The sequence below is a fragment of the Chitinimonas sp. BJB300 genome, assembly GCF_002735695.1.
Lineage (GTDB): Bacteria > Pseudomonadota > Gammaproteobacteria > Burkholderiales > Chitinimonadaceae > Chitinimonas.
This window is the reverse complement of sequence record NZ_PDZH01000001.1, coordinates 1-57,265: the sequence shown is the minus strand read 5'-3', so window position 1 is coordinate 57,265 and position 57,265 is coordinate 1. Positions and strand designations below refer to the sequence as shown.

The 57,265-nt window shown below is 54.7% G+C and carries 54 protein-coding genes and 3 pseudogenes (1 of these 57 cut by a window edge); 16 read left to right on the top strand and 41 right to left on the bottom strand.

Translation table 11 applies throughout. The annotated features are described in order from the left end of the window. A protein-coding gene (trbB, locus tag CSQ89_RS00280) for a P-type conjugative transfer ATPase TrbB (protein ID WP_099404195.1) crosses the window boundary here: on the bottom strand, positions 1–143 show its beginning. The gene continues 898 nt to the left of window position 1, outside the view; 143 of the gene's 1,041 nt are visible here — the first part of the coding sequence; the start codon lies at positions 141–143; its stop codon lies off the left edge, out of view. 878 nt (positions 144–1,021) lie between these two features. Here trbB and xth point away from each other — a divergent pair. Next, positions 1,022–1,789, top strand: a complete 768-nt coding sequence (xth, locus tag CSQ89_RS00275; RefSeq protein WP_099404194.1) for an exodeoxyribonuclease III — start codon at positions 1,022–1,024, stop codon at positions 1,787–1,789. Between the two features lie 74 nt (positions 1,790–1,863). On the opposite strand, the gene CSQ89_RS00270 is transcribed toward xth, so the two are convergent. The 5 genes from CSQ89_RS00270 to CSQ89_RS00250 all read right to left on the bottom strand — a co-directional run bounded on the left by CSQ89_RS00270 (position 1,864) and on the right by CSQ89_RS00250 (position 7,462). Then, the gene (locus CSQ89_RS00270) at positions 1,864–2,490 is read right to left on the bottom strand and encodes a lytic transglycosylase domain-containing protein (protein ID WP_099404193.1); all 627 of its coding nucleotides are present in this window, start codon (positions 2,488–2,490) and stop codon (positions 1,864–1,866) included. A 16-nt stretch (positions 2,491–2,506) separates the two neighbouring features. Next, positions 2,507–4,222: a proline--tRNA ligase gene (locus CSQ89_RS00265; RefSeq protein ID WP_099404192.1), complete on the bottom strand. Its 1,716-nt coding sequence runs from the start codon at positions 4,220–4,222 to the stop codon at positions 2,507–2,509. Between the two features lie 117 nt (positions 4,223–4,339). After that, positions 4,340–5,359, bottom strand: a complete 1,020-nt coding sequence (locus CSQ89_RS00260) for a hypothetical protein (protein ID WP_099404191.1) — start codon at positions 5,357–5,359, stop codon at positions 4,340–4,342. Beyond that, positions 5,359–5,805 (bottom strand): DNA polymerase III subunit chi, encoded by a 447-nt coding sequence (locus tag CSQ89_RS00255; RefSeq protein WP_099404190.1) that lies wholly within the window; start codon positions 5,803–5,805, stop codon positions 5,359–5,361. The genes CSQ89_RS00260 and CSQ89_RS00255 overlap by 1 nt, the downstream gene beginning before the upstream one ends. A gap of 1 nt (position 5,806) precedes the next feature. Next, positions 5,807–7,462 carry a leucyl aminopeptidase gene (locus CSQ89_RS00250; RefSeq protein WP_099404189.1) on the bottom strand — a complete coding sequence of 552 codons (1,656 nt, stop codon included), beginning with the start codon at positions 7,460–7,462 and terminating at the stop codon, positions 5,807–5,809. Between the two features lie 153 nt (positions 7,463–7,615). Here CSQ89_RS00250 and lptF point away from each other — a divergent pair, with 153 nt between their 5' ends. Together lptF and lptG are read left to right on the top strand one after the other, a co-directional pair. After that, the gene (gene lptF, locus CSQ89_RS00245) at positions 7,616–8,728 is read left to right on the top strand and encodes an LPS export ABC transporter permease LptF (RefSeq protein WP_308418096.1); all 1,113 of its coding nucleotides are present in this window, start codon (positions 7,616–7,618) and stop codon (positions 8,726–8,728) included. Next, entirely contained in the window at positions 8,725–9,801 is a 1,077-nt protein-coding gene (lptG, locus tag CSQ89_RS00240) for an LPS export ABC transporter permease LptG (protein WP_099404187.1), read from the top strand. The genes lptF and lptG overlap by 4 nt, the downstream gene beginning before the upstream one ends. Positions 9,802–9,847: 46 nt before the next feature. On the opposite strand, the gene CSQ89_RS00235 is transcribed toward lptG, so the two are convergent. The 4 genes from CSQ89_RS00235 to rpoH form a co-directional block, all read right to left on the bottom strand. Further along, on the bottom strand, positions 9,848–10,351 hold the full coding sequence (locus tag CSQ89_RS00235) for a DUF456 domain-containing protein (protein ID WP_099404186.1): 504 nt from the start codon (positions 10,349–10,351) through the stop codon (positions 9,848–9,850). A 168-nt stretch (positions 10,352–10,519) separates the two neighbouring features. After that, on the bottom strand, positions 10,520–10,717 hold the full coding sequence (locus CSQ89_RS00230) for a hypothetical protein (protein WP_099404185.1): 198 nt from the start codon (positions 10,715–10,717) through the stop codon (positions 10,520–10,522). A 214-nt stretch (positions 10,718–10,931) separates the two neighbouring features. Further along, positions 10,932–11,246, bottom strand: a complete 315-nt coding sequence (locus CSQ89_RS00225; RefSeq protein WP_099404184.1) for an MGMT family protein — start codon at positions 11,244–11,246, stop codon at positions 10,932–10,934. 5 nt (positions 11,247–11,251) lie between these two features. Continuing rightward, positions 11,252–12,094 (bottom strand): RNA polymerase sigma factor RpoH, encoded by an 843-nt coding sequence (rpoH, locus tag CSQ89_RS00220; protein ID WP_099404183.1) that lies wholly within the window; start codon positions 12,092–12,094, stop codon positions 11,252–11,254. 420 nt (positions 12,095–12,514) lie between these two features. Here rpoH and CSQ89_RS00210 point away from each other — a divergent pair, with 420 nt between their 5' ends. After that, complete coding sequence (locus CSQ89_RS00210; RefSeq protein ID WP_099404181.1) at positions 12,515–13,261, top strand: hypothetical protein; 747 nt, start codon at positions 12,515–12,517, stop codon at positions 13,259–13,261. Further along, complete coding sequence (locus CSQ89_RS22810) at positions 13,258–13,626, top strand: hypothetical protein (RefSeq protein ID WP_186293355.1); 369 nt, start codon at positions 13,258–13,260, stop codon at positions 13,624–13,626. Before CSQ89_RS00210 ends, CSQ89_RS22810 begins: the two co-directional genes overlap by 4 nt. Here CSQ89_RS22810 and CSQ89_RS23740 read toward each other — a convergent pair. Next, on the bottom strand, positions 13,534–13,734 hold the full coding sequence (locus CSQ89_RS23740; protein WP_099404180.1) for a DUF1289 domain-containing protein: 201 nt from the start codon (positions 13,732–13,734) through the stop codon (positions 13,534–13,536). The genes CSQ89_RS22810 and CSQ89_RS23740 overlap by 93 nt on opposite strands. 558 nt (positions 13,735–14,292) lie before the next feature. Here CSQ89_RS23740 and CSQ89_RS00200 point away from each other — a divergent pair. The 5 genes from CSQ89_RS00200 to vioE are packed head-to-tail and all read left to right on the top strand — an operon-like array spanning position 14,293 to position 21,620. After that, positions 14,293–15,549, top strand: a complete 1,257-nt coding sequence (locus CSQ89_RS00200) for an FAD-dependent oxidoreductase (protein ID WP_099404179.1) — start codon at positions 14,293–14,295, stop codon at positions 15,547–15,549. Positions 15,550–15,597: 48 nt separating this feature from the next. Further along, the gene (vioB, locus tag CSQ89_RS00195; RefSeq protein WP_099404178.1) at positions 15,598–18,609 is read left to right on the top strand and encodes an iminophenyl-pyruvate dimer synthase VioB; all 3,012 of its coding nucleotides are present in this window, start codon (positions 15,598–15,600) and stop codon (positions 18,607–18,609) included. A gap of 2 nt (positions 18,610–18,611) precedes the next feature. Next, positions 18,612–19,901, top strand: coding sequence for an FAD-dependent oxidoreductase (locus tag CSQ89_RS00190; protein ID WP_099404177.1), 1,290 nt, complete (start codon positions 18,612–18,614; stop codon positions 19,899–19,901). After that, complete coding sequence (locus tag CSQ89_RS00185) at positions 19,902–21,029, top strand: tryptophan hydroxylase (protein ID WP_099404176.1); 1,128 nt, start codon at positions 19,902–19,904, stop codon at positions 21,027–21,029. A 3-nt stretch (positions 21,030–21,032) separates the two neighbouring features. Next, entirely contained in the window at positions 21,033–21,620 is a 588-nt protein-coding gene (gene vioE, locus CSQ89_RS00180) for a violacein biosynthesis enzyme VioE (protein ID WP_099404175.1), read from the top strand. A gap of 167 nt (positions 21,621–21,787) precedes the next feature. Here the strand turns inward: vioE and hutG are convergent, their stop codons facing one another. From hutG to hutU, 5 genes are read right to left on the bottom strand one after another with little or no spacing between them, the layout of a single operon-like run. After that, positions 21,788–22,579: an N-formylglutamate deformylase gene (gene hutG, locus CSQ89_RS00175; RefSeq protein WP_099404174.1), complete on the bottom strand. Its 792-nt coding sequence runs from the start codon at positions 22,577–22,579 to the stop codon at positions 21,788–21,790. Between the two features lie 33 nt (positions 22,580–22,612). Further along, a complete protein-coding gene (locus CSQ89_RS00170; protein WP_099404173.1) occupies positions 22,613–23,992 on the bottom strand; it encodes a formimidoylglutamate deiminase in 1,380 nt (459 codons plus the stop codon). Beyond that, entirely contained in the window at positions 23,989–25,215 is a 1,227-nt protein-coding gene (gene hutI, locus CSQ89_RS00165) for an imidazolonepropionase (protein ID WP_308418095.1), read from the bottom strand. Before hutI ends, CSQ89_RS00170 begins: the two co-directional genes overlap by 4 nt. Beyond that, positions 25,212–25,832: a HutD/Ves family protein gene (locus CSQ89_RS00160; RefSeq protein WP_099404171.1), complete on the bottom strand. Its 621-nt coding sequence runs from the start codon at positions 25,830–25,832 to the stop codon at positions 25,212–25,214. The genes hutI and CSQ89_RS00160 overlap by 4 nt, the downstream gene beginning before the upstream one ends. Positions 25,833–25,845: 13 nt before the next feature. Then, positions 25,846–27,525, bottom strand: a complete 1,680-nt coding sequence (gene hutU / locus CSQ89_RS00155) for a urocanate hydratase (protein ID WP_099404170.1) — start codon at positions 27,523–27,525, stop codon at positions 25,846–25,848. Positions 27,526–27,980: 455 nt separating this feature from the next. On the opposite strand from hutU, the gene infA reads away from it, so the two are divergent. Beyond that, entirely contained in the window at positions 27,981–28,253 is a 273-nt protein-coding gene (gene infA, locus CSQ89_RS00150; RefSeq protein WP_099404169.1) for a translation initiation factor IF-1, read from the top strand. 65 nt (positions 28,254–28,318) lie between these two features. Here the strand turns inward: infA and CSQ89_RS00145 are convergent, their stop codons facing one another. Beyond that, positions 28,319–29,158, bottom strand: coding sequence for a flagellin N-terminal helical domain-containing protein (locus CSQ89_RS00145; protein WP_099404168.1), 840 nt, complete (start codon positions 29,156–29,158; stop codon positions 28,319–28,321). Positions 29,159–29,173: 15 nt separating this feature from the next. Between CSQ89_RS00145 and CSQ89_RS23465 the strand changes: the two genes are divergently transcribed. Both CSQ89_RS23465 and CSQ89_RS00140 read left to right on the top strand, forming a co-directional pair. Next, the gene (locus CSQ89_RS23465) at positions 29,174–29,299 is read left to right on the top strand and encodes a hypothetical protein (protein ID WP_255408604.1); all 126 of its coding nucleotides are present in this window, start codon (positions 29,174–29,176) and stop codon (positions 29,297–29,299) included. 199 nt (positions 29,300–29,498) lie between these two features. Then, positions 29,499–30,200: a substrate-binding periplasmic protein gene (locus CSQ89_RS00140; RefSeq protein WP_158228838.1), complete on the top strand. Its 702-nt coding sequence runs from the start codon at positions 29,499–29,501 to the stop codon at positions 30,198–30,200. 120 nt (positions 30,201–30,320) lie between these two features. Here CSQ89_RS00140 and CSQ89_RS00135 read toward each other — a convergent pair whose 3' ends face one another. Continuing rightward, positions 30,321–31,169, bottom strand: a complete 849-nt coding sequence (locus CSQ89_RS00135) for a sulfurtransferase (protein ID WP_099404166.1) — start codon at positions 31,167–31,169, stop codon at positions 30,321–30,323. A gap of 147 nt (positions 31,170–31,316) precedes the next feature. On the opposite strand from CSQ89_RS00135, the pseudogene CSQ89_RS00130 reads away from it, so the two are divergent. Both CSQ89_RS00130 and CSQ89_RS23735 read left to right on the top strand, forming a co-directional pair. Then, positions 31,317–32,087 (top strand): annotated as a pseudogene (locus CSQ89_RS00130) (IS5 family transposase); the annotation flags it as partial. A 21-nt stretch (positions 32,088–32,108) separates the two neighbouring features. Next, a pseudogene (locus tag CSQ89_RS23735) lies at positions 32,109–32,243 on the top strand (hypothetical protein); the annotation flags it as partial. A 120-nt stretch (positions 32,244–32,363) separates the two neighbouring features. Here the strand turns inward: CSQ89_RS23735 and CSQ89_RS00120 are convergent. From CSQ89_RS00120 to CSQ89_RS00010, 23 genes and pseudogenes are all read right to left on the bottom strand, one after another. Continuing rightward, the gene (locus CSQ89_RS00120) at positions 32,364–33,335 is read right to left on the bottom strand and encodes an amino acid kinase family protein (protein WP_099404165.1); all 972 of its coding nucleotides are present in this window, start codon (positions 33,333–33,335) and stop codon (positions 32,364–32,366) included. Continuing rightward, complete coding sequence (locus CSQ89_RS00115) at positions 33,332–33,790, bottom strand: PTS sugar transporter subunit IIA (protein WP_099404164.1); 459 nt, start codon at positions 33,788–33,790, stop codon at positions 33,332–33,334. Before CSQ89_RS00115 ends, CSQ89_RS00120 begins: the two co-directional genes overlap by 4 nt. Before the next feature lie 345 nt (positions 33,791–34,135). Next, the gene (locus CSQ89_RS00110; protein WP_099404163.1) at positions 34,136–34,831 is read right to left on the bottom strand and encodes a response regulator; all 696 of its coding nucleotides are present in this window, start codon (positions 34,829–34,831) and stop codon (positions 34,136–34,138) included. Continuing rightward, positions 34,828–37,512, bottom strand: coding sequence for a DUF4118 domain-containing protein (locus tag CSQ89_RS00105; RefSeq protein ID WP_099404162.1), 2,685 nt, complete (start codon positions 37,510–37,512; stop codon positions 34,828–34,830). The genes CSQ89_RS00110 and CSQ89_RS00105 overlap by 4 nt, the downstream gene beginning before the upstream one ends. 45 nt (positions 37,513–37,557) lie before the next feature. Next, positions 37,558–38,136 (bottom strand): potassium-transporting ATPase subunit KdpC, encoded by a 579-nt coding sequence (gene kdpC / locus CSQ89_RS00100; protein WP_099404161.1) that lies wholly within the window; start codon positions 38,134–38,136, stop codon positions 37,558–37,560. 84 nt (positions 38,137–38,220) lie between these two features. Continuing rightward, complete coding sequence (kdpB, locus tag CSQ89_RS00095; protein ID WP_099404160.1) at positions 38,221–40,347, bottom strand: potassium-transporting ATPase subunit KdpB; 2,127 nt, start codon at positions 40,345–40,347, stop codon at positions 38,221–38,223. A gap of 9 nt (positions 40,348–40,356) precedes the next feature. Beyond that, positions 40,357–42,144, bottom strand: a complete 1,788-nt coding sequence (kdpA, locus tag CSQ89_RS00090) for a potassium-transporting ATPase subunit KdpA (RefSeq protein ID WP_099404159.1) — start codon at positions 42,142–42,144, stop codon at positions 40,357–40,359. After that, positions 42,141–42,239 carry a potassium-transporting ATPase subunit F gene (locus tag CSQ89_RS23730; RefSeq protein ID WP_233202917.1) on the bottom strand — a complete coding sequence of 33 codons (99 nt, stop codon included), beginning with the start codon at positions 42,237–42,239 and terminating at the stop codon, positions 42,141–42,143. Before CSQ89_RS23730 ends, kdpA begins: the two co-directional genes overlap by 4 nt. 427 nt (positions 42,240–42,666) lie before the next feature. Next, positions 42,667–42,858, bottom strand: coding sequence for an IS3 family transposase (locus tag CSQ89_RS00080; protein ID WP_374701290.1), 192 nt, complete (start codon positions 42,856–42,858; stop codon positions 42,667–42,669). Between the two features lie 57 nt (positions 42,859–42,915). Next, a complete protein-coding gene (ispF, locus tag CSQ89_RS00075; protein WP_099404157.1) occupies positions 42,916–43,401 on the bottom strand; it encodes a 2-C-methyl-D-erythritol 2,4-cyclodiphosphate synthase in 486 nt (161 codons plus the stop codon). Between the two features lie 38 nt (positions 43,402–43,439). Then, positions 43,440–44,153, bottom strand: a complete 714-nt coding sequence (gene ispD / locus CSQ89_RS00070) for a 2-C-methyl-D-erythritol 4-phosphate cytidylyltransferase (RefSeq protein ID WP_099404156.1) — start codon at positions 44,151–44,153, stop codon at positions 43,440–43,442. Beyond that, positions 44,150–44,887: a DNA polymerase III subunit epsilon gene (dnaQ, locus tag CSQ89_RS00065; RefSeq protein ID WP_099404155.1), complete on the bottom strand. Its 738-nt coding sequence runs from the start codon at positions 44,885–44,887 to the stop codon at positions 44,150–44,152. Before dnaQ ends, ispD begins: the two co-directional genes overlap by 4 nt. Before the next feature lie 85 nt (positions 44,888–44,972). Then, entirely contained in the window at positions 44,973–45,335 is a 363-nt protein-coding gene (locus CSQ89_RS00060; RefSeq protein ID WP_099404154.1) for a hypothetical protein, read from the bottom strand. A 33-nt stretch (positions 45,336–45,368) separates the two neighbouring features. After that, on the bottom strand, positions 45,369–46,619 hold the full coding sequence (locus CSQ89_RS00055) for a TCR/Tet family MFS transporter (RefSeq protein ID WP_099404153.1): 1,251 nt from the start codon (positions 46,617–46,619) through the stop codon (positions 45,369–45,371). A 48-nt stretch (positions 46,620–46,667) separates the two neighbouring features. After that, positions 46,668–47,174, bottom strand: a complete 507-nt coding sequence (locus tag CSQ89_RS00050; RefSeq protein WP_099404152.1) for a GNAT family N-acetyltransferase — start codon at positions 47,172–47,174, stop codon at positions 46,668–46,670. Beyond that, a complete protein-coding gene (rnhA, locus tag CSQ89_RS00045; RefSeq protein ID WP_099404151.1) occupies positions 47,174–47,614 on the bottom strand; it encodes a ribonuclease HI in 441 nt (146 codons plus the stop codon). Before rnhA ends, CSQ89_RS00050 begins: the two co-directional genes overlap by 1 nt. After that, positions 47,611–48,189: a GNAT family N-acetyltransferase gene (locus CSQ89_RS00040; RefSeq protein ID WP_099404150.1), complete on the bottom strand. Its 579-nt coding sequence runs from the start codon at positions 48,187–48,189 to the stop codon at positions 47,611–47,613. Before CSQ89_RS00040 ends, rnhA begins: the two co-directional genes overlap by 4 nt. A gap of 240 nt (positions 48,190–48,429) precedes the next feature. After that, a complete protein-coding gene (locus tag CSQ89_RS00035) occupies positions 48,430–49,050 on the bottom strand; it encodes a CoA pyrophosphatase (protein ID WP_099404149.1) in 621 nt (206 codons plus the stop codon). A gap of 216 nt (positions 49,051–49,266) precedes the next feature. Beyond that, on the bottom strand, positions 49,267–51,897 hold the full coding sequence (locus CSQ89_RS00030; RefSeq protein ID WP_099404148.1) for a TonB-dependent receptor: 2,631 nt from the start codon (positions 51,895–51,897) through the stop codon (positions 49,267–49,269). Positions 51,898–52,242: 345 nt separating this feature from the next. Next, complete coding sequence (locus CSQ89_RS00025) at positions 52,243–52,839, bottom strand: trimeric intracellular cation channel family protein (RefSeq protein WP_099404147.1); 597 nt, start codon at positions 52,837–52,839, stop codon at positions 52,243–52,245. A 283-nt stretch (positions 52,840–53,122) separates the two neighbouring features. Then, positions 53,123–55,234, bottom strand: coding sequence for a 3-hydroxyacyl-CoA dehydrogenase NAD-binding domain-containing protein (locus CSQ89_RS00020; protein ID WP_099404146.1), 2,112 nt, complete (start codon positions 55,232–55,234; stop codon positions 53,123–53,125). Between the two features lie 11 nt (positions 55,235–55,245). Continuing rightward, positions 55,246–56,451 carry an acetyl-CoA C-acetyltransferase gene (locus CSQ89_RS00015; RefSeq protein ID WP_099404145.1) on the bottom strand — a complete coding sequence of 402 codons (1,206 nt, stop codon included), beginning with the start codon at positions 56,449–56,451 and terminating at the stop codon, positions 55,246–55,248. Between the two features lie 76 nt (positions 56,452–56,527). Continuing rightward, positions 56,528–56,791, bottom strand: a pseudogene (locus CSQ89_RS00010) (FUSC family protein); the annotation flags it as partial. 44 nt (positions 56,792–56,835) lie between these two features. Here CSQ89_RS00010 and CSQ89_RS00005 point away from each other — a divergent pair. Continuing rightward, on the top strand, positions 56,836–57,265 hold a 430-nt coding region (locus tag CSQ89_RS00005), incomplete at its 3' end, for a transposase (RefSeq protein ID WP_143323999.1).

Below are 57,265 nucleotides of genomic sequence, written 5' to 3'. Positions count from 1 at the left end.
ATGTCCACCCAAAGCTTGCCATCGGGGTTGAGCATGATCTCGATGACGGCGGGGTCGCGTAGTGCATTCATCATCACCGACCCACACTCACGCTCCAGCTTTTCCTCTAACCGTTGCTTGACAAGTTCTTTCTGGCTGTTCATACAAAACCCCCTTAGTGGCAATAATGGTACATTGCCAAAGCAAGCGCTAGAGCGGGTTTGAAGTCATTCAGTTGTTTAAATGAAACACATTTAAGTGTTTTTTGGTGTGCTGGTCTAACGGTACGGAGTAGTCCTGAATCAATGAGAATCAAGCAGTTGTGGTGGCATAATTACCAAAATTTACTGTTTATTAAGTCAGATATTTTTTATTTTTTATTTATATTTAATTAAAAAATATTTGATATTTTTTGAATTCTATTTTCTTTAATTTATGGCTGATTTGTACGATGCAAATAAAAATTTTTGCGATATTTAAATGTTGTAGATAAGTATTTTTATTTGCGTTAGTTGGGAAAAACAACATTATTAAGCACATGATTTTATATATAAAATCCCGTTGGCATGTCCTCTCTTCGATCAGAAATGCCGTTCAAATTATGATGAAGCCCCTGAGCAAGAGACAAGAATGGGGTGGGGCCATGCCAGCCAATTTTTGTAGGAGCAGGCGGATTAAAGGGATAAGGTAAGTTCTTACCCCTTGTTCGTGCAGGGGGCCAAAAAACGTATTTGCTGGGGCTTGATAGCAGCTTTCAACGACTAATTCGGTTGCTTTGGTAAAGGGCGAACTGCCTAATTTGCGCCTGAATGAGCGGATGTATACCGCAGGTCGAGGCTTTCTCAGAGCCGGCATTTCGGTTTCTGCACGGCGCTTTACCCCGCTGACGACTGCTCGTAAACAGGTTCTAAGGTCGTGAATAGGTTCTCAAGGCTGATGTTAAATGCCGGAATCGGTAAAATACCTCGGTAAATGGTGTCCCACCATTCATGCAGCTGGTCCCGCGTCCCTTTAATACATAAACCCACTGATTGTTTGATACATGCAAATCGCCACCTGGAACGTTAATTCACTCAAGGTTCGTCTTCCGCAAGTGTTGGAGTGGTTGGCTGGCAGACCGGAGCTGACCGTGCTTGCATTGCAGGAAACCAAGCTGGAAGACCATGCCTTCCCCAAAGCGGAAATCGAGGCGGCGGGGTTTCATGTCGCTTTTACCGGGCAGAAGACGTACAACGGGGTGGCGCTGATTTCGCGTGCGCCATTGGAAGACGTGCATTTCAATCTGCCAAATTTTGAAGACCCGCAAAAGCGGGTGATTGCAGCCACCGTGAACGGTGTGCGGGTGATTGGCGCTTATGTGGTCAATGGTCAGGCGCTAGATTCAGAGAAATACCCTTACAAACTGGCATGGTTGGATGCTTTGATTGCCTATGTGCGCGAGGAGTTAGTCAAGCACTCGAACCTGGCGCTTGTGGGTGACTACAACATTGCGCCGGAAGACCGCGACGTGCACGACCCAGCGAAGTGGGTGGGCGAGGTATTGGTCAGTCCGCCCGAGCGTGAGCGGTTTCAGGCGTTGTTGGCGTTGGGGTTGGCGGATAGTTTCCGGTTGTTTGAGCAGGCAGAGAAAGCGTTCAGTTGGTGGGATTATCGGATGATGGGTTTTCGTCGTAATGCAGGTTTGCGTATCGACCACGTCTTGCTATCCACACCATTGGTAGAGCGATGCACTGCGTGTGAGATCGACAAAGCGCCGCGCCGGGTGGAGCGACCCAGCGACCATGCCCCGGTGATTGCTACATTGCGTTGAGCAATGAATAATCAAACTCTTAAAATTAGCTTGGGATTTTCCTAATAAAAAAGCCCTGTTTTGCAGGGCTTTTTTTATTTGCTGACGTAAGACACCGCTTGGATATGGGCAGGGTTGGTCTGCCAGTTCCACTGATTTTTCCAGGCACCCAAGACAAGATTGGGATACTCCGGCTTACCCAGGCTGCCGTTGTAACGGCCCAGCGCGCGATACAGGTCACCCCGCTCAATATCGAGGTAGTGGCGCAGGATGGTGCAACCGAAACGCAGATTGGTATACATGTCGAACAGGTTGTGTTCGTTATTGCCAATACTGCGCTGCCAGAAAGGCATGACCTGCATAAGGCCACGTGCGCCTACCGAGGAAATGGCGTATTTGCGAAAACCGCTCTCCACTTGGATCAGGCCCAGGACCAACTGTGGGTCGAGGCCGGCACGGGTGGCTTCGTAATGGATGGCGGTCAGCAGTTTTTCCCGCATGAAATCGTCGGGAATCTTCTTCTGCAAACGGGTTGACATCTCTGCCAGCCACGCCTTGCCGTCACCAGGGTTCGTGAAAACCAAGCGTGGTTCGGTGCGGTCACTGATCGAGCGTTGCATGGCTGTCGCGACCGACAAGGACAAAGCCTCTTCCTTCTGCGCGCCAGCCAAGGCTGGTAGCGCAGCGAGAAAAATAAAAGAAACAAGGGCTAAGCGAAGCATGTAGAGAACATAAACCCTATTGAGCCAGTTTGCCAAGCAAGGTGGCCACGATATTGGTCTGGCTGATCAATTCGGTATTGCCATCACGGCGCGAGACATACTCGACTTTCTCTTCAGCTAAGGACTTGTCGCCAATCGTGACCCGATGCGGGATGCCGATCAATTCCATATCGGCGAACATCACGCCGGGGCGCTCGTTGCGGTCGTCCAGCAGCACATCGATGCCTTGGGTTTGCAGTTCGGCATAGAGTGCATCAGCAGCGGTTTTGACAGCCTCGGAGCGCTGATAGCCCACCGGGACGATGACCACGCTGAAGGGCGCCATGGCATTGGAGAACTTGATGCCCTTGTCGTCGAAGTTTTGCTCAATCGCGGCACCCACAATCCGCGACACGCCAATGCCATAGCAACCCATTTCCATGGGCTGCAACTGGCCTTCGCCGTCGAGATAATTGCAGTTCAGGGCTTCAGAGTACTTGGTGCGTAATTGGAAGATGTGACCGACTTCAATACCGCGGCAGATTTCCAATACGCCTTTACCATCGGGAGAGACGTCGCCCGGGATGACATTGCGGATATCGGCGACGACATCCGCCTCAGGCAAATCACGGCCCCAGTTTACGCCGGCAATGTGGAACTTCGGTTTGTTGGCGCCTACGACAAAGTCGTTCATCGCTGCGACGCTGCGGTCGGCAATCAAGCGCACACGGGTGCGGTCGATGCCGACGGGGCCAAGGAAGCCAGGAGGGCAGTTGAAGAAGGCGCGGAGTTCCTCTTCCGTGGCGAAGCGGAAATCAGCCATGCCATCAATCTTGGCGAGTTTGATCTCGTTGAGGTTATGGTCGCCTCGCAAGAGACAGATGACAAACTGCTCACCCGCCATCAGTGCAATCAGCTTGATAGTGCGTTGTAGCGGGATGCCCATCAGCTCGGCGACTGCGGCGCAGGTGGTTTGTTTCGGGGTGTCGATATCGCGCATAGCTTCGGTGGGCTCGCCACGTGGCGCAGCGGGCGCTACGGCTTCGGCCAGTTCTACGTTGGCGGCGAAGTCAGAAGTCGGGCAGTAGGCAAGGGCGTCTTCACCGGCGTCGGCCAGTACATGGAACTCATGCGAACCATCGCCCCCGATAGCGCCGGTATCCGCGGCCACTGCGCGAAATTGCAGACCCAGGCGGGTGAAGACATTCGAATAGGCTTGGTACATGCGCGCATAGGTTTTCGCCAGGGCAGCCGCGTCCACGTCAAAGGAATAAGCATCCTTCATGACAAATTCACGTGCTCGCATCACGCCAAAGCGTGGGCGGATTTCATCGCGGAACTTGGTTTGTATTTGGTAGAAATTCAGCGGCAGTTGCTTGTAGCTCTTGATCTCGGTACGGGCGATATCGGTGATCACTTCCTCGTGGGTGGGGCCAAAGCAGAAGTCCCGTTCATGGCGATCCTTGATCTTCAACATCTGGGGGCCGAATACCGCCCAACGACCGCTTTCCTGCCACAGTTCAGCTGGCTGAACTGCTGGCATCAACAATTCCAACGCTCCTGCTTTATTCATTTCTTCACGGACGATGGCTTCCACGCGGCGTAAAACACGCAATCCCAGTGGCATCCAGGTATAGAGGCCCGAGCCGAGTTTCTTGATCAGACCGGCGCGCAGCATCAGCTTATGGCTGGGCAGCTCGGCCTCGTTGGGGGCTTCTTTCAGGGTAGAGAGGAAGAATTGCGAGGTGCGCATGGTGCGGGATGCCCGGTAATCGGTTTAAAGAAAGCGATTTTACCGTAGGCGGGCGATTGCGCGTAATCGGCAGTTGCGGTTGGCCTGGGAAGTAACCGTTGCTACTTCCCAGACAGATTACTCATGTTGCTTGAGTGCTTCTTCGATACGGGTGCGGACGAGTTTATCCAGTTGGGGCTGCAGCGCACCCATGGTGCGTTTTAGTGCTTCCGCATGCAGTACTGCAACTTGGCGAGCCATCTCGGTACGCAGCAGTTTCTCTACTTCAGGGCGCAGGCCGGCAAGCACTTCCGCGGCGATGGCGGCAGGGTCGATAGGTGGACGTGCAACGGGGAAGGCATCGTCTGTCAGTTCGATGCTCAAGCCGACCATTTCGTCTGCGGCATAGAACTGTTGTGGTTGTGGCGCCGGCGGGGGGCTGGCGACCACTGCCGGTGGCGGCACGGGGGCGGCAACGGGTGTCGGGGCAGGGGCGGCAACCCGTACAACCGCTGGCGCAGCGACCGGTGCTGCGACTGGCGCAGGCACGGGTGCAGCAATGGGTACAGGCGCTGGGATAGGTATAGGTACCGCAACAGGTGCAGCAGCAGGTGGTCTGGCCGGTGCTGGGTGGCTGCTTTCATCGGGGGGCGGGGTGAAGTCGAAATCGAGCGCCAGTTCAGGCATCAATGGCCCATCGGACAAAGGCGATGGCGCTGCGACGGCAGGTGGTGGGCTCGGTGGCCGTGCTGGCGGTGTGAAGCTGGGCAGGCTCAGCTCAGGAAAGTCGAACTCCGCCTTGGCGGGCGCAGCCGCAGTTCTGGCAGGCTCTTGTGGCTTGGGGGCAGGTGCAGCTGCCGGTGTGGGTGCTACGGGTTTGGCGGGGGCGGCGCTTGCCGGTGCGGGGGTGCCAGAAAGGCGGGCGTCGGCGCGGATCTCTTCAGGCGAGAACATCAGCTCATCACCCACCATGGGGGCAACGTTGGTCAGTATGGGAATACCGCCAGGGGTCGAGTCTGCAGCCAGGTCAGTCAGTATGGGGACATTGGCATCGTGCCCCTGGCCTCGATGCCGCGCGATCAGTGCATCTGTCTTACCCACGACATTGGGTGCATCGTCATCCGAATCGGGTAGCGAGAAGTCGAAGTCTTGTGCCATTACGCGCCGCCTTGGGCCAGCTTGGCCATATCTGTGTACTCCACTTCATAGCCGGCTTGCTTGTATTGTGCAACGCGTTGACGGGCAGCCTGCCGGCCGGGCTCGTCGTCATGGGCGATGATTTCGATCACACGGGCCAGGTTTTGGCTTATGGGGACCATCCGTGGCGTCCAATTAAAGAGTACGTCCCGGTTGCCAAGTTTTTCCATCCGGTGGTCAATCAAGGCGGGGGTAAGCGCCGCACAGCCGCCTTCCGCCAAGCAATGCGGCACAAAGCCGGTGGGGGGGATTTCCCACAACAGCCGGTCAATGACGCGACTGGCTGTTTCCGACTCGGTTATCACGCCTATGGCGAGCCTGCGTTTCACCGCTTTGTCAACCAGCTGGCAAAGCGCCTGCTCGCGGTTGGCAACGTTGAAATAGAAACTCGCCATAGGTTGCGACATATTATTTCTTCTTTGCTACGGGTTTTGCAGTGGTCTTAGCAGCAGGCTTGCTGGTAGCGGCCTTAACAGTGGACTTTGCTGCGGTTTTAGTGGACTTTGCTGCGGGTTTTTCTGCTGTTTTTGCAACAGACTTGGCGGCTGGCTTGGTCGCAGGTTTAGCTTCCGCTTTTACTACAGATTTGGCGGGCACCGCCTTGGCGGTAGCCCGTAGTGCAGCGCGGTTGCGTAAGAACTCAGTCAAGAGCGGGACCGGGCGGCCGGTAGCGCCTTTGGCTGCGCCTTGCTTCCAGGCGGTGCCGGCGATATCCAGGTGAGCCCAGTCGTACTTTTCGGCAAACCGTGACAAGAAGCAGGCCGCGGTAACCGAACCGCCGCCAGGGCCGCCGATATTGGCCAGGTCGGCGAAATTGGATTTAAGTTGCTCGTGGTATTCCTCACCCATTGGCATTTGCCAAGCGCGGTCGCCTGCAACATCGCCAGCGGCTTGCAGTTCACGGGCCAGTGCATCCTTGTTGGCGTACAGGCCACTGGTGTGATTTCCCAACGCGACTACACAGGCACCGGTCAGGGTGGCGACATCGATGACGACGGCCGGATCGAAGCGCTCGGTATAGGTGAGCGCGTCACAAAGCACCAACCGTCCTTCAGCATCGGTATTCAGGATTTCAACCGTCAGGCCCTTCATGGTGGTGACGACATCTCCAGGCTTGCTGGCGTTGCCTGCAGGCATGTTTTCACATGTGGCGACCACGGCGTAGACATTCAGCGGCAGTTTGGCGGCACCAATGCCATGCATGGTGGCCAGTACCGAACCGGCACCCATCATGTCGTACTTCATTTCATCCATATTGGCACCGGGCTTGAGACTGATGCCGCCCGAGTCGAAGGTGATGCCCTTACCCACCAAAACGACCGGCTTGTCGCCCTTGGCGCCGCCTTCATGTTTGAGGACGATCAGCTTCATTGGTTCGACAGAGCCCTTGGCGACCGACACAAATGACAACATGCCAAGCTTTTCGATCTCGGGCCGATCCAATACTTCCACTTTCATACCGAATTGTTTGGCGATAGTCTTAGCGGTATTGGCCAAATGGGTAGGCGTGCAGAAGTTGGGCGGTAAATTACCGAGGTCCTTGGCGAGACTAATGGCTTCACCCAAGGCTGCGCCAGCCGCAACAGCCGACATGGCTGTCGCTTCGTCAGCCTTGCTGGTTAATACCGTGACCTTTTTCAGCCCTGGTTTTTCGCTTTTCTTCGACTTGGTGGTATCGAATTTGTAGCTGGCGTCGAAGGCCGCTATGGCGATCTCTTCAGCTGTCCAGGCCATGTCGCTACCGTCCAAGGCAATCGCCAGTTCCCCACCGATGCTGACGGCGGTTTTCACAGCAGCACGGGCTGCATCACGGAAATCTTTGTTGCCTTCGCCTACGCTGACTAGCAAAACACGCTCTGCCGTTACACCGGGTACTTTATGCAATAGCACGCTGCTGCCAGCTTTGGCGTCCAGATCGCCTAGCTTCAGGATGGCAGCCAGATGCCCACCGGCGGCTTTGTCCACAGCTGCTGCTGTTGCGCCTAATTTGCCGTTTTGTACGGATAGGGCTAGTACGGCGGCCTTTTGTTTTTCGGCGCTCACGGCCTTGGCAATGATTTCCACGGAGGACTCCTGTAAGATCGCGGCTCGGTGGCTTTCGGGATTGAAAGCACACCGCCTGCGTTGTGAACTCGCGTCGCTGTTTTGGCAGCAGCGCGGAAAACTGGAAAACGTCTGCGATTTTCCGAACTCAACCGGTAAAAGTCAAAGCGCGCCTTGTCGTCTTCTACTAAATACTCATTTCTTTCTCGTTGTCTGCCGTCCGAGCGTTTGTTCGAGCGTGCCATGTTGCGTGAGTTTACCGGCATGGCGGCAGGCGTATTTTTCGTGTTGCTGGCCATCGTGGTGGTGACCCGGGGCGCCAAACTGCTGGGCTTGGCTGCCGGTGGTGCGGTGGCTTCTGAGGCGGTGGCGGCTTTGCTCGGCTTCATCTTGTTGGGCATCGTACCCTGGTTGCTCTCACTGACAGCGTTTATCACCGTGTTGATGACGCTGACGCGTGCATGGCGCGATCGCGAAATGGATATCTGGTTTTCGGCGGGACAGCCGCTGACTGCCTGGATACGCCCAGTGCTGACTTTTGCCATTCCTCTGGCGCTGCTGTCGGCATCGCTCAGCCTGGGTATGACACCTTGGGCCAAGCAGAAGAGCCGCGAATACAGCGAGCAACTGGCGACGCGCGATGATATGTCGGCGCTCGCCCCCGGTATGTTCAAAGAGTCTTCCCGGTCTGACCGGGTCTACTTCATTGAGAATTACGCAGGCGAAAGTGGGGCAGCGCGAAATATTTTCGTCCAGGCAACCGAGGGCGACAAGCAGACCATTACGATTGCCGCTGAGGGTTATTTGTTGAGCCATCCTGATGGCGAACGGATTTTGGTGTTGCAGAATGGTCGCCGTTACGAAGGCAGCCTTGGGATGCCGAATTATCAAATTGTGGAGTTTGGCGAAGCGCGGATCCGGGTGGAAGAAGGAGATCATCGAGCGGTCAGCACCAGCACTGCGGCCAAAACAACACTGGCGTTGATGGGTAGTAATAATCCCGAGGAAGAAGCTGAACTGGCTTGGCGGATTGCCATCCCCATTTCGTTGATATTGCTGGCACTGGTGGCGGTTCCATTGGCGTATGTCAATCCGCGTGTTGGCCGTACTTTCAACCTGTTGATAGCGGTTTTGTTGTTCTCCATTTACGTGAACCTGATCAATCTGGCACAGAGTTGGATTGCTGCCGGCCGGTTGTCGGCATGGATTGGCATCTGGCCTGTTCACTTGGTGGTTATCGCGATTGCGTACGGTTTGTTCCGCTGGCGCTCGAAAGCCCGCACATGAAAATCCTGAGCCGGTATCTGATCGCCGAAGTCGTACGTACCAGCCTGTTTGTGCTTGCCGCCTTGCTGGGGTTATTCCTGTTCTTCGATTTGATCGGGGAGCTGGGGTCACTGGGCAAGGGCGGCTACAGCTTCGGAAAATTGTTGGCTTATGTGATGCTTCTGGCACCGGGGCATGCCTATGAATTGATGCCGATTGCGGTGCTTATCGGTAGCTTGTTTGCGCTCTCGATGCTGAACCAGAATTCAGAGCTCACCGTGATGCGTGTCGGCGGTATGTCGGTGCAGCGCATGCTGGGTATCCTGAGTATTGCGGGCGTCGGTTTTGCCGCATTTACCCTTTTGGCGGGCGAATACATCGCACCACGTGCAGAACGTATGGCCACCCAGCTGCGCTTGGCCGCGAAAGGGCAGTTGGTGACGCAGGATTTTCGTTCGGGTTTCTGGATGAAGGACGACGGAAGTTTCGTCAATGTGCGCGAAGTACTGCCTGATCAGACACTGCACAATATCAATTTCTACCAATTCGACGTCAAACGCCGGCTTAGCTTGCAGGGTAGGGCGGAGCGGGGTGTCTGGCAGCCCAAGGACGGGGCTTGGTTGCTGAGTAATATCACGGCCACCCATTTTGAGAATGGTGCGGTAAAGGTGGAGAAACTCGACCAGTTTGTCTGGCATTCGGTGCTGACACCCGACACGCTGGCAGTATTGTTGATTGCGCCGGAGCAAATGTCGGTGGTGACATTGATGGAATATATCGATCACTTAAAGCGCAACCAGCAACAAACCCGGCGTTATGAGATTGCCCTCTGGACCAAGCTTGTCTACCCGCTGGCATGCCTTGCGATGCTGGTCATCGCCTTGCCATTTTCTCAAACGCAGCGCCGCGCTGGTGGTATTGGTATCAAGCTATTTGTCGGCATCATGCTGGGGCTGGGTTTTTACTTCGTGAACAAGCTGGTGGGCCATATGGGGTTGTTATATGACTGGCCGCCGTTACTGGCAGCCAGCTTACCCTCCACCTTGTTCCTGGCGCTAGCGACGTATCTGCTATGGCGGCAAGGGCGACGGTAGTTGAGTTGATGCACAATATGGGGCCAGCGAAGTCTATTGATTGAGCCTAGATAAAATAGGCAAAGGCAAACAGCCCGATCATGACGAAGCTCAGGCTCAGCTTGGCTACGGTGCCTACCAGTAGCCCCAACCAGGTAGCGAACCCAACCTGTCCTGCGCGCAAAGCGTCGCCCTTTGCGAGCCACTCCCCCACTGCTGCGCCAATAAATGGGCCGAATATCAATCCCACGATATTGAAGAAGATGCCCAGAATGGCACCGAGTGTTGCACCAATCACCGCTTGGCGGCTTGCTCCCATTTTCTTGGCGCCCCAGGCACCAGCAATAAAGTCGATCACAATCATCACAATGCTAAGCACGAGTAGGACACCCAGCCAGCCCCATCCCACTCGCTGGAAGTCATCCAGCCACGCGTAGAGGATAAAGCCGGCCATCAATAACGGCGCAGTGGGTATCAACGGCAATAAATTGCCGGCTAAGCCTGCCAGTATCAGTACGATTGCCAGCAGATAGCCGGCAATGGATAAGGGCGTCCATAGTCTTCCTTGCATTGGGTGGGGGCAGCTAAATTGGCTGCATGAAGCAAGGATATGCGGGGATGGGGAAAGTTTCGCAAGCACCGCGCTGTTGGAATAAATGCAAAGGCGACCTCAGATGTGGTCGCCTTTGTGGTCGGTTCTACCGACGACGGCACCTTAGTGTGCCGTAAGCATTACGGGCTAATGGAAAGTGCCCGACAGTACAAAGTAATCGTTGGCACGCCGGCCAAGAGAACCGCGCGTATCACTTCCGACTAGTGCCAAATTCTGTATGCGCCAATCGCGGTCTTCCAGGTGGATGGGAGTACGACGTTCTTGCCTACGCCGTTCCGGGCCATTGTAGCCAAGGGTGTATTTCAGCAGGGAGTCTTCTTGCATCCAGTCTCCTTTTCCGTAGGGATCTAATTAGTGGTTGATATAGAGGCCTTTACTCTAGTCCCATTGCGCTAAGTTTGCTCGCCCGTTTGTCCGAGATGATGACAACCAATGTCAGTCAGGATGCGCTGTGGTGGCGCTTTCTAGTGGTATTGGCATCACGTCTGTCGAATGCTGAAAACGTGCGGTAGACTGGTACCTAAAACAATACAGAAACCTATGGGTACCAGCCAAAGTGTTTCATGTTGATTCGTCCGTTTTCGTCAAACCGAACGCCCTCGGCTTCCAATAACACGCGCTGTAAATCATCATGGCCGTCCAGCCCACGAGGGCTGATCTGGCCTGCGCTGTTAACCACTCGCCACCAGGGCACATCGACACCCTCAGCTAGATTTCTAAGGGCGACACCTACGTGCCGGGAATGGCGGAGCATACCCGCCATTCTGGCAACTGCGCCATAACTCATCACTTGCCCGGTGGGGATACACTGAATAACCGCCATGAAGCAGGCATGCAACGGCGATGTCGGCATGGCGCTTAGCTAAGCGAGACCTTCATCTTCTGTAGCGCTTTGACTTCAATTTGGCGGATCCGTTCTGCCGATACGCCGAATTCGTCAGCCAACTCATGCAAAGTAGCGCCACTATCATCACCCAACCAACGTGCTTCCACAATACGCCGGCTGCGTGGATCCAGCGCTTCTAGCGCTGAGTTGATCCCTTCACCATGCAGGCGATCTGTTGCTCTGCGTTCCAGTACGGCGGCAGGCTCACTCTCGTGGTCGGCCAGCCAGTCGATGGGCGCATAGCTGTCTTCGTCGCTGTCTTCCGCTACCAGCGCCACATCGTGGCCAGTCATGCGGGTTTCCATTTCCAGTACTTCTTCCGGCTTTACACCCAGATCATCGGCGATCTGCTGTGCTTCCTTGTGGGTCAAGGCATTCAGACCCGACTTCATGCTGCGTAGGTTGAAGAACAACTTACGTTGGGCTTTGGTGGTGGCAATGCGAACCAGTCGCCAGTTACGCAGGATGTATTCGTGGATTTCGGCACGAATCCAGTGCACAGCGAAAGAAAACAGGCGTACACCACGTGTTGGCTCGAAGCGTTTCACCGCCTTCATCAGGCCGATATTGCCTTCTTGGATCAGGTCAGCCTGTGGCAGGCCATAGCCGGAGTAACCACGGGCAATGGATGCCACCACACGCAGGTGAGACATGACCAATCTACCGGCTGCTTCCAGATCATTCTGGGATTGCAGGCGTGTAGCGAGCTCAGTCTCCTCTTCCTGGCTGAGCAGGGGAATGGCAGCAATCTGCTGCAGGTAGCGATCCAGGCTGTCGCCGGAAGCCAAAACCGGCAGGGTAAACGTAGCTGACATAATAGTATTTCTCCTGTGCGCCCAATTTATCTGAAAAGGGCACGACGATATTAGCACTCGTCCTGTGAGAGTGCTAGCGGTGGAAAAGGTTCAGATTCACAACTTGGGTACGTTGTGACGGCAGCGGTTCAAAACCAATGTAATTCAATGCAATAGCGCCGCGTGTCGGCGTTGGAAAAGCCGCACTGGCGTACATTTGCGGTTTTTTGGTGCTTCCGCCAAGGCTGTGCCGCAATTGCCTTTGCGGATATGGGTTGCCTGTCTAGAGTGCTTGCAGATGTGCCGGAAAATGGCCAGAAGGTGGAAGCGCTACTCCTTGCAGCCGATAGTTGCCAAGCATTGGACCGTTCAACAAGCCAGGATCATGGATGATGAGATGGAAAACCATAGGTAATTGCTGCGTTAGCGGCATTTCCAGGTTTGGCTTGGGCCGATGGGAATGACCTGACCTTGTCCGGCCTTGGTACGTTGGGCGCTTTCCGGATCAATACCGATGCAGCGCAATTTGTCCGTGACCTACGCCAGAATAATGGTGCGAAGAAGGATTTTGATTTCAGTGTGGACTCACGCTTGGCGCTGCAACTGGACTACCCCCTTGACGATGCATTCAGCCTGACAATGCAGGCCCTGGCGCAAAAGAATCGCGATGGCAATTTCAAGCCCGAGTTCAAGTGGGCCAATGTCAAATATCGTTTTAATCAAGCCTGGTCATTTCGCGGTGGGCGGATAGGAATACCGATGTTTCTGATTTCCGACTCTCGCAATGTAGGCTATGCCTCGCCCTGGGTCCGGCCACCGGTGGATGTTTATTCCCAAGGTGTTTCATCCATTTTTGATGGTATCGACGCCAGTTGGAGCCATCGGTTCAGCGGCCATACCCTGCGGCTGCAGCCCTATGTCGGTACTTCCTCTTCTAAGTTGCGGCCGAATCTGGATGTGGATATCACCAGGATGTACGGTCTCAATTCAACCTATGAGCAGGGTGCTTGGTTGTTCCGGGCGGGTTACCTGCACATGAAGCTGGATGCCGAAAGTCCAGCGCTGAATATCCTATTTAAGGCGATGCATAACATCGGCCAAACAGCTGGGCTGGATAGTTGGGCACGTGCAGCAGACGCGCTTGAAACCCGCGCCAAGCGAGCCACATTCTCCGGGGTGGGTATGTGACCTATGACGAAGATGAATGGCTGGTCAAGACCGAATACACCCAGCGCAGAGTAGACAGTTTTATCGGCGATACCAATGCGTGGTATGCCACGTTTGGTTACCGTTTCGGTACGGTTATGCTTTATTTCACTTATGCCACGGTATGGGACCCTCGAAACACAGAGGCTGACGCGTTACCTACTCCTTCGCCGGAGTTGGCGGTACTCAAAGACGTGGTCAGTAACCTGACTGGTATCAATACATGGGAACGGTTTGAGACATTTAAACACGCTCTAACTGATGGCTTGCCATGGCGCGGGCAGGCCTTGGTCTGCCCAGTGGGATTCAAGCCGCTTCCATACTGTTTCTTTTTCGGTGTCGCTTAGGCAAACCCAGTTGGCGACTTCGAAGAATGTGCGGCCGCAACCCATGCAGATTTCGTCGCCAAGGGCGGTAGAACAAAGGGCAACGCAGGGGGAATCAGGGCGGCTCATGATCGAGTAGGGCTGGATAAAGCGGTATTGTAATCGGCTGACAGTCCATGGTGGCCGGCTGAGAAAAAATTACTCCCGGTGCCATTACAGCAACTTGTTGGCATTTGACTACACGCGCCCAACTGTTCGATACCAAGCAACAATCGTGGCTAAGTAGAAACGTTCTTTCCGTGAAATCAGTACACGTTAGTTGGCTAATAGATTGTTCGTAATCTTTTTGTTATCAACGAATAAAACAAAACCTAGCCCCTATTTAACACCATATCCCTAGATATATTTATTTTTAAATACTGTTTTATATAAAACTAATACTAGGCGCATTTTCCCATCATGCGCCAACAAAACTGTTGCTGAAATGACGTATAACTTATTAATAAATGGTTAAAAACAGACCTTCCCATACAAATGTGTTCTCAAATGAGGTAAAAATTGGGAAACACGTCGGTCTTGCCGAAAATGACGGCATCGTACGGTCGGCTGCGTCAAGAGCGTAGTAATCCGCTATGGCTGACTAATCAACATAGCCAAAGTTGAGCAGTTTTTAGAGGGGGATTCTAGATGGTGCATTATGTTGATATATGTATTGTTGGCGCCGGTATAAGTGGAATAAGTTGCGTTACCCAACTCCTTGAATCACCTGCTTGTAATGGATTAAATATTCAGATATTTGATATGAACGCCGGCATAGGCGGTAGAGTTGATTCAAAATATCTTGATGCAATAGAGAGTATTGAGTTAGGTGCAGGTCGTTATTCGCCACAGTTACATCCAAATTTCCAACAGGCCATGCAGGACTATGATCAAAAAAATGACATCTATCCGTTTACAGAAGTGGCATTGAAAAACAGTACGCAAGAAAAACTCAGAAATACCATATTAAGCCTTGTACCAATGCTGAAAGAACATGGTAATGACTCTTTTTTGAATTTTATCAGCAGTTATCTTGGCGAGGTTGAGGCTAGGAAAATAATCAAGTCGATGGGTTACGATGCTTTGTTCATGCCAAATATATCGGCAGAGATGGCATATGACATTATTGAAAAACATCCAGAAACACAAAGTTTTTCAAAAAATAAAACCAATCAGTGGTTTTATGCATCTGGTGGGTTTGTCCAGTTAATGGCACAAATGAAAGTCCAAGCCCAGGCCAAGGGCGTCAAGTTTAACTTTGATCACAATTTGGTTTCTTTGCAGAAAAAAGAAGATGAATATCATCTCTCATTTACTAATAGTGCAAACGAAACGCTGACTTACATTGCACGCCATGTCATTCTGGCTATTCCACCCTCGGCAATGCCTAAGTTAGGACTTAATTTCCCAGAGGATTGGAGCCAATACCAATATAGCTCACTCCCCTTATTCAAAGGGTTTCTACTTTACGATGCCCCGTGGTGGCAAGCGCAGCAGTTGGAAGATAAGGTAATTATTACGGATAATCCACTAAGGAAGATATATTTCAAGGGTAGCAAGTATATCTTTTTCTATACCGATAGTGAGAACGCCAGTTATTGGCATGATAGCCTGAGAAATGGGGAAGAGGCTTATTTGAAAGAAGTTCACTTTCATCTGAGCGAAGCGCTGGATATGGCGGACTTCAGCGTACCCATGCCTAAAGAGCACCACTATAAATATTGGCCTCATGGCGTTGAATTTTGTGTAGACACAACTATCGACCACCCATTTGCCTTGCTCCATAAGGACAATGGGGTTATTGCTTGTTCAGATGCCTATACTTCGCACTGTGGTTGGATGGAAGGGGGGATACTCAGCGCTAAAAAGTCAGCTGGTATCTTGATCGAGCGTTTATCCAAATAAAAAATAAAACCTGTAGCAAGCAGTGATGGTAATTGCCTAGGGATAAATATGAGCATTCTGGATTTTCCTCGTTTTCATTTCAGGGGATTCGCCCGAGCCAATGTGCCAACTGCGAATAGAAGCATACACAAAAATATAGATATAGCCACAAACACTGTGTATATGAATGGCAAGCCATTTGACTTGGCAATGCCACCGACAGATTTTCATGCGCATCTGAAGCAGTTGGGCCCGAGGTTTAATGCCGAAGGTAAGCCGGACCCTGATGGAATATTTAGCCAGGCAACGGGCCACAATGCTTGCGGTAACAATCATTTTTCCTGGGAGAATGTCAGAATCACGGGTGTTCAACTTGCAGTGGGTCCAATTAATAAAGAGGATGAACTGGTCGGAACCAAATTGGCATTATGGGGGCATTATAACGATTACTTAAGGACTACCTTTAATCGAGCCCGGTGGGTTGATAATGACCCAACCCAGGTTGACACCGCCACTATTTATGCGGGCCAATTTACGCTGAGCGATAAGGATGCCACACCGAGCTCGCCGCTTATGTTTACGGCGGATATAAACCAGACGCATTCAGCACGCTGGGTCGGCGCTCACCATATTGCCGAGCGTAGTGCCCATTTTCTTGATGATGAGTTTTCTCGGACGCGGTTATTCCAGTTTTCGGTACCGAAGGAAGATCCTTATCTTCTATTTAATAGCCAAGGTGTGCTACCGGCCAGTTTGAGGTATTTGCAGCAAGCGCTTGAGGATGGAAATGTATTGGGCCTTACCGTCCAGTACTCGCTGATTAATATGTCAACACCGTCCAAGCCCGATTCCCCGGTGTTTTACGATCTGGTGGGGACAATAGGTCTTTGGTATAAAAACGAACTGGCGACTTATCCCTCGGGGCGGTTGCTATTGCCGCAAAATACCGACCTTGGCCCAATCATGGTGAAAGTGCATGCGGATTGGCTTTCACTTAATATGCCCATCAGCATTCCATTTACGACCAGAGAAGCATCTGCGGTAGCGGATAACCATCCGACCCATCGCTTGGGCGCCAAGTTTCCACTAGGTAATCTCACGCTAAAGAGCCAATCGGGTGCATTGATTGCGCATATTCCAGAACAGCAGTATCTCGATTTTTGGCACAACAATGGCGTATTGGATGTGCCATTGCTTAATAGGCCCGATGACTCACTGATTTTAGTGAGTGACAAGGCCCGCTGGACGGAAACGGATTGGTTGGTGCAGTCCGATAGCAATAATATTTCCTTAGAAGCACCCGATAAACTGAAAGACAAGACGTATCCAAAAACAATCAGTATTCGAAGCTATTACCGGGGTGAGCCGGCGCAGCATCCTGCACTGGATATCAGGGTACAAAACCCCGAGTTGATCGAGACGCAAGTCGAGTACTCGACGCAAACCCTCGGTCATGCGGAACTGACGTTGAATGGCAGGCTATCGGGCGCTACCCGTGTACTGCTGGGGGAGGCAGGCAGCGAGCAAGACATCGGCGTTCGCGTCTTGCCCGATGACTGGCATCTGGATGAGGTACCCGCAGCGGAAGTTGATTACGCCTTTTTGTACAAGCATGTCATGGGTTATTACGAGCTGGTCTACCCATTCATGGCAGACAAGGTGTTCAGCTTAGCGGACAGCTGCAAGTGTGAAACCTATGCCCGGCTGATGTGGCAAATGTGTGACCCGGAAAACCGGGACAAAAGTTATTACATGCCTAGCACACGGGAGCTCTCGTTACCCAAGTCAAAGTTGTTTCTGAAGTATTTGGCCAATGTAGAGGCATCGGTTAAAGCGAGCGACGCTTTACATGCCGAACAAACGGTCATCACCAGTAAAGTGCAGCTGATCGATGAACTGAAGAAGGCAGTCGATTTAGAACTCTCGATCATGCTGCAGTACATTTATGCCGCCAACTCGATTCCCAACTATGCGCAGGGCGAGCAGTTGGTCCAACAAGGGCGTTGGAACCGAGCACAACTGGCGCTGGCTTGTGGCGCGAGTGACAGGCGTCGTAATAGTGGTTTTCGCGGCACCCTATTGGAAATAGCGCATGAGGAAATGATTCACTATTTGGTGGTGAATAATTTGCTCATGGCATTGGGGGAACCCTTTTATGCCGGTAGCCCTGTCATAGGCCAGCAGGCACAAACGATATTTGGCTTGGATACCGAATTTTCCTTTGAGCCATTTTCTGAGCATGTATTGGCTCGGTTTGTCCGGTTTGAATGGCCGAATTTTATTTCTTCGCCAGGTAAATCAATTGCAGATTTCTACGCATCAATTCGACAAGCATTTTGTAGCCTGCCCAATTTATTTGATGGCGTAGAAGGTAAACGTAGTGGCGAACATCACCTGTTTCTCAATGAGCTGACCAATCGGGCTTTTCCTGGTTATCAGCTCGAAGTGTATGACACGAAGAGTGCCTTATTTGGGATTGATTTCGTTGTGGAGCAAGGGGAGGGTGGTGCAGTTGATGCGCCACATTTTGAAAGCTCCCACTTTCAGCGTCTACGTAATATGTCGGCTGCCCTGACCGCGCAGAAAATTCCGTTTGAGCCGGCTTTGCACGTATTAAAAAACCCGGTGCTGGAAGAGCGCGAAGGTTGCATCAAGGTGGTGGATGCCAAAGCCCGAGCTTTGATGAAACTGTATCAGGGCTGTTATGAGTTGATGTTTCTCATGATGGCTCAGCACTTCGCACAATCCCCATTGGGTAGTTTGCGGCGTTCCCGATTAATGAACAGCGCCATCGATGTTATGACCGGGTTATTGCGCCCGCTCTCTGCGACCCTGATGAATATGCCTTCAGGCATACCGGGCCGAAATGCGGCGCCACCTATACCAGAGCCTATCAGCCCTAAAGTAATTGCAGATTACAGTTTGGGTTGTCAGATGCTGGCCAAGAAATGTCGGGCATTGGCTGACTATGCAATCAACCTGGAAACGGGTTTGGTAGGGAAAGCGCAGCTGGAAATGCTGGAATTTTATTATCAGCACCTGACGGATTTAGCTCAGGGAAAAATAACGAAAGAGGCCTGAAAATGCATAAGACCATCATTATCGGGGGCGGACTGGCGGGCAGTTTGACCGCCATCTATCTCGCAAGACGAGGATATGAAGTTCATGTCATTGAAAAAAGAGGCGATCCATTACAAGACCTTTCCTCTTATGTAGATTTGGTCAGTTCTCGCGCTATTGGTGTAAGTATGACTGTCAGAGGTATCAAAGCTGTATTGGATGCAGGTATCCCACGGCAGGAATTGGATGAGTGCGGCGAGAAAATCGTGGGTATGGCTTTTTCGGTGGGCGGTAAATACCGGGTGCGTGAACTGACACCATTGGAAGATCTATACCCCTTATCGCTTAATCGCGCTGCATTTCAGCGGCTGCTGAACAAACATGCCTATCTGAACAAAGTTAATTATTACTTTGAGCATAAATGCCTGGATGTTGATTTGGAGAATAAGTCCATATTGGTCCAGGACAAAGAGGGGGAGACCAGACGTATCCAGGGTGATCTGATCATTGGCGCAGATGGTGCACATTCGGCGGTCCGCCAAAGCATGCAAAGTGCAATGCGCCGCTTTGAATTCCAGCAGACATTTTTCCGTCACGGTTATAAAACACTGGTGCTACCTGATGCCCAAGCGCTCGGGTTCAGAAAAGACCTGCTGTACTTTTTTGGTATGGACTCAGGAGGGCTTTTTGCAGGGCGGGCTGCCACCATTCCAGATGGCAGTATCAGCTTTGCAATTTGCCTGCCATTCACAGGCCCGCTTAGTTTGGTGACGCAGGATAAAAAAGTAATGGCAGACTTTTTTAGCCGTTATTTTCCCAGCTTGTCGGCCTCTGTCAGGCAGGAAATGTTGGAACAATTTATCGAAAAGCCTAGCAATGACCTGATCAACGTGCGGTCCAGCACTTTCCATTACAAGAGCAATGCATTGTTGTTGGGGGATGCGGCTCATGCTACCGCGCCATTTTTAGGCCAGGGTATGAATATGGCGTTGGAAGATGCTTATATCTTCGCAAGCCTGCTGGATACCCACAAGAATGCTTTGGAAAAAGTACTGCCTGAGTTTACCAAGCAGCGCAAAGTCCAAGCCGATGCAATGCAGGACATGGCGAGAGCCAACTATGACGTATTGAGTAGTTCCAATCCAATTTTCTTTATGCGTGCAAGATATACCCGTTATATGCATAAGAAATTGCCGAGTATCTATCCACCCGATATGGCAGAAAAGCTTTACTTTACTTCCGCGCCATATGATGAGCTGCAAAAAATCCAGAAGAAGCAAAACGTTTGGTACAAATTAGGAAGGGTCAACTAAATGAAAATTCTTGTTGTCGGCGCCGGTCCTGCAGGGTTGATGTTTGCCAGCCAGATGAAAAAGATAAAGTCAGACTGGCATATTGATATCGTTGAAAAAAACACCCATGAAGAAGTATTAGGCTGGGGGGTGGTATTACCGGGCAGGCCGCCACATCACCCGGCTAACCCGCTTTCTTATATTAATGACCCGGAAAAACTCCATCCGCAGTTTCTGGAAGAGTTCAAGCTTGTCCATCATAACGAGTCTAATTTGACAAGTACCGGTGTCACGCTTTGTGGTGTAGGGCGCCAAGGCCTAGTTCAGGCGCTACGGGAAAAGTGCGAATCGGTCGGGCTCAAGATCTATTACGAGTCCCCACTCGGTAACGATCCGAAATCGCAATGCGAAGAATACGACCTTGTAGTGTTGTCCAATGGCGTCAATCAAAAGGCAACCCATTTTTCCGAGGGGCTGACACCGCAAATTGAATACGGCAATAACAAATATATCTGGTATGGCACCAAGCAGTTGTTCAACCAGATGAACTTGGTATTCCGTGCCCATGGCAAGGGAATTTTCATCGCCCATTCCTATAAGTACTCGAATGAAATGAGTACGTTTATTGTGGAATGTAGCGAAGAAACCTTTGTCAATTCCCGGCTGGATAAAATGTCCGATGAGCAGTCGGCCGCGTATATGGCGGATATTTTCCAAACCGAATTGGATGGCCATAGTTTGATTGGGCAACCAGGGTTGGGCTGGCGAAATTTCATGACTTTGAGCCATGAAAAGTCCTATGACGGTAAATTTGTATTGATTGGCGATGCGCTACAGTCGGGGCACTTTTCGATTGGCCATGGCACCACTATGGCGGTGGTTGTTTCCCAGTTATTGGTCAAGGCCTTGAGTACCGAACGCAATGTTGCTGCGGCGTTGGAAAGCTTTAATTCCCGTGCAATGCCTTTGGTGAGCTTGTTTAAAGATCACGCAAATAGCAGCCGGAACTGGTTTGAAACAGTGGATGAGCGCATGCACCTGAGCAATGTCGAACTGACGCAAAGCTTTGAAGTACGACGCAATGCGTTACCGAGCTTACAGGAAGCGCTGGTGCAGAATCTGGGTTATGCGCTGGGAAGGCAAGGTTAAGTGATGCATGACTATTCCCCGCCCTCATCGCCCCCCTTATTGCCTGCGCAATGGAGTGGTGCGTATATCTCTTATTGGTCACCTATGCAGCCGGATGACCAGATAACCTCGGGTTATTGCTGGTTTGACTACACCCGCAACATTTGCCGGATTGATGGCCTATTCAACCCATGGTCGGAAAAGGAAACCGGCCACAGGTTATGGATGTCGGAAATCGGTAATGCCGAGCGTAAGCTGAGCCATAAGCAAAAAATTGCTTATTCAAGGGAGATGATGGACTTCGGCGTTGCTTTGTTTGAGATGCCTGAGCGTGAGGTAACGCCCTTTGAGCAACTGTATTTACCCCGCGCCCTATTGCAGGAAAATCATGCGGTCTACGCGGGCAATGAAAGCATATTGGGCCAGACTGCCGATGCATGGACGTTCACCAAGCAAGGTAAGGACCCATCGACTTATTACTTTAAAGCGGGGACCGACTTGTTGTTACGCATGGTGACGGGGGACCCAAAGCAGCATGCCTCCGTGCGGGACTTTCCCTGTATCGCTACCCATCCGATTCCAGATTGGATTTTTGATACCGGCAAGCAGTAACAGGGGTAGAAATAAGGTAGGTATCAGGTTTGCATGGCTGGGGTAGATGCACTCAAATAGCTGACAGCAAGTCGCAGCCGGTTTATTTTTAACTGATGGTGGTAAATAAAAGGACCCGAGTTGCAGCTGGGTCCTTTTTATTTTTTGTCTGACGAAATAGGAAGGCTTTAATCGGCTTTGAAATCGAGCAAGGTCTGCAAGAGTTGGCGAAGTAGGGGTTGTACCTGCTGAGCTTGGGCGGGTTGGTAGTCGTAAGGGTGGGACTCTTGCATATAGGTGCACTGCGAGAGTTCCAATTGCACGGCGTCGATGCCATGGGCAGGCTGGCCGTAGTGACGCGTGATATGGCCGCCTTTGAAACGGCCGTTCAGCACGGCGCTATAACCACTTTGACTTTGCGCTGCAGCCAGTAGCGCTTCACCGAGCCCGGCGCTGCACGCTGCGCCATTGGCCGTACCCAGATTGAAGTCCGGTAGTCGGCCGGTAAAGAAACGGGGGACTTCCGAGCAAATCGAATGGGCTTCCCAAAGCAGCGCACGGCCATGCTGGGCTTTGATGCGCGCCAGTTCATGGCTTAAGGCAGTGTGATAGGGCTGCCAATAGATGGGTACGCGGGCAGCAATTTCTGCATCGTCGGGCTCATTGCCGGCTGCGTACAAGGGTTGTTTGGCGAAGGTATCGATGGGGCATAGGCCGGTGGTGTCCTGGCCTGGGTACAGATTGGCATTGTCCCTGGGGCGGTTCAGGTCGATGACGTAGCGCGAGTAAGTCGGCACGAGAATAGACGCTCCCATGTCCCGTGCGAAGTCATATAGCTGCTCAAGATGCCAGTCCGTATCGTCCAGTTGCTGTGCAACGGGCTGCATGCGTTGGGCCAGTTCGGGTGGCAGGACAGTACCGACATGTGGCATGGAGATCAGCAGTGGCGCGGTGCCTTGGTGCAGGGTGTAGGTTTGCATGAGGCGATTCCTTTGAGCAAGGCGCTTTATGGGTTAGGCCAATAAGTCCTTTAGGGCCAGGCGGTACGCATGCGCCAATTCGGCGTCGCGCGCGTGGTGTCCTTCTTTGATTCGCTCTTCACCTGCTACGACAACCTGTTTGATAGGGGGGGGGCCATGTTGACAAAACACCAAGCCGGCCAAAAGCTGGTCGTCCTCACGGCTGACGAGATTAGGGTGATCGGCATCAAGGACCAGCCAGTCGGCTTGATGGCCGACTGCCAAGCCTGCAATGGCGCGACCACTGGCGCGTGCACCACCGGCTGTGGCTTCCTGCCAGAGCCGCTCGGCGACGTTGGGATGTGCGGCGGTAGCCAGGGCATTGCGGCGTTGGTCACGCAGGCGTTGGCTGTATTCGAATCCACGCAACTCATCCACAGCACTAACGCTGATATGGCTGTCTGACCCAATTCCCCATGCACCGTTCTGCGCCAGGTAGTCAACGCCGGCGAAGATGCCGTCACCCAGATTGGCCTCGGTCGTCGCGCAGATACCGGCAACTGCCCCGCTGGCGGCAAGACCTTGTACCTCGGCATTATTCATGTGGGTAGCGTGGACCAGACACCAACGGCTATCCACGGGTTGGTTGTCCAGCAACCACGCTACAGGACGTTGACCATGCAAGGCTTCGCAGTCGGCCACTTCCTTTATTTGTTCGGCAATATGTATATGGATGGGGGCTTGCGGGTCAATGTCACGCAAGCCGGTGCGGATGCGATCGAGTTCGACCGGCGTTACTGCACGCAGTGAATGCGGCGCTACACCGTATCGCAGCCGCGCATGTTCAGGGTGGCTGCGGCGTAACCGTGTTTGCAGGTCCAGCATCCAATCGGTACTGGCAATGAAACGCGCTTGCTCGGGTAAGGCTGGTTTGTCGCCAAAGCCACCTTGTTGGTAGAGCACCGGCAGAAGTGTTAATCCAATGCCGACATCGGCCGCGGCGGCAACCAGACATTCGGCCAGTTCCGCCGGGTTGGCATAGGCTTGGCCAGTGGGTGCGTGGTGGATGTAATGAAATTCGCACACCGACGTATAGCCGGCTTTCAGCATTTCGGCATAGAGCTGGCGAGCGACGGCATGTAAGTGCTCGGGGGACAGGCGCTGCGCAAAGCGGTACATCAGCTCGCGCCAACTCCAGAAGCTGTCTTGTGGCCGCGCCAGGTATTCGGTCAGCCCAGCCATGGCACGCTGGAAGGCATGCGAGTGTAGATTGGGCATGCCCGGCAACAAGGGGCCATCCGCCTTGGGGATGCCGGCAGCTTGTTCGGCATTGCTACGTACTTCAACGAGCTTGCCGGCAGCATCCCACCCCAGCAACACATCTCGACGCCAACCTTCAGGTAGAAGGGCGCGTTCGGCGAAGAGCTGCTTCATGCGGTGTCTTTCTGGCGTGTTTGTATTCGACCTTGCCGGACAACTTGGTAAGCAGGATTACGGCCCAGCCAATAGGCTAATTCGCTGAGGCTGGCTACCGACCAGACTGTGAAATCCGCTGAGCGCCCTACCGCCAGTAAGCCGTGGCTATCTTGCAGTGCCAGCGCCTTGGCCGCATGTTGAGTCACACCCAGCAGGGCTTCACGTACCGTAAGCCGGAAGAGCGTACAAGCCATGTTCAGCATCAGCAGCAACGAAGTGGCAGGGGAGGTGCCGGGATTGCTGTCGGTGGCGATAGCAATAGGGACCTCATACTGACGTAGCAACGCCAGCGGTGGTAATTGGGTTTCGCGGATGAAGTAATACGCACCCGGTAACAGTACGGCTACTGTCTCACTTGCCGCCATAGCGGCCACACCGGCTTCGTCAAGGAATTCAAGGTGGTCGGCCGACAGTGCTTTGTAACGGGCTGCTAATGCGGTGCCGCCAAGGTTGGACAGCTGTTCGGCATGCAACTTCACTGGCAGGCCTAGGCCCTGTGCAGTGGCAAAAACGCGCTCGGTTTGGGCGAGGTTGAAGCCGATCTTTTCGCAGAACACATCGACGGCATCGACAAGCCCTTCACCTGCTAGCGCAGGCAGCATGGTCTGGCAAAGATGGCCGATATAGTCGTCTGGCTTGTTGGCGTATTCGGGGGGCAGCGCATGCGCGCCCAGAAAGGTTGTGCGTACGGTAATGCCGTAGTGCTGGCCCAACCGCCGCACCACGCGCAGCATTTTTGCTTCGCTGGCCAAATCCAACCCGTAGCCCGATTTGATTTCAACAGCACTGACGCCTTCCGCCAACAGGTCTTCCAACCGACTGGCTGACTGGCGGAACAGTTCGTCCTCGCTGGCGGCACGGGTTGCGCGCACGCTGGACAAAATACCGCCACCAGCACGGGCGACTTCCTCGTAGCTGGCGCCGGCCAAGCGTAGGGCGAATTCGTCGGCACGTTGGCCTGCGTAAACCAAATGAGTATGGCAGTCGATGAAGCCCGGTGTGACCCAGCGGCCTGCCATATCGTGGCGTGGCAACTTGCGGTATTCGGCGGGTAGTGCAGCTTGCTGGCCTAGCCATGCTACTTTCCCATCGCGGACAACGATGGCCGCTTCGGTCAGAGTTTCGTTTATGTCGCCGGCTGGGCAAAGGTGCAGGTTTTGCCAAATGGCATCATGGTTCACTGTGCTGGTTCCAACAATTGCAGGCGGGCAAGCAGCAACACGCTATCCGGGCCCCTACCAATCAGTTGCCCGGTTTGTGCAGTGCCTGGGCCAATCTCGATTGCATCGAAACGCCCTAGTGTGTAGGTGCCGCAGGCTTCACCGCGTAGCTCTACGCGGCCTGCGGCGCAAAAGACCAATAGGAAGTCATCGCTTTCGGCCAATAGCTCGGTACGGCTTTCGCCTTCCGCCAAGTGCTGGCTCACCAACCGGCCATTGACCTTGCCACGCCGGAGCATGAGGTTGAAATCAACCGTGGGACCGTCGAACAACTGACAGTCCAACGCTTCGTGGCCGGCAAAGGCGAATGGCTGGTAGCGCTGTAGGTCGTGCCGTGCGCCATCGGGCCAATGCAGGCGCATGCCTTTACCGTCGAGCAGGACGATGCTGCGGTTGACACCTGGGAAGATGGAAAACGCACCATCGTGCTCGACATCGGCCAGGCTGATGCGCCAGGCAAATTCAGTCAGGCTCGCGTCCGGTGGGTAGATCGCCAGCTCCCGCGTTATTCCGCCGCCGTTTTTCCACGGCATAGACTTAAGGCTATCAGCACGGATCAAGCGGATATTACGTGGCATGGCAATCTTATTTTTATAAGGAAGGAAGTTTAAGACCCACTTTGTGTGCAGTTTGTTTCGCTAATTCATAACCAGCATCAGCATGTCGCATCACACCGGTGGCCGGATCGTTGAACAGTACTCGCTCCAGCCTTGCCCGTGCAGCATCTGTGCCATCTGCCACGATTACAACCCCACTGTGTTGCGAAAAACCCATGCCTACGCCGCCACCATGGTGCAGGGACACCCAGGTTGCACCGCCTGCGGTGTTGAGCAACGCATTCAACAATGGCCAGTCGCTGACGGCATCGCTACCGTCTTTCATTGATTCGGTTTCGCGATTGGGGCTGGCGACCGAACCGGTATCCAGATGGTCGCGGCCGATGACGATAGGCGCTTTCAGTTCGCCCTTCCTGACCATTTCGTTGAACGCCACGCCGAGTCGATAGCGATCTTCCACGCCCACCCAGCAGATACGAGCGGGCAGCCCCTGGAATGCAATCCGTTCGCGTGCCATATCCAGCCAGTTGTGTAAGTGCGGGTCATTGGGAATCAATTCTTTGACCTTGGCGTCGGTCTTGTAGATGTCTTCAGGGTCGCCCGACAGGGCTACCCAACGGAATGGGCCCTTACCTTCACAGAATAGTGGACGAATATAGGCAGGTACAAAGCCAGGGAAGTCAAACGCATTTTCAACACCCATATCCTTGGCCATCTGGCGGATATTGTTGCCGTAATCGAGTGTGGCGGCGCCACGGGATTGCAGCGTCAGCATGGCCTGTACCTGGGTGGCCATCGACTGCTTGGCGGGCTGGGTGATACTGTCCGGCGCACTCTTTTGCTTGTCACGCCATTGGCCCAATGTCCATCCTTGTGGCAAATAGCCATTGATGGGGTCGTGTGCGCTGGTCTGGTCGGTCACCACATCGGGCGTGATTCCCCGCGTCACCAGTTCGCAAAATACATCGGCAGCATTGCCCAGTAGGCCGATCGATACCGGCTTGCCTTCTGCCTTGGCGGCATCGAGCAGGTTCAATGCCTCATCCAGCGTCTGGGCTTTTTTGTCCAGATAACGTGTTTTCAGGCGAAAGTCGATGCGGGTCTCATCACATTCAACCGCAATCATGCTGAAGCCTGCCATGGTGGCAGCCAACGGCTGTGCACCACCCATGCCACCTAAGCCACCTGTCAGTATCCAACGCCCGGCAGGTTTGCCGTCAAAATGCTGGTTGGCAACAGAGTAGAAGGTCTCGTACGTGCCTTGCACAATGCCCTGAGTGCCGATGTATATCCAAGAGCCTGCGGTCATCTGGCCGTACATCATCAAGCCTTTGCGGTCCAGCTCGTGGAATTTCTCCCACGTTGCCCAGTGCGGTACCAAATTGGAATTAGCCAGCAGTACGCGCGGTGCATCGGTATGGGTACGGAATACGCCTACCGGTTTACCGCTTTGGATCAGCAGGGTTTCATCGTCATTCAGTTCACGCAGGCTGGCCAGGATGCGATCGAAACTGTCCCAATCACGCGCCGCCCGGCCTATACCTCCGTAGACCACCAGCGAGTGTGGGTGCTCTGCGACCTCGGCATCGAGATTATTCTGAATCATCCGGTATGCCGCTTCGGTGAGCCAGCTTTTGCAATTCAGCGTTGTGCCGCGGGGTGCATGGATGTTACGGCTGGTATCTAGGCGTGGATCCTGGCGGTCGGCAGGCATGGGGCTTCCTCGAAGATGGTGGGTGGAGCATCGCTGTCAAACTATGCGCGCAGCAAAGTTGTATAGTCAAGTTTGGTGTTTTTATGGTGTGCAAAGCGGGCAATGCTTCTTTATAAAATGGGGATGGCTTAACCAAGAAACCTACCGAGCAATCAGTCATTTAGCGCTGTGGCTTAAGCAAAAACGCTTAAACCTGTATAGTGCGAGGGTGCAAACCGGATGGTTTTGCCCAATCGTGTTCGGTTGGCTTCCTCGCGGCGCTTGCCGTTCCGCCTGTTTAGCCCGCTGTTGCACACCTGTTTCCGGTGTCGACGCCAAGCATGCGGCGACCAGCACAATGGCTTGGCAAATTGCCTAGCCTGGCGCAGAAGGGCATTGCCCCTGCCCGAAATTAACCTTCAACTCGTTACCGAGTCGTTGCCCCAGCCGGGCGCGACATAGGAGAAACTGGCAGCATGGCAAAAGAAGAACTGATTGAACTGGATGGCGTCGTAGTGGAAGTCCTACCTGATACCCGCTTTCGTGTGAAGTTGGACAACGGCGTAGAAGTAATGGCCTATGTGTCCGGCAAAATGCGTATGCACCGCATCCGTATTTTGGAGGGCGACAAGGTTACGGTGGAATTATCACCTTACGACCTGACAAAGGCGCGTGTGAGCTTCCGTCATAAAGACGAGCGGGCTCCTGGCGCAGGTGGTCCGCGTCCTGGGCAGTTCCGTCGCCGCTGATTCTGGCTGGCACAAGACAAAAGGCACCGTGAGGTGCCTTTTGTTCTTTGAGCAAGGCGAATCCACTACGTGCGCAGTAAAGACAGCACTTTACTTGCGCTGGCATTGGCTTGGGCTAGTAGCGCATTGCCGGCATTGGCTTTGATTTGCTCTTGTGCCAAGCGTGAGGTTGCCGCAGCGTAATCGGTATCAGCACTACGGCTGCGCGCAGCAGTGAGATTTTCCGCGTTGCTTTGCAGGCTGGCGATACCCGCTTCAAAACGTTTGTTAAGGGCACCTAGGCTGGCCCGGCTATCGGCAATGCGGCTGATATCCTGGTCAATGCTATCCAAGGCCGCTGTTGCGCTGGCTGGGCTGGATAGATCAATACCGGAATTGGCGGTATTGAGCCCACCATTGCTTGCTGGGGCAGCGCGTATGCCTATCGGTGCGCTTATTTGGTTTTCGCCACCTGCATTGGGGCCACTTTGGAACGTAATGCTGCCGCCCTGAAACAGGGACTGTCCGTTATAGTTGGCGCTGCGTAAGGTATCGTTATTCGATTGGCTCAGGGAGTTGACTTCATTCTGGATGGCGTCGCGATCAGAACTGCTGAGGGTTGAATTGCCAGCTTGAACCGTGAGTTCACGGATGCGCTGGGTATTATCTTCCACGGTGCTAAGCGCACCATCGGTGGTTTGGGCTAGTGAGATTCCATCATTAAGGTTACGGGCGGCTTGATTGCTGCCTGAAATCTGCGCCGCAAACTGCGAAATAATAGCGCTCGCCGCAGGGTCGTCCGCAGCGCGGTTGACACGCTTGCCGCTCGACAGTTGTTCGATCTGTCGGTTTTGGGCTTCTTGAGATTTGCCCAGGCTTTGCTGGATACCCAAGCTAGGCAAGCTGCTGTTTACATTACTTATCATGGCGATAGTCCCCCCATGGCATCTATGCTTTCAGAGCTACAACCTTACGCCGGCCTGTTTGATATCGACTACCTTCCCGATGGGCGGCACGGCCTCGATGCCGCTGTTTTGATGCTGAAAATTCGGCTGGTCAACGCATAGTGGTTTTTTTTACGCCCGTCTGTAATTTCGCACAGTTTGTTACCTATTGTGCTCGAAACCACATGAAGTACTACGCTGGCAGCGCTTATGAACTATTTTACTAACGTGAAATAGCTCACAACCGGTGCTAGGCGACTTAGTGGTGCTGCCAGTGTCCGGCTTTTTCTACCTGCTCTAAATAGATATGAGGAGTTTCTGGATGAAAGTGCTTGCCCTAGCTTGTGCCCTCGCCGTTGCACCGGCCTTTGCAGCAGACACCCTGACGTTTACGACGGAGGAGTCGCCACCATTCAATATGACCGTATCCGGCAAGGTTTCCGGTGTCGCTACCGAGGCGGTGGAGGAGATGGCCAAACGCGCAGGTGTGACCATCAAGATTTCGATGCTGCCTTGGGAGCGGGCCTACGATATGGCCCAAAAAGAGGCGAACACCTGCGTGTACTCCACCACACGTACGCCGCCACGTGAAGCCCTGTTCAAATGGGTAGGCCCGTTGGTGGCGAATAAGTGGGTGTTGTACGCCAAGGCCGATGCCAAGCCGGTTGCCAAGATCGAAGACGTGAAGGCCGCCAAGATTGGTGGCTACCGTGGCGATGCGATCGCCAACTTCCTCAAGGATGGTGGCTACAAGGTCGAAGAGACCACCAATGACGCGCAAAACCCAGAAAAACTTGTTGCCGGCCGCATTGATTACTGGGCAACCAGTGAGGCTGTGGGCGGCACCTTGGTCAAGGAAAAGAAGATCACCGGCATCAAGGTGATCCTGACCTTCAAGGAAGCGCAGATGTATTTGGCCTGCGGCAAAGGTGTGGCTGATGCCACCATCAAGCAGCTAAATGATGCGCTGTCGGCTATGACTAAGGACGGCACGCTTGAGAAGATGACTAAGAAGTACCTGTAATACGCAATTGGCGTATACCGGTAGGTTCAGTTGGCGGTAAATGCAGTTCGGCATCCTTGATATGGCGCAAGCCCTATTCTGGATGCCGAGCTGTTTTCTTGCTGGTTGCTGTGGGCGTAGTCAGTCGGCAGCGCCGCGCGCAACCGGCCTGCTGGGATCTGCACACCATTCGCTCCACGATCCCGGATACAGCCGGCTACCCGGTAAACCTGCTATTTCCAGCGCCAGCAGATTATGGCAAGCCGTTACGCCAGAACCGCATTGCTGCACGGTATCGTGTGCATCCCGCCCATCCAGAAAGGTTTTCCACTCGTTGCGTAGCATCTCGGCTGGTTTGAAACGTCCATCGGCTTGCAGATTAAGCTGAAAGAAACGATTCATGGCCCCCGGGATATGGCCGGCGACCGGGTCCATCGTCTCACCTTCGCCAGCAAACCGGCCGGGTGCTCGGGCATCGATCACCATGAATTCCTGCCTATCGAGATTATCCAGCACTGTTTCGGCGTCTACTACCTTGGCGTAATTGGGTTGAGCTTCCAAGGCTCCAATGGTGATGCTGGGTGACATGGTGTCGAGTTGTCCACCTGCTGCAAGCCATGCATTTACACCACCGTCCAGCACTTGCACTGCCTGAAAGCCAACCCACTTTAATAGCCACCAGAGCCGTGCTGAAAATATGCCACCGTGTGCATCGTAAGCAACGATATGGCTACCGGTGCCTATGCCCAACGCAGCCAGTTTTCTTTCCAGTTGTGCTGGGTCGGGCAAGGGGTGGCGACCATTGCGGCCAGTTTTGGGGCCGGACAGGTCGTGGTCCAGATGCGCAAATACAGCCCCGGGCAAATGTCCCTGCTCATACGCTAGCCGACCTGCTTCAGGTTGGGTCAGGTCATGGCGGCAATCGACAAGGACCAAATCGGTTTGACCAAGCTGATTTGCCAGTTCGCTGACCTGAATCAAGGGAGACATTGGATTTCCTCGGTTGTTTTCGCCTTGTCTCACCCTGGTTCACGAGACATGGAACATGTTCTTAGAGCGTGTTTTAAAAGTCTCAAACCGTTCCCATGTATTGGGTTTTGACATGGCTAAAAAAGTAGCGGCAGGAGAAAGCGGCAGTACCCGACCGATTTAAGCGACAAGAGCTGGGAACGGATTGAACCCTTGCTGCCAGAAGCTAAAAAAGGCGGCCGGCCGCGGCAAGTGAATCTGCGGCAGGTGGTGAATGCGCACTTGTATATCACACGATCCGGTTGTGCCTGGCGCCTATTGCCGCATGACGGCTTTCCCGCTTAACAAACCGCGTATGGCTAATTTCGCGCTTGGAGTCGAGCTGGCGTCTGGCAACGGATTCACGACACTTTGCGCGCGCAAGTGCGGCGTCGGGCCGGGCGTCACAAGCATCCTACAGCGGGGTGTATCGACAGCCAGAGCGTAAAAACCAGCGCCTCGGCAGGCGTCAAAGGATACGACGCTGGCAAGAAAATTCAAGGACGCAAACGTCACATCTTGGTCGACACCATGGGACTGATCATGGCGGTGCTGGTGACGTCGGTCTGCGTACAGGATCGTAATGGTGCAAAGTGGTTGTTGCAAACATTGACGGGGAGTTGCAAACAGCTGCGCCGTGTCTGGGTCGATAGTGGCTATCGAGGAGCATTGCTGGAATGGGTCGCTCAGCGCTTTCGCTTCGTTTTCGATGTCGTCCTGCGCCCAGACCATGCCAAGGACTTCGTGCTTTTGCCTCGCAGATGGGTCGTGGAACGCACCTTCGCTTGGCTTTATCGATATCGCCGACTTTCCAAGGACTACGAATGCCTCACCCTATCCAGCGAAACATTCATTCATATCGCCATGATCAATTTGATGCTCAACAGATTGGAAAAATAACTTTTAAAACACGCTCTCAGTGCGGAACAGGTTGTATTAGCCCAGCGGCTTATTGCGGAAGGTACTTCTGTACGAAAAGCCGCTCGCATCCTCAACAGTCATCACGCCACCCTTTACCGTGCTATCAGTAACGCTGTTTCAATTGGGAAAGCTTAACGAGTAACACAGCCTCGCAGACACCGGATTTAAAGGTTACGGACATCGACTTAGAAAAGTCGCAGCCACTTTCAGCGCCAATCACCAAGCATGCGACTTTTCTATTTTGTGGGTTGGCCGCTAAAAGCGCACCACCCGCTTACGTTCAGCGTGAAAGTCAGGCCGTAGCACACTGTCACAATCATGGAAGTAGCGTGTGCTGTCCTTCATCAACTGGGCATTGTTGCGTCGACACAGAATCAGGCCGCAGCCTTCCTCGGTCAATAATGCGGTTATCAGGGCATGGGGCTCACAGGCGTCAACAAAATGCACGGATTGCACCCCATGGCCAAGCGCATCGAGTGCCGCGCTTGCCAAATGCGCTGCTACACCTGTCGGGTGCATTGCCAGCCAATGCGCCAGCTCAGCCTCACTGTTCAGAGGTTCTTGGCCAGTCAGTTCCAGCAAGCTTGTACCATCGCCCATCAATACCAGGGTAGATGCCTGTAGTTGCTGCGCCAGCAACGCGCCCAACCGCTCGGGAGACAGCAGCCGGTCTTCACCATCTGCATCGGGCGCCATCGGCATCACGACCGGTACCATGCCGTCGTTCTGTAATAAGGTGAACAAACCCGTGTCCAGCTTGGCGATTGGGCTGATGGCGCCATTTTCAGCATGCGAGGCTGCCAACAGGCAATGGCCATCTTGCCCGGTGACGCCCATCGCTTTTGGACCGTACTGACTAATCAAGTGGACCAGGTCCAGATTGAGATCGGCTAAACCGGCACGCGCGACACGCATCGCCACCCATTCTGGCACTGGCGCACGGCCACCAGCCTGGCAAGGCTGAAATTGCGGTGCCCCACCATGTACGACGATTGGACGCATGCCGGTCATGGCCAGCAGCGCAACTTGCTGGGCAAAGGCTTGCTTTGCACTGATGTCGTGGTTGGTTGACCCGGTATAAACAATCACAACTGTCTGCTGTTGCAGTGCTTGTACAAACGGTAAGGCGCTTGCTAATAGACTTGCTTGGCAAGCCTGGATGGATGACTGCGCTGGTCCTTGGGGTATAGCTTTGCCGGTAAAGTGGTTCAGGGATTGCCGGCTCATGATTGCTGGCTTTCAAGCAATAGTCGATGCACGTCTCTCGGTGTCGTCGCGGCACGCAGGGTTGCACGGAAAGTTCGGGTACAGAAGAGACGGGCGGCATCCGCCAAGAGCTGCAGGTGGTCCTGACTGGCGTGTTCTGGCACCAGCAGCAGGAGTAATTCCCCGACCGGCTTGCCATCGGGGGCATCGAAGGCGATGGGATGTTCCGGGCGGATAAACAGCGCGAGTGGGGCCTGCAGACCGGGGATGCGGGCATGTGGAATCGCGACGCCTTTCCCCAAGCCGGTAGAACCCAATTTTTCCCTGTCTGCTAGTCGCTTGGCGACGGGTTCACCTGTTAATCCATAACGCTGTTGCAGATGCTGGGCTGCATATTCGAATAGTTGGTGGCGGTTTTGCACCTTGGCATTGAGCAAGATGTCTTCGACGGGACACATTCGGGTTAGCGTATTCATCGTTTATCCAATTGGGCTTGACCGGGGCTTGTCAACCCGTGCCACCGGGCTTGTACGGGGTAGCACCTGACACTGGCTCCTATCTCAGCGAATCGGGCACTTCGCTGATCTCTTGTCAGATGCTGCAAGCAAAAGCGTAGTCAAGGCGGTGTAAAAACGGCGTAAATACAAGACCCGGCTATATAAAGATTGTGCAAGCATTGTCCGCTAGCCCAAAAAAATGCCCGCGCCATCGCCCGGGTCAATATCGCTGGATAAAATCAATCGCTCGAATGCCTAAGCACCTGTTCGCGACAGGTTAGGCCCCGCGAAATGCGAAACACCCACAACCGATTTGCACGTGGGTTAGGTCAAGCCCGCCAAGCTGTACCCGACGCCCAGTTCAGTCAGCAAATGCCGAGGCTGGGATGGGTCGACTTCCAGCTTCTGGCGCAAATTTCCCATGAAAATGCGTAGGTAGTGGCCCCGTTCGGCATAGCCCGGCCCCCAGGTTTCCAACAGCAACTGTTGGTGAGTCAGTACCCGGCCATGCCCCTTGATTAAAGCCGCCAGCAGCCGGTATTCGGTGGGCGTGAGATGAATAGGCTGCCCATTGCGTTGCACGATGCGTGCCGCCAAGTCGATGCTGACCTCACCAAAGTGCACCACGGCCGAGATATCACCACCGATATTGACGCTACTGCGACGCAGCTGGGCACGCACCCGCGCCAGCAGCTCCGGCACCCCGAATGGCTTGACCAAGTAGTCATCGGCACCGGCATCCAGCGCAGCGACTTTGTCTTCCTCGCGATCGCGGGCAGATAGCACGATAACCGGCGCGGACGACCAGCTGCGCAGCTCGGCAATCAGCTCACGGCCATCGCGGTCCGGCAAACCCAAGTCCACGATCAACAGATCTGGTTGCCGGCTGCCTGCCTCGATCAAACCGCGCGCCACATTGGCCGCTTCGAATACGTTGAAGTCGGCGGCTTCCAGTGCGGTACGCAGAAAGCGGCGAATATGGGCGTCGTCCTCGACGACAAGCAGGCGGGGGGTACTCATAGGCTGGTATCCGGCATGCTGGGCGGGGTGCCCAGCGGTAAAGTGAACACAAAGCGCGCACCGCCTTCTGATCGGTTCTCGGCATACATGCGGCCCCCATGCGCTTCGATGATGGCGCGGCTGATAGCCAGACCCAGACCTACCCCGGGCAGTGCAGATTCGCTCTCGCCACGCTCGAATTTGCCGAATAGCTTTTCCTCACGCCCGGCAGGCAAGCCAGGGCCATTGTCGTCCACCGTAATGCGCATCAGGTCGCCACGGCTGACGGCCAGGATGCTGATCTCGCTGCCAGGTGGGGTGTACTTGGCAGCATTTTCCAGCAAATTTACCAGGACGCGTTCGATCAAGACCGGATCAAACTCACAGAGTGGTAAGTCGGGAGGCAAGCGACTGATCACGGTGTGGTTTGCCAGTACACTATCAAGCTGTCTACGCGCCGAGCCCAATACTTCTTCCAGCGACTGCCAATCGCGCCGTAGTGTGACTGCGCCGGATTGCAGGCGCGCCATGTCGAGCAACTTGCCGACTAGCTCCGCCGTACTACGCGCCTTGTCGCGTATGGCTTCTGCCAGCTCGTGCCGTACTTCCGTACTCAGTTCGCTACCCGCCAAGGTATCGGCCAAGCCTACCAAGGCGGTCAAGGGTGTGCGCAAGTCATGCGACACCGTCGTTAGCAAGCCATTGCGCAGGCGCTCGCCCTCCATGCTGACCAAAGCGTCCTGGGCAACTTCCACGAAGTGCACCCGTTCCAGCGCCAGTGCGATCTGCGCTGCGCAGGTGTCCAGCAGACGCATTTCCTCGGGTTCGTCGAACAGGCTCAACTGACTGACCTGCAGGGCGAGTACACCACGGGTACGCATCGGTGCTTTCAACGGCAAATAACGCGCTGGACTGGAGGGCAGTGTATTGCTGCCCTGACCGGCGTGCTGCTGATGGTCGTAGACCCACTGCGCCACATCAGCGTCAGTATCGGTTAGGCTACCCAGCCCGGGGCCTCCCTGCGCTTCACGCACCCGCTCCTGGCTATCGGGCAACAACACCGCGCTACGAGCATGGAAAATAGCATTAATCCTATCCACGGCAATACCGATGATCTGCTCGGTGGTCAAAGCCCCCGACAGTTGACGCGATAACCCGCTCAGCTCGTCTGCCCGGCGCTCGCGCCGGCGCGCCACATTTGCCTCGAAGCGTAGCTTGGCTGCCAACTGGCCGATAATCAGGGCCACCGCCAGCATCATGGCAAAGGTAAACAGGTATTGACTGTCATTGACGGTAAAGGTCAATTGCGGCGGCACAAAGAAAAAATCAAAGCTAGCTACGGATAAAAAGGCTGCCAGCGCGCCAGGGCCGCGGCCCGAACGCAAGGCGATCATGACCACCGCCAACAAGTACACCATCACCACGTTAGCGAGGTCAAACACGGACAGTAAAGCGCCGGCCAGCACGGAAGTCGCGGCCACAATAGCCACGGCCTCCGCATAACCGCGCCAGTAAATCTTTCTGGGCGGTGTTCGGTCGGCAACGGCCGGCACGACAACTGCCGGGTCCAGGCCAACCAAGTACAGATCCAGCTCCGCTGCCCGCTCAGCCAACTGATCGGCCAGGCCCGGCAGCAGCTTTCGCCGCCAGCCGGTTTGGCAGCGGTGGCCGATTACCAATTTGCCGACATTACGGCCACGGGCATAAGCCGCCAGGGTAGCGGCTGCATCGGTACCGGCCAGCGTGGCGGTTTCCGCTCCCAACTCTTCGGCCAATTTGAGTGTTGCCAGAATCCGCCCTCGCTGTTGCTTGCTACCGCGCTGAAACGTTGGTGTTTCGACGTAGGCAACAATCCAGTCAGCTTGCAGCTTGGCTGCCAACCGGGCGGCAGAACGCACCAGCTTATCGCTGCTGGGACCGGCACCAATACAAACCAACAATCGTTCCCGTGCTTGCCAGACATTGGCGATGGCGCGATCGGCCCGATATGCCCGCATCTGGGCGTCGACCCGGTCTGCAGTGCGCCGTAAGGCCAATTCGCGCAAAGCGATCAGGTTGCCCTTACGAAAGAAATGCTTCGAGGCCCGTTGGGCCGCATCAGGCAGGTAGACCTTACCGGCTGCCAGTCGTGCCAGTAATTCATCCGGTGGTAAATCCACCAGGATCACGTCAGTCGCACTGTCGAATACGTGATCGGCTACCGTTTCTGCTACTTTCACCCCGGTAATGCCGGCAACAATGTCGTTAAGGCTTTCCAAGTGCTGTACATTCATGGCGGTGTAAACATCGATACCCGCCACGAGCAATTCTTCTACATCTTGCCAGCGCTTTTGATGGCGACTGCCCGCGACATTGGAATGCGCCAACTCATCCACGATGATCAGCGCTGGCTTGATCTTGAGTGCTGCATCCAGGTCGAACTCGGCCAACAGGTGGCCGCGATATTCAACTTGCCGCGAGGGCAGGGTAGTCAAGCCTACCAGCAGGGCCGCCGTATCGGCGCGACCATGCGTTTCCACGATGCCGATCAGGACATCCACCCCCTCGTTTTGTTTTTGCCGGGCGGCCTGCAACATCGCATAGGTTTTGCCGACCCCGGCGCAAGCACCCAAAAATAGCTTGAGCTTGCCACGCCGGGCTGCGGCATTCGCTTCCTGTAGCGCTTCAAGCAGACGGTCGGGATCAGGGCGTGGATAGTTCATGGTGGAGTGGATTGTCTTGGGTGGCCGGGGCGGTGGCTACTACGTTTAAACCTTACCTCCCGCATCAAGCGCAAGGTTCAGCTTGAGTACGTTGACGGTGCTGTCTCCAAAAATGCGCCAGCTAGGATACTCGGTATAGGCGTCAACCAAACGCTTCACGTTCTCCGGCTCCACACCACGTGCCTTGGCAATACGGTTGATTTGATAATAGGCCGCAGCGGGTGAGATATGAGGATCAAGACCGGAGGCTGAGGTCGTCACCAAGTCAGCCGGTATCGGCCCCGTTTGGTCCGGATGGGCTGTGCGTAGCGTGGCTACGCGGTCTTTCACGGCATCAACCAAAGCCGAATTGGTTGGGCCAAGGTTGGAGCCACTGGATGCTGAGGCGTTATTGGGCATCGGGCCGGTGGCAGAAGGGCGGCTCCAGAAGTAGCTTGAGCCACTGAATGACTGGCCTATCAGCTCACTGCCAACCACTACTTTACCTTGTGTAATCAGGCTGCCAGCGGCCTGATAGGGGAACGCCATCTTGGCTAATCCGGTTACTAAGGCCGGGTAAATCAGGCCGGTCACGACGGACAACAATACAAACAGCGTAAGGGCTGGGCGTATCAAGGTTTTCATTCCGATCATCCTTCTTGGTTTCCGCACACTTTCGGCGGATAGCACAACAATGTGTTTTCACTGGGTGGGAATGGGGACCAATGCTCAGGCGAGCCCGAGCAACCCCAGAGCCATATCGATCAATTTGATGCCAATAAAAGGGACCAGCAGGCCGCCCAAGCCGTAGATGACCAAGTTGCGGTGCAACAACAGATCAGCAGGCAGGGCACGGTATTTCACCCCCTTCAGCGCCAGGGGAATTAGGGCGATGATCACCAACGCGTTAAAGATCACGGCCGACAGAATCGCCGAGCTGGGACAATTCAGCTGCATCACATCCAGCACCTTGAGTTGCGGGTAGGTAACGGCGAAGGCGGCGGGGATGATGGCGAAGTACTTGGCGACGTCGTTGGCCACGCTGAAAGTCGTCAATGCACCGCGTGTCATCAACATCTGCTTGCCGGTCTCGACGATTTCGATCAACTTGGTCGGGTTGCTGTCGAGGTCGACCATATTGCCAGCCTCTTTGGCAGCCTGTGTTCCGCTGTTCATGGCGACCGCCACATCAGCCTGGGCCAGCGCCGGCGCATCGTTAGTGCCGTCGCCGGTCATGGCCACCAGCTTGCCTTCGGCTTGGTAGTCGCGGATCAGCTTGAGCTTGTCTTCTGGCCGTGCTTCGGCCAGAAAATCATCCACGCCAGCCTCGGCGGCGATGGCTGCGGCGGTCAGCCGATTGTCGCCGGTAATCATCACCGTCTTGATACCCATCTGGCGCAATTCGGCAAAGCGTTCCTTGATACCGCCCTTCACAATGTCCTTGAGTTCCACCACACCCATGACCCGGTCGGCATCACTCACCACCAAGGGGGTGCCGCCACGGCGGGCAACTTGCTCGGCCAGTTCGATAACGGCATTTGGCAGCGGACTACCCATGGCTGCAACATGCTGTTTCACCGCCTCCAGTGCCCCCTTACGGATCTGACGCGCACCGAAGTCGACACCACTCATGCGGGTTTGTGCAGTAAAGGAGACGAAGTGGGCATCGTGCAAGTCGCGGCCGCGCAGATTGAAACGTTGCTTGGCCAATACCACGATAGATCGTCCCTCTGGGGTTTCGTCGGCAAAGGAGGCCAGCTGGGCGGCATCAGCCAGTTCTTGCTCACTGACCCCGGGCGCGGGTAAGAAAGCACTAGCCTGCCTATTACCCAGTGTGATGGTGCCGGTCTTGTCGAGTAGGAGCACATCCACGTCACCGGCGGCTTCCACTGCTCGGCCCGATGTGGCGATCACATTGGCCTGCATCATGCGGCTCATACCCGCAACACCAATAGCGCTGAGCAAGCCGCCTATGGTGGTGGGGATAAGGCACACCAAGAGCGCTACCAGTACAGTGATACTGACCGGTGCACCGGCGCCTGCGGACTTCACGCTGTAAATGGAGAAGGGCAGCAAGGTTGCCGTTGCCATCAGGAATATCAGTGTCAACGTCACCAATAAGATGGTCAGCGCAATCTCATTCGGCGTCTTTTTGCGTTTGGCGCCTTCCACCATGGCAATCATACGGTCGAGAAAAGCCTCGCCAGGATTGGCCGTCACGCGCGCCACCAGCCAGTCGCTCAATACGCGTGTGCCACCGGTAATTGCCGAGAAATCCCCGCCCGACTCACGAATGACCGGTGCTGATTCACCGGTAATGGCCGACTCGTCTACCGAGGCAACACCGTCAATCACTTCAGCATCAGCGGGTACCGCATCACCGGCTTCCACTAGGATCAGATCGCCTTTACGCAGGCTGGCCGAGTCAAGCACGGCAATCTTGGCGTCATGACGGGCTTCGGCCAGTTTTTTGGCGACCACATTCTTGCGTGAGCCACGCAGCGCTGCTGCCTGTGCTTTACCACGGCCTTCAGCTAGGGCTTCAGCGAAATTGGCGAACAATACGGTGAACCACAACCAAGCCGATATGGCGAATATAAAGCTGGCGGGTGCCTCGCCATGCCCGCCCAGTGCCTGGATGCCCAGCAACGTGGTGAGCAGGCTGCCCACCCAAACCACAAACATGACCGGGTTGCGAAACTGCGCCTGAGGGGAAAGCTTTTTAAGCGATTCCACCATGGCGGGCCGTACCAGGGCTGGGTCAAACAGGGGTAGCGAGCGCACTGTACGGCTGTCGGTACCTGGCGCGGTAACCATGCTTTCAGCAGTGAAACTGGGTTTAGTTAAGTCGTTCATGTTCCCTCCTTAACGGGCAAACAGTTGCAAGTGCTCGACCATCGGACCCAGGGCCAGCGCTGGGATATAGGTCAAGGCACCTACGATGATGACCGAACCGACCAGCAGCACGACAAACAGGGGCCCGTGTGTGGGCATGGTGCCGCTTGATACCGCCAAGCGAGGTTTCCTGGCCAGGCTACCTGCAATGGCCAGCACAGCGATAATGGGTACGAAACGCCCCAGCCACATGCAGACGGCCAGCGCCAAGTTGTAGAACGGCGTATTGGCGTTGAGGCCCGCAAAGGCTGAACCGTTGTTATTGGCGGCTGAGGAGAAGGCGTACAACACTTCGGAAAAACCATGCACGCCTGGATTAAAAATGCTGGATAAACCACCTTGGGCCAACACCGAGATTGCGGTGCCCCCTAACACCAGCGTGGGTGTGATCAGAATGGCGATGGACACCATCTTCATCTCGTAAGATTCGATCTTCTTGCCCAGGTATTCCGGCGTACGGCCTATCATCAGGCCTGCCAGGAATACAGCGAGGATGGCGAAAATCAGCATGCCGTAGAGGCCGGAACCGACACCACCGAACACCACTTCGCCTAGTTGCATCAACCAGGTTGGAATCAATCCACCCAGGGGCAACAAGCTGTCGTGCATGGCGTTGACTGCACCGCAGCTCGCGGCGGTTGTAATCGTCACGAACAGGCTGGACGCGGTGATGCCGAAGCGGGTTTCCTTGCCTTCCATATTGCCGCTTGTACCATCCACTCCCAGCTGTGTGAGTAACGGATTGGCATGCATTTCAGACCACTGCACCACGCTGTACATGGCAATGAAGATCAATGTCATCACGGCTATCAAGGCCACGCCTTGTCGCATATCGCCTACCATGCTGCCGAACATGAAGCACAGCGCGGCGGGAATCAGAAAGATGCTCAGCATCTGCAAGAAGTTGCTCGCGCCGGTAGGGTTCTCGAACGGGTGGGCCGAGTTGGCGTTAAAGAATCCCCCACCATTGGTGCCCACCATCTTGATGGCTTCCTGTGAAGCAACCGGGCCCATGGCGATGGTTTGCTGGTTGGTTGTGATTTCATCCATCACGGGTTTGCCAGCGGTATCCACTACCGGTTTGCCGTTAGCATCGTTACGGGGGGCTTGATAGGTCACCGGTTCAGTGAGTTTCACATCCTGATAGGCATCAAAGTTCTGAATCACCCCCTGACTAACCAGCAAGCAGGCGACAACAATAGAAAGTGGCAATAGCACGTAGCTCGTCGCGCGGCTGATATCGAGCCAGGCATTACCTACGCCACCAGCCGAACGACGCGTGAAGCCACGGATCAGCGCCACCACGACTGCCATGCCGGTTGCCGCCGACAGGAAGTTCTGTACGGTCAGTGCCAGCATCTGGGTCAGGTAGCTCATGGTGGCTTCGCCGGCATAGCCCTGCCAGTTGGTATTGGTGACAAATGAAACGGCCGTGTTGAACGCAGAACCTGCTTCCACATTGGCCATGCCGGCCGGGTTCAGCGGCAGGCTGCCTTGAAAGTGCTGCAATGCATACACCGCTAGCAGCCCGACAAAGTTGAACAGCACAATCGCCAAGGCATAGCGCGTCCAAGGCATGTCTTCGTCGGGCTGTGTGCCAATTAGCCGGCAGATGCCACGCTCGATGGCACCCAGGCAGCGGAAGCGTGCAGACAGACTGCCATCCATGACTATTGTCAGGTAGCGCCCCAAGGGCCAAGCCAACATAAATAGCGCCAACAGGTAGAGACCCATCTGGACAACGGGAGAGGCGTTCATATCACCCCCTCGGCATTAATCAGCGCATAGAAAAGATAGAAAAGCAGTCCTGCAGCGACGCTGCCGACCAGCCAGTACAGCAACTCAGCGTTCACGAGGTGGACCCTCCAGGCGATGGCAACCGGAGATGAGCGCCAATAGCGCTACGCCGAATACCAGTATCAAGATAAGAACCAGCAATTCCATGGGGTGGCTCCCTATGTGTTGGGATAAAGGGAAGACAGCCCCAATGCTAGAGAGAGGTACGTAAAGGTGGTGTTGTGATTGGTAATGCGGGCGTAAAGATGGCGTAAAGATGCGATGAACGTAGACGTTGCGCTATTTCCTTTCTCTAGAAAGGATCAGCTCGTGACGCCATGGCGGGGGCGATAACCTAAGCACAGAACTGATCAGCTAGGTGTAGCTACTTGCATCGGCAACTGGCCACAAGATTTCGAAAATTTTCCACAGTGATACGGTGGACGTACATGGCATGCACTCTCTCCCCAAGTAAAGGGAGTGCGGCAGAAAACTTGGACTAATTTATGTTGCGATTCCCAAATGGCGCCGGTATTGGACAGGGCTCATAGCCCCCAGTGATAACTTGTTTCGCCGCTCGTTATTCCACCGGATGTACGAGTCTAGTTCGTGCATGAATCGCTCTACCGTCTTGCCAACCCAGTCACGCCAACAGAAAAACAGGCAATGCAGCAGCCAGTGGTTTGGACAACGCAACATAACTGCCGACCAGCGCCATGCTGCTGGCAAGGCATAGATAAGCGAGTGGACGATTCACGAAACCGTTTTCACCAGCAAGCACACGGCTTGCGCTTCGATGCTGTGTCCTTCGCCAACCGGGCCAAGTTTCTCGTAGGTTTTGGCTTTGACGTTGATTTGCGTCGCATCCGCATTCAGGTCGTAGGCTAGGTTGGCAACCATAGCCGGGATATGTGGGGCCATCTTCGGTGCCTGCACCAGAAGAGAAGCATCCAGGTTGCCAAGCGTCCAGCCCGCCGCCTGCACACGCCGATAGGCTTCACGCAGCAGCACTCTGCTGTCTGCCCCTTTGAATTCTGCAGCGGTGTCGGGAAAGTGGCGGCCAATGTCGCCCAGACCCGCTGCGCCAAGCAGCGCATCGGTAACGGCGTGTAATAGGGCGTCGGCATCGGAATGGCCGAGCAAGCCTTTTTCAAAGGGAATATGGACGCCGCCGAGGATCAGCGGGCGACCCTCTACCAAACGGTGTACGTCCCAGCCTTGACCAATGCGGAAATTCATCGTTGCACCTCTTAAATCTGAATAAGCGAACAACCGGTTTAACCGGGCTGTGCTGCTTGTAGGTAGAGCGCTGCCAGCGCAAGGTCTGCGGGGTAAGTGACCTTGATATTGCGCTCGTCACCCATGACGAGGCGCGGGGCCAGGCTTTGCGCCTCCAGAGCGCTGGCTTCGTCGGTAACGCTGCCGTCAGCGCTATTCTGCAAGGCATTCAATAGCATGCCGTGGCGGAACATCTGCGGGGTTTGGGCACGCCATAGGGCGTCCCGCGGCACGGTGGCAGTGATGCGCTCGGCTTTGTCTGCACGTTTGATCGTGTCGGCTATCGGCAACGCCAATAAGCCCCCAACTGGGTCGTCGCGCAGCGTGGCGATCAGCCTGCTGACATCCGCAGACTGTAGGCAAGGGCGGGCGGCGTCATGCACCAGCACCCAGTCGTCAGCAGCTAGGTGGGAGGTAAGCGCCATCAAGCCATTCCGTACCGTTTCAGCGCGACTGTCGCCACCACAACGTAGCACTGTCAGCTTGCTGCCCAATTCATTACCCAGGCAGGCGTTGTCTACGGTGCTATCGAACCATTCATCTTCGGGTGAGAGTACCAGCACGACTTGGTCAATTTCCGGGCTGCAGGCCAAGGCAAACAGGGTATGCACCAGTAGAGGCTTACCCAATAAGGGCAGATATTGCTTTGGTGTATCGGTTGCCATGCGACTGCCTGAACCGGCTGCCGGCAAAAGGGCGATGAATCGCGTCATTCTGACTGTTCCGATGTCGGCTCCAATGTGCGCCACAGGCAGTTGCCCTTCACCGTTTTATCGAGCGTATCAAGATAGGCTTGGTGCTCGGCTAGTTCTTCGGCACTGGCGGGCTGTACTTTGAGTGGCCCGCGGCCCCCAGGTTGGCCGGACAGGGTGAGATGATGTCGGTTATGCGTGTCTGACGGCATCAGGTCAATCAGCAGGCTGTCCTGGCCCCGTGTCATGCAGAGATACACCTCGGCCAGCAGTTCGCAGTCAATCAGTGCGCCGTGCAGGGTCCGGGCGCTGCGGTCTACGTCGAATCGATCGCACAAGGCATCCAGGCTGTTCCGCTTGCCAGGGAACATCTCCTTGGCGTCCTTGAGCGTATCGATAATGTTGCTGACGTAATCAGTGATCTTGCCGCGACCCAGCCGCTCGAGTTCCATATTCAGAAAGCCGACGTCGAACGGTGCGTTATGGATGATCAACTCGGCATCGCACACGAAGTTGAGAAAGTCATCCACGATATCGGCGAATTTGGGCTTATCAGCCAGAAATTCGGTGGTCAAACCGTGGATGTTCAACGCGCCTTCTTCACTATCGCGTTCGGGGTTGATGAATCGATGAAGATGGCGATCAGGCGGTGAAAGTTTGCGGCTGACCATTTCAACCGCTGCGATTTCCAGAATGCGATTGCCGTCTTCAACCCGCAGGCCGGTGGTTTCTGTATCGAGGATGATTTGACGCATGAAATTCCAAATTGCAGCTGGGCCCGTGCGAGCCGAGCTAGCGAGATATGACAGAGTGAATGGTAATGCCAGCGCTGTATCCTGCCTAGTTGGCGGTAGTACCCGGCGTGTCCAGGCTGTCGAGTTCCAAGTCTTGGTCGTAATGGTAAAGCAAGAGGTAATCGTCCCAGCCTGCTTCACCGCTGCACATTGCCATGGAGCTTGCGCGCATCACGTCGCCTAGCGGGCCGGCATCGTAGAAGGCAGCTTGCAGCAATGGCCACACACGGGCGGGGTGCTCGGTTTCGAACGAAAGATTGATCCAGGGGCCATCATCTTCGCCCTGCTCCATCTGGAAGGCGGCAATCAGCGGCTTGAAAACACGTAGACCCTGACAGGTCGCTAGTACGGTGGCCTCATCGAAATCCGCTACGCGGTCGGGCTGAATCTGGATGCATAAGGTTTGCATTTTGGTTTCTCTTTGGCACGCTATGCGATGCGGTTAGGGCATTACTACGGGTATAGGCTTATTCGCGGGTTGGCGGAAATGCCGCCAAGCCAAGAGCAGGGCCAACCCTTGCAGTCCAGCGCAAACATAGAAAATCGAACCCATACGCCAATCGTTGGGGGGAAGGTGGCCCACTTTGGCCAATATGGTGGTGCCCAGTAGCGGGGCGAAGACGATGGCCAGGCTACTGATGGCATTGAGCGAGCCTTGGGTCACGCCCTGTTCAGCAGGCCCAACCGCTTTGGACACGATGGCTTGCAGGGCTGGTCCTGCGGCAAAGGACAGCAAATTGGCGAGGATTACGACATACATCATCCACCCTACGGTAATAAAGCCATAGACGAGGTAGGCGAGGGTGGCGGAGGTGAAGCCCACCAGAACCAATTTTTCTTCACCAAAGCGTTTCAGCAGCTTGCTTTGCAGGCCACCTTGGACGCCTGCGCTCATCAGGCCGAAGACAAAGAGCGCGATACCGTTGTCGGTGGGGGTCCAGCCAAAACGGAATTGCGTATAGAGGACCCAGGTGGTTTGCAAGGTGAATTGGGCAAACATGGTCAGGGCAAAGACGAAGATCAAGCCACCGATGCTCTGGAGCTTGCCCAGATGCAGCAGGGCTGAGAAGGGGTTGGCGCGTTTGAATGAAAAGGGTGATCGGCGATCTTTGGGCAGCGATTCGGGCAGCACAAAGAAGCCATAGATAAAGTTGAGCAATGCCATGCCTGCAGCGAAGAAGAAGGGTAGGCGCAGGTCTTGCACCGCCAATAGGCCACCGACCACCGGCCCGAATATAAACCCCATACCGAGCGCTGCCCCAAGCATGCCAAACGCCTTGCCTCGGTGTTCGGGTTCTGTAATGTCGGCGATATAGGCATTGGCAACCGATATGCTGGCTGCCGTGCCACCGCTGACGATGCGAATCAACAATAGCGAAATCAGCGAAGCAGCAGTCGCATGCACCAGCATGCTGCAGGCAAAGCCAAAGATGGACAGCAGCAGGATCGGGCGGCGGCCAAACCGGTCACTTAACGCACCCAGCAAGGGCATGCAGAAGAATTGCATGGTGCCGTACATGGCTGATAACAGTCCGAACCAATGTGCTTGTTCGTCGGGGCTGCTGGTGAATTGCCCCACCAAGGCCGGCAGTACCGGAATGATCAGTCCAATGCCCAGCACGTCGAGGAAAATGGTGATGAGGATGAAAGTCTGGCTGGCCTGGCGGTTTTTCTTGAATAGTGGCTGCAACATCCGGTTATCCCATCTGTAAAGCAAAAGTAGGTGGTTGCCTGTACATTGTCAGCGTTCTGGCGGTATGCAAAAACGCTGTACCCAGCCGCTACCATGCTTATCCTGCCAGGGTGCTTCGCTGAAATTGCCCTTGGTGTACTCGGCGATCACCTGTCGCCAAAAAGTACGGGCAGCCGCATTCTCCTCTATTTGCCGTACTTCCCACTTAGCCGGAAACTGCTTGAACAGGGCTTTGGCTGCATGTGTGCCTATTCCGCTACGCCGATGAGCACGCAGCACGAAAAATTGCAGCACATCATGGACGCCTTGTTCTCCGCTGAGTTGGCTTTTGTTGTCGATCAGGGCAAAGCCCGCCCATTGGTCTTTCGCGCGAATCAAGAATGCGCGAAAGACATCAATGAAATACTGCTCGAACTGCGCTTCGGTCAGGAAGGTGCCTGTTTCCTTCAGGGCCATACCGGTCAGTTCGGAAAAATCGTGCGAATACAGCTCGGCCATATTGCGCAGGATTACCCGATGTGCCGGCGTGTAAGGCACAAGTTCGATTTGTGCCATCAGCGAATCAGCTCAACGCCACGATTGGCCAGGGCATCTGCCCGTTCGTTACCTGCATGGCCGGCATGGCCTTTGACCCAGGCCCAGTCCACATGATGCTGGCTGCGTGCGGCGTCCAGGCGCTGCCAGAGTTCGGCATTCTTGACTGGTTTTTTATCGGCTGTTTTCCAGCCATTGCGCTTCCAGCCGTGGATCCAGCTTTCAATGCCGTTCTTCACATATTGTGAGTCGAGCCAGACCTTGACCTTGCACGGGCGCTTAAGTGTTTCCAGCGCCATGATCACTGCCATCAGTTCCATGCGGTTATTGGTGGTGTCGCCCTCGCCGCCGAATAGCTCTTTCTCCTGGCCTTTGTAGACCAGCAGCGCACCCCAGCCCCCAGGACCGGGGTTACCCTTGCATGCGCCGTCGGTAAAGGCGACGACGACATCATCGCTCATCGCTTGCCGCCTTTGGTTTTGGCGGCCGCTTTGGCTACGCCGGCTGGCACGTAGGTAAAGCGGTACTCATCGCTCTTGCTGCCTTTGAAGTTATCTGCGTTGGGCACGATGGCTTCGCGTTTGAAGCCGAGCGACTCCATAAGGGCGACCGACGCCGCGTTCCGGGTATCGATGAAGATCTTGAAGGATTCCGCCATGAAGGGGCCTTCCAAGTGTTCGCGCAACTTGTTGATGGCTTCCTTGGCGTAACCTTTGCGTTGGTGCTGGGTAAAGATGAACCAACCCATGGTGGCGATATTGTCTTCATCCACAGTGGCGTCGATTACGCCGATATATTCGCCATCGGTCAGCCGTACGGCCCAGTTCAACCACCATTCGTCGCCATCGGGCGAGCTGCGGCTTTCCAGGCGCTTGTAACGGGTTTGCAGTGCATCAAGCGAGGCAGGGGGATTTTGTGGGATGAACCGATATAAAGCCTCATTGCTCAAGCCGTCCAGCAATTCGGAGGCATGGGCGGCAGTAAGGGGTTCGAGCGTCAAGCGCTGGGTGGTAAGGACAGTATTGGCTGCGCTCATATCGTTTCTCTTCAATCAAGACGGTCGTAAAAATGCGCCCAAGGGCGCGGTAAAACGCTTCTCCATGCCGGAGGGGCTTAGAATCTGTCTACGATCTGTCACGAGCAGCCGTCAGCAGGGTGAAGCGCAGCGCAGAAACCGGAATGTACTTTTGTACATGAGGATTTTGAGCAGCACATGAACCCTGATCACAGCTGCGCAGTAAGATCGTAAACAGGTTCTTACAGGGTCAGGCAGTGGCTAGTCCACCTCACGTATATCGGTTTCAGAACACAGCGTCAGGTAGAGCGTCATCAGCATGCCGGCTGTGGCACCCCATATGATCCTGCCTTGCCAGTTCAAAGCGTAGGTCACCGTCCGTTGTTCCGGTAAGTTGAAGATTTTGTCGGTGAAATTCTGCTTATCCAGCAAAAACGCCAGCGGTACCTCGAATGCTTCGGCTACTTCATCCGCCTGCAACACCATTTCAAAACCCGGTTGCAGCAGTCCCACGACCGGTGTGACGCGATAACCCGATATCGTCACATATTGGGCCAACCGGCCCACCGGCATGACAAGCTGGGCGGCAATCCCGACTTCCTCTTCGGTTTCCCGCAATGCTGCCTGTTCGGGGGTTTCATCCAGTTCGATCCGTCCTCCGGGGAAACTGATCTGGCCGGCATGCTTGGCGAGCTTGTCGGTACGCTTGGTAAACAGCACGGTGGGCCCGCTGTCGTGCAGCACAATAGGTACCAGCACCGCAGCAGGGGTAGTCGCCTCGCCTGATGGCGCCACATCCCCTGTTGGCGCGAGCTTGACGGTATCAAGCCGTTTAGCCAGCCAGTCGCGGGCACCATCAAAGTGAGAAGGCAGGATCAACATCTAGTCATTTTACCAGCAGCTGGCAAAAAAGCGCCTTGCATAGCAAGGCGCTTTCCAGATGCTACTTGTACTGAAAAGCTTAGAAGCTTTGCCCAGTCTTATTGCGCACCTTTTATCGGCATTCACGTGCTGCTCGAAATCCTCTCAAGGAGGACGCCGAGCGGCTAAGTGTTTCACGCTACTAAGGACTATTCGTTTCAGACTTTGACCCAGCCCCTAGAACTTGTAGTTACCGGTAGCACGCACATAACGGCCACGTAGATCATACAAGGTGAAGTTGGTGCCAATGCCATAACGACTGGCAAAGGAAGCATCAAAGGGTGGAGTACGATCAAATACGTTTTGTACTGACAGTGAAGCAGTCAACTGTTTGTTGAAGTTGTAGCTGCCGTACCAGTCCAGCGTCGTGTTGCTGGTTACATGGTCTTGACCTGTGGCTTGTTCTTGTTTGTAGCCTGCAATATGGTTGACCTTAAATTTGCTGATCCAGTTGCCCTTTTCCCAACCGAGGCCGACAGTAGCCTTGAAGCGAGGGTAGGTACCTTCTGATAGACCGCGACCAACGTAATTTTCAATGGGTTGGCCTTCTGCAGGCGGCTTTTTGTATGACAACAGATAGTTGCCATCAAAGTCAGCGGAGAAACGGCCAAATTGCGTTGCGGACGAGCGCCAATTAGCGGTGAGGTCTACCCCTCTGGTTTCAACAAATAGCAAGTTCCGGTATGACGTCACCACGTAGAGTATATTTCCCGTGCCTGGATCACGCACCACGGCATTCTGGTATTGCGGCAATGTCTCGTTGTCTACGACGAACTGGGTATCATCAGAGGTAACTAGCTTGTTTTGACGAATTCTGTAGTAGTCGACCGTAGCGTTGAAGTTATTGGTTGGCTCCACCACCATGCCAAACGTATAGCTCTTAGCTTTTTCGGCTTCCAGGTTGGGGTTGCTGGCAATGACGCCGGCAATCGAGAAGGTCTTGCCCTTTTCGGTCGCAACCGGGTGATTGTTATCCAGTACGCTGACAAAGAACGTCGAGTTCGATTGAGCATTTTCCGCCAGGGTCGGCGCCCGGAATCCTTCGGAATATGAACCACGGAACATGACTTGCTTGGCAGGCGTCCATTTCAAGCCAATTTTGGGGGCAAAGGCAGAGCCAAAATCGCTGTACTTGTCGCTACGGCCTGCCAATGTCATTTCAAGGTCTTTAGTCAGCGGTGCTACGAATTCCACAAAGCCTGCACTGACATGCCGCTTGCCTTGAGTGCGTGTTGCCCCTTGTGCAAGCACTAATCCGCTGGAAAGTGCAGCATCGGGGCGATCATCCATTTCCTCGCTGCGCCAATCCAGACCGGCAGCCATGCCCAGGGGGCCGGCTGGTAATTCAAATAGCTCGCCCGATATCTTGAAGTCGGCAAACTGTACGGTCGAGGTGGATTCTCGGACGATATTCAGGCGTAGCTTGTCGATAGCTGCCTGTGAGTTGGCGTTATAAAAATCGTAGCTTTGGTTAGCGATGGCGTTGACAAGTTCAACGCCATTGATACGGTTGTATTGGGTGTTTTTCGCCTTGCTTTTGGAGGTGCCGACAGCTAAATCCCAGTCCCAGCCACGGAATTCTCCCTTCAAACCACCCAGTACACGATAACTGTCGCTAACAATATTTGAGCTGCGGGGACCAACGTCCTGAAAAGCATAGCCAAAACGCGCAGGTGTGGCTAATGGGTTGTTGGGGTGGCCAACCGGCAGTTTCAGGTCATCCAGTGTGAGGCCGCCCGTAGCAGGGTTGTAGCGTGTCCCTACACCTGTGTTAGTTATTGAGGCTGGAGTCATCGTCTGGTGGGTGTCGGTATGTGACATCAATAGCTCACCGTAGGCCTGGCCGAAGCCCACATCCGCAGTGCCACGAGCAAATGCGTTGACGCGCTCTGTGCCGGGCATCAACTCGGTCATTGGTGCGGTGTTGAATGCACATACATCGCCCGTCAGATGGGAGTTGGTATACGGGTTGTCAAAGTTGGATGCCGGCAACTTGACGCTGCCGTTGGGGCAGTTTGCGAAGGCCTGGCGTTGGGTGGCGGATATCCGATAAGTCCCCCCATTTTGCGACCAAGCATACAGACCGCCCGGATACTGACGGAAGTCCTGATCCTTGGTGAACTTGCGCTCGGAGGCTTTCAGGCTATCGCGCTTCAAATAGTCGAGCGACAGCAAGATGTTGTACTTGTCTTCATTGATATTGCCGATACCGCCGGTTGCAGAGGCGCGGTACTCGTTCAGACCGCCTTCCGTTGAAGTACCAGCGCTAAACGAGCTATCTAATCCTTGGAAGTCTTTGCGCAGAATGATGTTTACAACACCAGCAATCGCATCAGACCCATAAACAGCTGAGGCACCGTCGCGCAGTACTTCGATATTATGAATGGCGGATGCCGGAATGCTATTGAGGTCAAAGAAAGCGTCGGACAGGTTTTGTGCAAACCCGTAATTGGCCACACGGCGACCATTTAGTAATACCAAGGTGGATTTTTGACCCAGGCCACGCAGTGAAATGCCCGATGCGCCCGGTGCAAAGGAGTTGGAAAAGGTCTCGTTATAACTGTTGGCGTTATTGGCGCTGATCGAGCGCAGTACCTCGGCTACACTGGCTTTACCGCTTTGCTCGATTTCCTTGCGGGAAATAATGGTCAACGGTGAAGGGGTTTCTGTACTGATTCGCTTGATACGTGAACCAGTTACTTCGATTTTCTGCGCTTTTTGTGTGCCTTCCTCTGCGGCGGCGGCAAGGTGGGCGAAGCTGGCAATACCCAGCACTAGTAATGCTTGGCTGATTTTATTGAGTTTCATGCTATCTCCCCTGAGTTGGCTCAGGTCTTTCCAGGTGTCAGGACTTTGGATAGCGACCGGTTTGGCCGCGACAGTTTGCGCGCCGATGGCATGGTGGCGGGCTAACGGGGGCTGATGCTACCGGATGAGGAGAGGCGTGATTAAGCTGCCAGCTAATTTATTACCGGAATGTTGCTAATTCGCAAATATCTATATTGTTAATTGATAAATATATAGCAAAGCCTTATTTAAAGCGGTTTGTAAAGGTACTCTATCGGCTGGGGTATTTCAGAAAGGCATAAGATGCCAGCTGTTTTTTAGCATTTACTCTATTTAAATGGACGGCGAGTTGGTCTCGCTGCGGTATTAAACCGTAGGCAGGCGAAAATCGCGTGCATGGGCAATAAGGCGTATGGCCAAGCCCAATGCAAATAACCCCCATAGCACTTGATTGCCGCTATGACCGAATACCTGGGCGGTATAGAGCAATGCCGCCATCAGAATGGCCACCGTGCCATAAAAATCCCGGTCGAGGATAAAAGGCACGTCGTTTACCAGCATATCGCGTAGTACTCCGCCGCCGACAGCGGTGATAAAGCCGACGCAAAGTACGCCGAATAAATTAAGTCCATATTCGATGCCGACTTGTGCGCCGGCAAGGCTGAAGGCGATCAGCCCGATAGAGTCGGCCAGGACAAACACGCGGTGCATATGGACGTTCCAGCTTCTATGCAGGCTAAAAAGCCGCGCCAGGATCAAAGTACCAATGATGGTGCTGACCGGAGAGGCGTCTTGGAACACGATGGGTACTCGGTTAAGCAATACATCACGCACGACGCCACCGCCAATCGCGGTAAGACTCGCAACAATTAATACCCCCAACAGGTCGAAACGTTTTTTAACGCCGATGAGATAGCCCGATACGCTAAAGGCAGCCGTACCTACGAGGAACAGCCAGTCCATGTCGAATAATGCAAATACAAGTGTTGACCAGTGCATGGAATGGATTTCGGGTGACAAAGGGGAGAAAGCCAGAATGCTTGCTATAGCATTGTGTGCAGCATTCAGCCTCAACTAAGCGCTGCGCCCTGGTTTACTGAGGTTGAAAAGGGGGCCGATTACAGCACAATCGGCCCCTTATCCCAAGTAATTAGCGATTGAAAGTTACACTGGTGAAAGCGGGATCATGCGCCGCCATGAGCTGCCCAAATCGCTACAACGCGTGAACAAGGATAGGGCAATGCTTTTACGTCTGCTTGGTTAACCACGCCGGTATGTTGAACCTTGAGCCATATTGCACAGCCAATGCTTTGGTGCGGGCAATGGCGTTGTCGATGCCATACTGGCGTAGATACTGCGCAGCACCGCCTGTCCAAGCCGGGAAGCCTAAGCCAAGCAAGGAACCGACATTGGCATCGCGCTCACTTTCCAGCACACCCTCGTCAAAACAGCGGGCGGTTTCCAGCGCCTGAGCGAACAGCAAGCGGTCGATAAGGTCCTGCATGGCTGGTAGGGGTTGATTAGGTTTGGCAAAGGCCGACAGTCCAGCCCAAAGCTTTTTGCCGCTTTCGGTTGGGTAGTCGTAGAAACCACCTCCTGCCGCACGACCCTTGCGATTGAATTCATGCGTCATCCTGTACAGTAAGGCATCGGCGGGGTGGGGCATATAGCTGGCGCCTAGATCTGCCTTGGTTTGTTCGGTGACATGTTCACACAGGCTCAGGCTGACTTCGTCTGTTACCGCGAGGGGCCCGACCGGCATGCCTGCCTGAAGCCCGGCCTGCTCGATCATGGCGGGTGGCACGCCCTCAAGCAGCATCGCCATGCCCTCGTTCACGTAACTACCAAATACGCGACTGGTAAAGAAGCCGCGGCCGTCATTGACCACAATCGGTGTCTTACCCAGCTGCTGGACGAAGTCATACGCGCGAGCAAGCGTGGCAGCGCTGGTTTGTGCCCCTTTGATAATCTCAACCAGGGGCATCTTGTCCACCGGGCTGAAGAAATGCAGGCCAATGAAGTTTGTGGGCCGAATGCTGGCAGCAGCGAGCCCAGTAATAGGCAGGGTGGAAGTATTGGAAGCGAAAAGCGCATCCTCGCTAAGCAAGGCTTCGGCATCGCGCGTCACTTTGGCTTTTAGCTCGCGGTTTTCGAAGACGGCTTCGATAACGATTTCGCAGCCGGCCAACTCGGCAACGCTTTCGGTGGGTTGGATGCGTGCCAGAACCACGGCTGCTTCGGTTTCGGTTTTGCGGCCTTTTTCCACCTGTTTTTGCAGTAGCTTAGCCGAGTACGCCTTGCCCTTTTCAGCAGCAGCTAAGCTTACATCCTTCAGTACCACCGATACGCCTTTGCTGGCAGCGGCCCAGGCAATGCCTGCCCCCATCATGCCTGCCCCTAGTACGCCGATCTTGCCTGCCTTTTGGGTAGAGAAACCGGCAGGCCGACTGGCCCCGGCCTTGATTTCATTCATGGCAAAAAACAGTGTGCCTATCATGTTCTTGGCGATTTGGCTGCAAGCCAGCTCTGTGAAATAGCGGCTTTCGATACGGCTGGCGGTGGCGAAGTCGACCTGCGCGCCTTCCACCATCGCGGCGAGCGCACGCTCGCTGGCCGGGTAGTTGCCGCGGGTTTTTTGGTACAACATGGCGGGGGCCACCGCCAGCATCTGCGCCACCTTGGGCTGGCTTGGCGCACCACCGGGCAATTTGTAGCCATCGCTATCCCACGGTTGGCAGGCCTTGGGGTTGGCGGCGATCCAGCTGCGTGCTTGGCTCAGCATCGCTTCCGGTGTATCGGCCAGCGCATGGATTAGCCCGGCAGCCAAGCCTTCACGCGCCGAAAACTGCTGGCTTTCCAAGATGTAGGGGAAAGCTGCCTGCAAGCCCAATAGCCGCACCGTGCGTGTTATGCCGCCTGCACCGGGTAGCAACCCCAGAGTGACTTCAGGGAAGCCGAACTGGCGTTGGTCGCCAGCCAGGGCGATGCGATGGTGTGCCAGCAGCGCGACTTCCCAGCCACCACCCAAGGCAGCGCCATTAAGACACGCTACCACCGGTACCCCCAGTGTTTCGATGCAACGCATGCTCTGTTTGAGGCCCTCCACCATGTGAAAGAAACCCTCGGCTCCATCCTTTGGGATAGCAACGAGTTCCTTTAAATCGCCCCCGGCAAAGAAAGATGACTTGGCAGAAGTAAGCATCACACCGCGTAATTGGGCGCGGTCAGCTTCCAGGCGTTTTGCGACCTCGGCAAGACTGGCGCGAAAGCCAGCATGCATGGTGTTGACCGGGTTGGCCGGGTCGTCCAGGGTGAGGGTGGCAATACCGCTGTCGTCGAGTAGGTAATGGATTGTCATGGTGTTTTTTCTCAGACCCGTTCCACAATGGTGGCGATACCCATGCCACCGCCAATGCATAAGGTTACCAGCCCATAGCGTTGTTGCCGGCGCTCCAGTTCGTCCACTAAGGTGCCCAGAATCATTGCCCCGGTAGCGCCAAGCGGATGCCCCATGGCGATGGCCCCGCCATTGACGTTGATCCTGTCCATGCCAATGCCCATTTCGCGGGCGAAGCGCATGACCACGGCGGCGAAGGCTTCGTTTACTTCGAACAGGTCGATGTCACTCACGGCCAAGCCAGCTTTTGCCAAAGCTTTGTGCGCAGCGGGCGCAGGGCCGGTCAGCATGATGGTGGGGTCGGTTCCGGTAAGGGCTGTCGCGACGATGCGGGCACGGGGTTGCCAGCCATAACGCTGCCCGGCGGCTTCGTTGGCGATCAACACCAACGCTGCGCCATCGACAATGCCCGACGCATTGCCGGCATGATGGACGTGATTGATGCGTTCAACCCACGGGTAGCGCTTCAGGGCGACGGCGTCGTAGCCCATGCTCCCCATCTGTTCGAAACTGGGTTTGAGTTTGGCCAAGCCTTCCAGCGTGGTGCCAGGTTTGATGAATTCGTCTTCCGCCAGGATGGTGACGCCGTTTTGGTCGCGCACCGGAACGATGGACCGAGAGAAATATCCAGCCGCTTTGGCCGCCGTAGCACGGCGTTGGCTTTCGACAGCAAATGCATCGACATCGACGCGACTCAAGCCCTCCAGGGTGGCGATCAGGTCCGCGCCGATACCTTGGGGAGCGAAGCCCAGCGCCCGTGCGGTTTCGGGGTCAGTTGCCATCGCCCAGCCGTCAGACCCCATCGGCACGCGTGACATCGACTCCACGCCGCTGGCAACGACGATGTCTTCCCAGCCCGACCGCACCTTTTGCGCTGCCAGATTGACTGCCTCCAAGCCCGATCCGCAAAAGCGATTCACCTGCACGCCGGCGGCTCGCCAATCCCACCCCGCTGCCAGTGCGGCAGTTTTGGCAATGTCACCGCCCTGGTCGCCCACCGGTGTAACGCAGCCGAGCACCACATCGTCGACTTCGGCGGTATTCAAGCCGGTGCGCGTAGTGAGTGCGTGCATCAAGCCAGTTAGCAACGTGACGGGTTTTACCTCATGCAGGCTGCCATCAGCCTTGCCCTTACCACGCGGGGTGCGGATGGCGTCGTATATGAATGCTTCAGACATGGGGAGTTCTTTCGCAAATGGAATAAGCAAAAATAGAACAAGCAAGCGCTAGATAATCGCCTGGGGCATGATAGCCCTATTCGGTGGGGGTGTTACTGAAGCGGGTCAGTAAATGCCGGCGGGCTTGCGGATTGAACAACAGCATGCAGAGCAAGGCCACCACCGAACCCACGAGCGTATCGATGATGCGCTCGTGCAGCAGAGCCAAGCTGGCAGCATGGCCGGCCTCGCCCAGTGTCAGGTCAAACAACACCAGGACCAATGCCGTCATGGTGGCGGCCTGGGCCCAGGGGTTTTTCGCCAAGGCGATGGGCCGCAGAAAAGCCAGGGTGATGACGCAGCTAAGTAACTGATGTTACGCAGTGCATACGATAACCTGTCGCCATGAAGAACAAAGAACTCGATTTGTACACCGACTATTTGCTGAGCACGTTTGGTGCGGCGACAGCAACGGGCTTGTCGGCGATGGTAGGTGGTGCAGTGAGCCACGACCAGGTGACGCGTTTTTTGTCCAAGACCGATTACACCTCCAAGGACTTATGGCAGCAGGTCAAATCGGTGGTGCGTTCGATCGAGCGCGACGAGGGTGTTTTGATCTTCGACGACACCATCCAAGAGAAAGCCTGGACCGATGAAAACGAACTGATGTGTTGGCATTACGATCACGTCAGTGGCCACAATGTGCGCGGCATCAACCTGCTCAACGCTTTGTACCATGCTGGCGGGGCATCCATTCCAGTGGCCTTTGAGCTGATCAAAAAGCCACTGCAGTATTGCGATGTACAGACCCGTCAAATCAAGCGAATGAGCGAAG

What these genes read in the sequence shown, in the direction of transcription:
- infA (WP_099404169.1), top strand. Translation starts at nt 27,981, where the DNA reads ATGGCAAAAGAAGAACTGATTGAACTGGATGGCGTCGTAGTGGAAGTC.
- CSQ89_RS00030 (WP_099404148.1), bottom strand. Translation starts at nt 51,897, where the DNA reads ATGAAACTCAATAAAATCAGCCAAGCATTACTAGTGCTGGGTATTGCC.
- CSQ89_RS00060 (WP_099404154.1), bottom strand. Translation starts at nt 45,335, where the DNA reads ATGCAAACCTTATGCATCCAGATTCAGCCCGACCGCGTAGCGGATTTC.
- rnhA (WP_099404151.1), bottom strand. Translation starts at nt 47,614, where the DNA reads ATGAGCGATGATGTCGTCGTCGCCTTTACCGACGGCGCATGCAAGGGT.
- ispF (WP_099404157.1), bottom strand. Translation starts at nt 43,401, where the DNA reads ATGAATTTCCGCATTGGTCAAGGCTGGGACGTACACCGTTTGGTAGAG.
- CSQ89_RS00185 (WP_099404176.1), top strand. Translation starts at nt 19,902, where the DNA reads ATGAAAATTCTTGTTGTCGGCGCCGGTCCTGCAGGGTTGATGTTTGCC.
- kdpB (WP_099404160.1), bottom strand. Translation starts at nt 40,347, where the DNA reads ATGAACGACTTAACTAAACCCAGTTTCACTGCTGAAAGCATGGTTACC.
- CSQ89_RS00020 (WP_099404146.1), bottom strand. Translation starts at nt 55,234, where the DNA reads ATGACAATCCATTACCTACTCGACGACAGCGGTATTGCCACCCTCACC.
- CSQ89_RS00140 (WP_158228838.1), top strand. Translation starts at nt 29,499, where the DNA reads ATGAAAGTGCTTGCCCTAGCTTGTGCCCTCGCCGTTGCACCGGCCTTT.
- CSQ89_RS00115 (WP_099404164.1), bottom strand. Translation starts at nt 33,790, where the DNA reads ATGAATACGCTAACCCGAATGTGTCCCGTCGAAGACATCTTGCTCAAT.
- kdpC (WP_099404161.1), bottom strand. Translation starts at nt 38,136, where the DNA reads ATGAAAACCTTGATACGCCCAGCCCTTACGCTGTTTGTATTGTTGTCC.
- CSQ89_RS00200 (WP_099404179.1), top strand. Translation starts at nt 14,293, where the DNA reads ATGGTGCATTATGTTGATATATGTATTGTTGGCGCCGGTATAAGTGGA.
- vioE (WP_099404175.1), top strand. Translation starts at nt 21,033, where the DNA reads ATGCATGACTATTCCCCGCCCTCATCGCCCCCCTTATTGCCTGCGCAA.
- lptG (WP_099404187.1), top strand. Translation starts at nt 8,725, where the DNA reads ATGAAAATCCTGAGCCGGTATCTGATCGCCGAAGTCGTACGTACCAGC.
- CSQ89_RS00110 (WP_099404163.1), bottom strand. Translation starts at nt 34,831, where the DNA reads ATGAGTACCCCCCGCCTGCTTGTCGTCGAGGACGACGCCCATATTCGC.
- hutG (WP_099404174.1), bottom strand. Translation starts at nt 22,579, where the DNA reads ATGCAAACCTACACCCTGCACCAAGGCACCGCGCCACTGCTGATCTCC.
- CSQ89_RS00035 (WP_099404149.1), bottom strand. Translation starts at nt 49,050, where the DNA reads ATGTTGATCCTGCCTTCTCACTTTGATGGTGCCCGCGACTGGCTGGCT.
- CSQ89_RS00270 (WP_099404193.1), bottom strand. Translation starts at nt 2,490, where the DNA reads ATGCTTCGCTTAGCCCTTGTTTCTTTTATTTTTCTCGCTGCGCTACCA.
- ispD (WP_099404156.1), bottom strand. Translation starts at nt 44,153, where the DNA reads ATGACGCGATTCATCGCCCTTTTGCCGGCAGCCGGTTCAGGCAGTCGC.
- CSQ89_RS00015 (WP_099404145.1), bottom strand. Translation starts at nt 56,451, where the DNA reads ATGTCTGAAGCATTCATATACGACGCCATCCGCACCCCGCGTGGTAAG.
- CSQ89_RS00025 (WP_099404147.1), bottom strand. Translation starts at nt 52,839, where the DNA reads ATGGACTGGCTGTTCCTCGTAGGTACGGCTGCCTTTAGCGTATCGGGC.
- CSQ89_RS00050 (WP_099404152.1), bottom strand. Translation starts at nt 47,174, where the DNA reads ATGGCACAAATCGAACTTGTGCCTTACACGCCGGCACATCGGGTAATC.
- CSQ89_RS23740 (WP_099404180.1), bottom strand. Translation starts at nt 13,734, where the DNA reads ATGAGCCGCCCTGATTCCCCCTGCGTTGCCCTTTGTTCTACCGCCCTT.
- CSQ89_RS00105 (WP_099404162.1), bottom strand. Translation starts at nt 37,512, where the DNA reads ATGAACTATCCACGCCCTGATCCCGACCGTCTGCTTGAAGCGCTACAG.
- hutU (WP_099404170.1), bottom strand. Translation starts at nt 27,525, where the DNA reads ATGCCTGCCGACCGCCAGGATCCACGCCTAGATACCAGCCGTAACATC.
- CSQ89_RS00135 (WP_099404166.1), bottom strand. Translation starts at nt 31,169, where the DNA reads ATGTCTCCCTTGATTCAGGTCAGCGAACTGGCAAATCAGCTTGGTCAA.
- CSQ89_RS00170 (WP_099404173.1), bottom strand. Translation starts at nt 23,992, where the DNA reads ATGAAGCAGCTCTTCGCCGAACGCGCCCTTCTACCTGAAGGTTGGCGT.
- CSQ89_RS00260 (WP_099404191.1), bottom strand. Translation starts at nt 5,359, where the DNA reads ATGGCACAAGACTTCGACTTCTCGCTACCCGATTCGGATGACGATGCA.
- CSQ89_RS00145 (WP_099404168.1), bottom strand. Translation starts at nt 29,158, where the DNA reads ATGATAAGTAATGTAAACAGCAGCTTGCCTAGCTTGGGTATCCAGCAA.
- CSQ89_RS23465 (WP_255408604.1), top strand. Translation starts at nt 29,174, where the DNA reads ATGGCATCTATGCTTTCAGAGCTACAACCTTACGCCGGCCTGTTTGAT.
- CSQ89_RS00235 (WP_099404186.1), bottom strand. Translation starts at nt 10,351, where the DNA reads ATGCAAGGAAGACTATGGACGCCCTTATCCATTGCCGGCTATCTGCTG.
- CSQ89_RS00055 (WP_099404153.1), bottom strand. Translation starts at nt 46,619, where the DNA reads ATGTTGCAGCCACTATTCAAGAAAAACCGCCAGGCCAGCCAGACTTTC.
- dnaQ (WP_099404155.1), bottom strand. Translation starts at nt 44,887, where the DNA reads ATGCGTCAAATCATCCTCGATACAGAAACCACCGGCCTGCGGGTTGAA.
- vioB (WP_099404178.1), top strand. Translation starts at nt 15,598, where the DNA reads ATGAGCATTCTGGATTTTCCTCGTTTTCATTTCAGGGGATTCGCCCGA.
- CSQ89_RS00190 (WP_099404177.1), top strand. Translation starts at nt 18,612, where the DNA reads ATGCATAAGACCATCATTATCGGGGGCGGACTGGCGGGCAGTTTGACC.
- CSQ89_RS00160 (WP_099404171.1), bottom strand. Translation starts at nt 25,832, where the DNA reads ATGCCACGTAATATCCGCTTGATCCGTGCTGATAGCCTTAAGTCTATG.
- kdpA (WP_099404159.1), bottom strand. Translation starts at nt 42,144, where the DNA reads ATGAACGCCTCTCCCGTTGTCCAGATGGGTCTCTACCTGTTGGCGCTA.
- CSQ89_RS00230 (WP_099404185.1), bottom strand. Translation starts at nt 10,717, where the DNA reads ATGCAAGAAGACTCCCTGCTGAAATACACCCTTGGCTACAATGGCCCG.
- CSQ89_RS00255 (WP_099404190.1), bottom strand. Translation starts at nt 5,805, where the DNA reads ATGTCGCAACCTATGGCGAGTTTCTATTTCAACGTTGCCAACCGCGAG.
- rpoH (WP_099404183.1), bottom strand. Translation starts at nt 12,094, where the DNA reads ATGTCAGCTACGTTTACCCTGCCGGTTTTGGCTTCCGGCGACAGCCTG.
- CSQ89_RS00040 (WP_099404150.1), bottom strand. Translation starts at nt 48,189, where the DNA reads ATGAGCGCAGCCAATACTGTCCTTACCACCCAGCGCTTGACGCTCGAA.
- CSQ89_RS00225 (WP_099404184.1), bottom strand. Translation starts at nt 11,246, where the DNA reads ATGCCGACATCGCCGTTGCATGCCTGCTTCATGGCGGTTATTCAGTGT.
- CSQ89_RS00265 (WP_099404192.1), bottom strand. Translation starts at nt 4,222, where the DNA reads ATGCGCACCTCGCAATTCTTCCTCTCTACCCTGAAAGAAGCCCCCAAC.
- CSQ89_RS00120 (WP_099404165.1), bottom strand. Translation starts at nt 33,335, where the DNA reads ATGAGCCGGCAATCCCTGAACCACTTTACCGGCAAAGCTATACCCCAA.
- xth (WP_099404194.1), top strand. Translation starts at nt 1,022, where the DNA reads ATGCAAATCGCCACCTGGAACGTTAATTCACTCAAGGTTCGTCTTCCG.